At 61.2% G+C, this 57,671-nt stretch carries 48 protein-coding genes, 1 tRNA gene and 2 pseudogenes; 43 read left to right on the top strand and 8 right to left on the bottom strand.

Annotation, left to right across the window (positions count from 1 at the left end):
- Nucleotides 1-447 precede the first annotated feature (447 nt).
- From EOC93_RS11205 to EOC93_RS11175, 7 genes and pseudogenes are all read left to right on the top strand, one after another.
- Complete coding sequence (locus EOC93_RS11205; RefSeq protein ID WP_029354915.1) at nt 448-771, top strand: DUF736 domain-containing protein; 324 nt, start codon at nt 448-450, stop codon at nt 769-771.
- Nucleotides 772-951: 180 nt separating this feature from the next.
- Entirely contained in the window at nt 952-1,221 is a 270-nt protein-coding gene (locus EOC93_RS11200) for a helix-turn-helix domain-containing protein (RefSeq protein WP_029354917.1), read from the top strand.
- A complete protein-coding gene (locus tag EOC93_RS11195; RefSeq protein ID WP_127204629.1) occupies nt 1,218-1,766 on the top strand; it encodes a S26 family signal peptidase in 549 nt (182 codons plus the stop codon). Before EOC93_RS11200 ends, EOC93_RS11195 begins: the two co-directional genes overlap by 4 nt.
- On the top strand, nt 1,754-2,437 hold the full coding sequence (locus EOC93_RS11190) for a lytic transglycosylase domain-containing protein (RefSeq protein ID WP_024505647.1): 684 nt from the start codon (nt 1,754-1,756) through the stop codon (nt 2,435-2,437). Before EOC93_RS11195 ends, EOC93_RS11190 begins: the two co-directional genes overlap by 13 nt.
- Before the next feature lie 179 nt (nt 2,438-2,616).
- Nucleotides 2,617-4,587 (top strand): relaxase/mobilization nuclease RlxS, encoded by a 1,971-nt coding sequence (rlxS, locus tag EOC93_RS11185; protein WP_095521267.1) that lies wholly within the window; start codon nt 2,617-2,619, stop codon nt 4,585-4,587.
- A 356-nt stretch (nt 4,588-4,943) separates the two neighbouring features.
- On the top strand, nt 4,944-5,930 hold the full coding sequence (locus EOC93_RS11180) for an ATP-binding protein (RefSeq protein ID WP_095488552.1): 987 nt from the start codon (nt 4,944-4,946) through the stop codon (nt 5,928-5,930).
- 17 nt (nt 5,931-5,947) lie between these two features.
- Nucleotides 5,948-8,415: pseudogene (locus tag EOC93_RS11175) on the top strand (S8 family peptidase).
- A 214-nt stretch (nt 8,416-8,629) separates the two neighbouring features.
- Here EOC93_RS11175 and EOC93_RS11170 read toward each other — a convergent pair.
- From EOC93_RS11170 to EOC93_RS11155, 4 genes are read right to left on the bottom strand one after another with little or no spacing between them, the layout of a single operon-like run.
- Entirely contained in the window at nt 8,630-10,189 is a 1,560-nt protein-coding gene (locus tag EOC93_RS11170; protein ID WP_091595803.1) for an E2 ligase fold family C protein, read from the bottom strand.
- 3 nt (nt 10,190-10,192) lie between these two features.
- The gene (locus tag EOC93_RS11165; RefSeq protein WP_127204628.1) at nt 10,193-10,681 is read right to left on the bottom strand and encodes a Mov34/MPN/PAD-1 family protein; all 489 of its coding nucleotides are present in this window, start codon (nt 10,679-10,681) and stop codon (nt 10,193-10,195) included.
- Complete coding sequence (locus tag EOC93_RS11160) at nt 10,678-11,295, bottom strand: putative metal-binding protein (protein ID WP_091595799.1); 618 nt, start codon at nt 11,293-11,295, stop codon at nt 10,678-10,680. Before EOC93_RS11160 ends, EOC93_RS11165 begins: the two co-directional genes overlap by 4 nt.
- Nucleotides 11,288-11,584: a DUF2604 domain-containing protein gene (locus EOC93_RS11155; protein WP_024505654.1), complete on the bottom strand. Its 297-nt coding sequence runs from the start codon at nt 11,582-11,584 to the stop codon at nt 11,288-11,290. Before EOC93_RS11155 ends, EOC93_RS11160 begins: the two co-directional genes overlap by 8 nt.
- A 922-nt stretch (nt 11,585-12,506) precedes the next feature.
- On the opposite strand from EOC93_RS11155, the gene EOC93_RS11150 reads away from it, so the two are divergent.
- The 13 genes from EOC93_RS11150 (at nt 12,507) to EOC93_RS11090 (ending at nt 27,864) form a co-directional block, all read left to right on the top strand.
- Nucleotides 12,507-15,782 carry a Ulp1 family isopeptidase gene (locus EOC93_RS11150; RefSeq protein ID WP_245461435.1) on the top strand — a complete coding sequence of 1,092 codons (3,276 nt, stop codon included), beginning with the start codon at nt 12,507-12,509 and terminating at the stop codon, nt 15,780-15,782.
- 219 nt (nt 15,783-16,001) lie between these two features.
- Nucleotides 16,002-18,026, top strand: a complete 2,025-nt coding sequence (locus EOC93_RS11145) for a conjugal transfer protein TraG (RefSeq protein WP_095520376.1) — start codon at nt 16,002-16,004, stop codon at nt 18,024-18,026.
- 116 nt (nt 18,027-18,142) lie between these two features.
- Nucleotides 18,143-18,556: a CopG family transcriptional regulator gene (locus EOC93_RS11140; protein WP_095488561.1), complete on the top strand. Its 414-nt coding sequence runs from the start codon at nt 18,143-18,145 to the stop codon at nt 18,554-18,556.
- On the top strand, nt 18,553-19,521 hold the full coding sequence (gene trbB, locus EOC93_RS11135) for a P-type conjugative transfer ATPase TrbB (protein ID WP_127204627.1): 969 nt from the start codon (nt 18,553-18,555) through the stop codon (nt 19,519-19,521). Before EOC93_RS11140 ends, trbB begins: the two co-directional genes overlap by 4 nt.
- Before the next feature lie 12 nt (nt 19,522-19,533).
- Nucleotides 19,534-19,842 (top strand): TrbC/VirB2 family protein, encoded by a 309-nt coding sequence (locus tag EOC93_RS11130; RefSeq protein ID WP_024502851.1) that lies wholly within the window; start codon nt 19,534-19,536, stop codon nt 19,840-19,842.
- A complete protein-coding gene (locus EOC93_RS11125; protein ID WP_024502852.1) occupies nt 19,842-20,114 on the top strand; it encodes a VirB3 family type IV secretion system protein in 273 nt (90 codons plus the stop codon). The genes EOC93_RS11130 and EOC93_RS11125 overlap by 1 nt, the downstream gene beginning before the upstream one ends.
- Nucleotides 20,108-22,558, top strand: a complete 2,451-nt coding sequence (gene trbE / locus EOC93_RS11120; protein ID WP_127204626.1) for a conjugal transfer protein TrbE — start codon at nt 20,108-20,110, stop codon at nt 22,556-22,558. The genes EOC93_RS11125 and trbE overlap by 7 nt, the downstream gene beginning before the upstream one ends.
- Complete coding sequence (gene trbJ, locus EOC93_RS11115) at nt 22,555-23,280, top strand: P-type conjugative transfer protein TrbJ (protein ID WP_095488543.1); 726 nt, start codon at nt 22,555-22,557, stop codon at nt 23,278-23,280. Before trbE ends, trbJ begins: the two co-directional genes overlap by 4 nt.
- Before the next feature lie 33 nt (nt 23,281-23,313).
- Nucleotides 23,314-24,636, top strand: coding sequence for a P-type conjugative transfer protein TrbL (trbL, locus tag EOC93_RS11110; RefSeq protein WP_095488542.1), 1,323 nt, complete (start codon nt 23,314-23,316; stop codon nt 24,634-24,636).
- Nucleotides 24,637-25,368 carry a conjugal transfer protein TrbF gene (gene trbF, locus EOC93_RS11105; RefSeq protein WP_127204625.1) on the top strand — a complete coding sequence of 244 codons (732 nt, stop codon included), beginning with the start codon at nt 24,637-24,639 and terminating at the stop codon, nt 25,366-25,368. It begins immediately after the preceding gene.
- A 1-nt stretch (nt 25,369) separates the two neighbouring features.
- The gene (trbG, locus tag EOC93_RS11100) at nt 25,370-26,383 is read left to right on the top strand and encodes a P-type conjugative transfer protein TrbG (protein WP_164759110.1); all 1,014 of its coding nucleotides are present in this window, start codon (nt 25,370-25,372) and stop codon (nt 26,381-26,383) included.
- Nucleotides 26,384-26,394: 11 nt separating this feature from the next.
- Nucleotides 26,395-27,609 (top strand): TrbI/VirB10 family protein, encoded by a 1,215-nt coding sequence (locus EOC93_RS11095; protein ID WP_127204623.1) that lies wholly within the window; start codon nt 26,395-26,397, stop codon nt 27,607-27,609.
- 12 nt (nt 27,610-27,621) lie between these two features.
- Entirely contained in the window at nt 27,622-27,864 is a 243-nt protein-coding gene (locus EOC93_RS11090; protein ID WP_029354949.1) for a DUF2274 domain-containing protein, read from the top strand.
- Nucleotides 27,865-28,100: 236 nt separating this feature from the next.
- On the opposite strand, the gene hemN is transcribed toward EOC93_RS11090, so the two are convergent.
- Nucleotides 28,101-29,450: an oxygen-independent coproporphyrinogen III oxidase gene (hemN, locus tag EOC93_RS11085; protein WP_127204632.1), complete on the bottom strand. Its 1,350-nt coding sequence runs from the start codon at nt 29,448-29,450 to the stop codon at nt 28,101-28,103.
- Nucleotides 29,451-29,601: 151 nt separating this feature from the next.
- On the opposite strand from hemN, the gene EOC93_RS11080 reads away from it, so the two are divergent.
- The 12 genes from EOC93_RS11080 (at nt 29,602) to EOC93_RS11025 (ending at nt 43,745) form a co-directional block, all read left to right on the top strand.
- Nucleotides 29,602-30,345, top strand: coding sequence for a Crp/Fnr family transcriptional regulator (locus tag EOC93_RS11080; RefSeq protein WP_126105062.1), 744 nt, complete (start codon nt 29,602-29,604; stop codon nt 30,343-30,345).
- 501 nt (nt 30,346-30,846) lie between these two features.
- Complete coding sequence (ccoN, locus tag EOC93_RS11075) at nt 30,847-32,466, top strand: cytochrome-c oxidase, cbb3-type subunit I (protein WP_127204622.1); 1,620 nt, start codon at nt 30,847-30,849, stop codon at nt 32,464-32,466.
- On the top strand, nt 32,466-33,197 hold the full coding sequence (gene ccoO, locus EOC93_RS11070; RefSeq protein ID WP_095488537.1) for a cytochrome-c oxidase, cbb3-type subunit II: 732 nt from the start codon (nt 32,466-32,468) through the stop codon (nt 33,195-33,197). Before ccoN ends, ccoO begins: the two co-directional genes overlap by 1 nt.
- An 11-nt stretch (nt 33,198-33,208) precedes the next feature.
- Complete coding sequence (locus tag EOC93_RS11065) at nt 33,209-33,358, top strand: cbb3-type cytochrome c oxidase subunit 3 (protein WP_024502864.1); 150 nt, start codon at nt 33,209-33,211, stop codon at nt 33,356-33,358.
- Between the two features lie 2 nt (nt 33,359-33,360).
- Nucleotides 33,361-34,224 carry a cytochrome-c oxidase, cbb3-type subunit III gene (gene ccoP, locus EOC93_RS11060; protein WP_126105063.1) on the top strand — a complete coding sequence of 288 codons (864 nt, stop codon included), beginning with the start codon at nt 33,361-33,363 and terminating at the stop codon, nt 34,222-34,224.
- Nucleotides 34,225-34,390: 166 nt separating this feature from the next.
- Complete coding sequence (ccoG, locus tag EOC93_RS11055; RefSeq protein ID WP_095488560.1) at nt 34,391-35,950, top strand: cytochrome c oxidase accessory protein CcoG; 1,560 nt, start codon at nt 34,391-34,393, stop codon at nt 35,948-35,950.
- Nucleotides 35,947-36,444 (top strand): FixH family protein, encoded by a 498-nt coding sequence (locus EOC93_RS11050; protein WP_095488535.1) that lies wholly within the window; start codon nt 35,947-35,949, stop codon nt 36,442-36,444. Before ccoG ends, EOC93_RS11050 begins: the two co-directional genes overlap by 4 nt.
- Entirely contained in the window at nt 36,441-38,729 is a 2,289-nt protein-coding gene (locus tag EOC93_RS11045) for a cation-translocating P-type ATPase (protein WP_127204621.1), read from the top strand. Before EOC93_RS11050 ends, EOC93_RS11045 begins: the two co-directional genes overlap by 4 nt.
- Complete coding sequence (ccoS, locus tag EOC93_RS11040; protein ID WP_095488533.1) at nt 38,726-38,881, top strand: cbb3-type cytochrome oxidase assembly protein CcoS; 156 nt, start codon at nt 38,726-38,728, stop codon at nt 38,879-38,881. The genes EOC93_RS11045 and ccoS overlap by 4 nt, the downstream gene beginning before the upstream one ends.
- A gap of 704 nt (nt 38,882-39,585) precedes the next feature.
- The gene (locus tag EOC93_RS11035) at nt 39,586-40,197 is read left to right on the top strand and encodes a hypothetical protein (RefSeq protein ID WP_095488532.1); all 612 of its coding nucleotides are present in this window, start codon (nt 39,586-39,588) and stop codon (nt 40,195-40,197) included.
- A gap of 286 nt (nt 40,198-40,483) precedes the next feature.
- A complete protein-coding gene (gene ubiM, locus EOC93_RS11030; RefSeq protein ID WP_206073007.1) occupies nt 40,484-41,665 on the top strand; it encodes a 5-demethoxyubiquinol-8 5-hydroxylase UbiM in 1,182 nt (393 codons plus the stop codon).
- Between the two features lie 256 nt (nt 41,666-41,921).
- Nucleotides 41,922-43,745, top strand: coding sequence for an EAL domain-containing protein (locus EOC93_RS11025; RefSeq protein WP_245461434.1), 1,824 nt, complete (start codon nt 41,922-41,924; stop codon nt 43,743-43,745).
- Between the two features lie 1,889 nt (nt 43,746-45,634).
- Here the strand turns inward: EOC93_RS11025 and EOC93_RS11020 are convergent.
- Together EOC93_RS11020 and EOC93_RS11015 are read right to left on the bottom strand one after the other, a co-directional pair.
- Nucleotides 45,635-46,957, bottom strand: coding sequence for an integrase (locus tag EOC93_RS11020; protein ID WP_126105066.1), 1,323 nt, complete (start codon nt 46,955-46,957; stop codon nt 45,635-45,637).
- 114 nt (nt 46,958-47,071) lie between these two features.
- Nucleotides 47,072-47,161 (bottom strand) — tRNA-Ser (locus EOC93_RS11015).
- A 359-nt stretch (nt 47,162-47,520) separates the two neighbouring features.
- Here EOC93_RS11015 and EOC93_RS11010 point away from each other — a divergent pair.
- From EOC93_RS11010 to EOC93_RS10990, 5 genes and pseudogenes are all read left to right on the top strand, one after another.
- On the top strand, nt 47,521-48,237 hold the full coding sequence (locus tag EOC93_RS11010) for a hypothetical protein (protein WP_127204619.1): 717 nt from the start codon (nt 47,521-47,523) through the stop codon (nt 48,235-48,237).
- A 108-nt stretch (nt 48,238-48,345) separates the two neighbouring features.
- Complete coding sequence (locus EOC93_RS11005; RefSeq protein ID WP_127204618.1) at nt 48,346-48,669, top strand: hypothetical protein; 324 nt, start codon at nt 48,346-48,348, stop codon at nt 48,667-48,669.
- A 75-nt stretch (nt 48,670-48,744) separates the two neighbouring features.
- Nucleotides 48,745-49,398 (top strand): annotated as a pseudogene (gene msrA, locus EOC93_RS11000) (peptide-methionine (S)-S-oxide reductase MsrA); the annotation flags it as partial.
- Nucleotides 49,399-49,618: 220 nt separating this feature from the next.
- Complete coding sequence (locus EOC93_RS10995) at nt 49,619-50,608, top strand: BMP family ABC transporter substrate-binding protein (protein WP_127204617.1); 990 nt, start codon at nt 49,619-49,621, stop codon at nt 50,606-50,608.
- A gap of 110 nt (nt 50,609-50,718) precedes the next feature.
- The gene (locus EOC93_RS10990) at nt 50,719-51,084 is read left to right on the top strand and encodes a VOC family protein (RefSeq protein ID WP_127204616.1); all 366 of its coding nucleotides are present in this window, start codon (nt 50,719-50,721) and stop codon (nt 51,082-51,084) included.
- Nucleotides 51,085-51,177: 93 nt separating this feature from the next.
- Here the strand turns inward: EOC93_RS10990 and EOC93_RS10985 are convergent, their stop codons facing one another.
- A complete protein-coding gene (locus tag EOC93_RS10985) occupies nt 51,178-51,387 on the bottom strand; it encodes a SlyX family protein (protein ID WP_095488524.1) in 210 nt (69 codons plus the stop codon).
- 317 nt (nt 51,388-51,704) lie between these two features.
- Between EOC93_RS10985 and EOC93_RS10980 the strand changes: the two genes are divergently transcribed.
- The 6 genes from EOC93_RS10980 to EOC93_RS10955 form a co-directional block, all read left to right on the top strand.
- A complete protein-coding gene (locus tag EOC93_RS10980; RefSeq protein WP_127204615.1) occupies nt 51,705-53,237 on the top strand; it encodes an ABC transporter ATP-binding protein in 1,533 nt (510 codons plus the stop codon).
- Entirely contained in the window at nt 53,234-54,373 is a 1,140-nt protein-coding gene (locus EOC93_RS10975; protein WP_127204614.1) for an ABC transporter permease, read from the top strand. The genes EOC93_RS10980 and EOC93_RS10975 overlap by 4 nt, the downstream gene beginning before the upstream one ends.
- A gap of 1 nt (nt 54,374) precedes the next feature.
- Nucleotides 54,375-55,346 (top strand): ABC transporter permease, encoded by a 972-nt coding sequence (locus EOC93_RS10970; protein WP_127204613.1) that lies wholly within the window; start codon nt 54,375-54,377, stop codon nt 55,344-55,346.
- 242 nt (nt 55,347-55,588) lie between these two features.
- Nucleotides 55,589-55,981, top strand: coding sequence for a cytidine deaminase (cdd, locus tag EOC93_RS10965; protein ID WP_127204612.1), 393 nt, complete (start codon nt 55,589-55,591; stop codon nt 55,979-55,981).
- Entirely contained in the window at nt 55,978-56,796 is an 819-nt protein-coding gene (locus tag EOC93_RS10960) for a purine-nucleoside phosphorylase (protein ID WP_127204611.1), read from the top strand. The genes cdd and EOC93_RS10960 overlap by 4 nt, the downstream gene beginning before the upstream one ends.
- On the top strand, nt 56,796-57,671 hold an 876-nt coding region (locus EOC93_RS10955), incomplete at its 3' end, for a thymidine phosphorylase (RefSeq protein WP_127204610.1). The genes EOC93_RS10960 and EOC93_RS10955, both read left to right, overlap by 1 nt.

Below are 57,671 nucleotides of genomic sequence, written 5' to 3'. Positions count from 1 at the left end.
TTGGCCCCTTCGCGTATCAAATTCCCGCTGGCGAGCCCTGCTTTCATAGATCGCACCATGCCGGATGTCTGCTCTGGCGCCCGACCCGCTGGCACGATCTCGATCCGGCATAAGGGCGCAGCATCTTTGCAGGCCGTTTCATCCCGGCGTCCTGCTTGGCTGAAAGACCGCACTTGGCGAGCGGTCTCCATGCTCTCTCCAAGGACCATCCCTGCGGCTGGCTTGTCGACCTATGGGCGGGTCCGGCCGCCCGAAACCCTCGCCATCAGCTTTTTTCCCCGCCGCCTGCGGCGGCTTCCTCGCGCCGCTTCGCTCACAAAAAAGCTGCCCGCTCGGATCCTTCGCTGTCGCTGCGGCCCTGTCGGATTCAGGCGGTCCTGACGCGCCCATTACGGTGCGCCATCGCAGGGGATGGTCCCCGGCGAAACCACAAAAGGAGACTTCGAAATGACCGCGATCGGTTACGTCAACAAGCAGGAAAACGGCGCCTACAAGGGCCAGCTCAAGACGCTCAGCGTCCGCGCCGACATCGATATCGTCCCCAACCAGGCCAAGAGCGCCGACAACCATCCCGACTTCCGGGTGCTTACGCAAGGGGTCGAAGTTGGCGCCGGCTGGATCCGCACCGGCGAGACTTCCGGCAAGGATTATGTGAGCCTGTCGATTGCAGCGCCGGAGTTCGGACCGCGCAAGCTCTACGCCAATCTCGGCCGCGCCGCCGGCCAGGACGATCACGACACCTACGCCATCATCTGGAACCCGGCCGACTGACCGGCCGAGATAGAGCCTCGCGCCGCAGCCCCGGCGCGGGGCTCATTCCCAGGAGTTCCACCCAAACCCCGTCCGCCCTAAAGGGCGGCGAAAACTCTCCCCCGACTCTTCGCCCGTCCCCGAGACGATCTCCCTCGCCCATCCTCGCCCTCGCTTGTCCGAAGCGAAACGAGGATCATCATGGACGACGAAAACGAACGCGCGGCCCGCGCGAAAAAGGGCAGCCCGTTTCTCAGCACAGCCCAAGCCGCCTTCTATATCGGGCTCTCCCAGCGCACGCTCGAAAAGATGCGGCTCAAGGGCGGCGGCCCGAAATTCCGCAAGCACGGCCGCTATGTCCGCTATCACATCGACGAACTCGACCATTGGTCGAAAGGACACCCGCAGCACTCCACCGCCGGCGATGGCAAGGCCGGTTCCGGCCAGGGCGGCACGGGAGGCCGTTCATGAGGCGGCGCCCTTCCATCCATCTGATCGGCAGCCGCCTGAGGCGTGTTCGAGCCCGTAAGACGGTCGCCTTGGCCGCGGCCGGTCTCGGTCTTTTGGGCTTCACGGCGCTGGGAAAGCCCACCCCTTGGCTGGTCTGGAACGCCTCGGCCAGCGCGCCGATCGGCCTTTACCGCATCGCTGCGGGAGCGCTGGCGCGTGGCGATCTCGTGCTCGTGCGCCCGCCTGAATACGCGGCGTATCTCGCCGCCGAGCGCAGCTATCTGCCTCGCAATGTGCCGCTGGCAAAACGTCTTGCAGCGCTGCCGGACGATAATGTCTGCGCCTTCAATGACGCCATCATCATCGGCGGCGACATCGTCGCGCGCCGGCTCAAAATCGACGCCGAAGACCGACCTTTGCCATGGTGGAACGGCTGCCGAGCGCTCGGGGATAACGAGGTTTTCCTGCTCGGCAGCGACAAAAACCGCTCCTTCGACAGCCGCTATTTCGGGCCTGTTCCCACTCAAAATGTCATCGGGAGGCTCGTACCGCTATGGACCGAGTGACCCTCCTCTTGTTGGGCATGATCGCCATTGCGCCATGCGCCTGTTCCGCCTCGACCGGCGCTGAGCCGGTCGCCATCTCCCAAAGTCCGCAGCTGCGAAAGTGGCAGACGTTGGTATCGGAAGCAAGCCGGCGCTTCCATATTCCCCAAGCCTGGATCTATGCCGTCATGGCTGCCGAAAGCGGCGGCAAGACAATGCGCGGCGGCCGCCCCATCACCTCCCCCGCTGGCGCCATGGGCCTCATGCAGGTGATGCCCGGCACCTATGAGGAGATGCGGGTCGAACACGGCCTTGGGCCTAACCCCCACGATCCGCGCGACAATATCCTGGCCGGCACGGCCTATCTCAGCGCCATGTATGACCGCTTCGGATTTCCTGGCCTGTTTGGCGCCTACAATGCCGGTCCCGAGCGCTACGACGAGCATTTGAAGCGTGGCAAACCGCTGCCAGAAGAGACCGTCGAGTACCTCGACCAACTCAAGGCGGCCGGAGTTTCGGCGGCCGACATCGAGGCGTTCGAAAGCCAATCTGTCGCTCCAAAGGCGCAAATCGCTCCTCTCGGACGGTCGCTGTTCTTCATTCATGACGGTGTTCACTCAGGCGTGCGAAACGGCGATCTCTTCGTGCCGCTCGGCAAGGACGGCGCGCAGCCGAAGGAGCCGGTGCGTTAGCCATGGGCGGACGGGGGCGCGTCTGGCGGGGCTGGGCGCGTAAGGCAAGATAAAGGTACCGCCTCCAGGAGGCGGTTAAATCTTTGTCTGCACATCGTTTTTCCAGGAGGCTGCCGCCGGTGCCAAGAGGGTTGGACGTGTAAGTGTCTGATTTTGCTTAATATGTCTGGGAGGCTCGCATGAAGGATGACGAGTTCAGGCCGAAGCTCGGCAAAATCGGGTCGCGCGGCTCGAAGGCAGGCAAACGCTATGCCGGTCAAGTCCGGGCAGCCGTCAACCGAGCCGGCGGCCAGCCCCAGCCCGGCGGTCGCTTCACGGGCAGCCGGACAGGGCGCGGCGGGGCGGCTGCGGCGCTGCTGAAATCGCGCGACCGGTATGCCGCCTTCCGCCAGCGCCGGGTGATCGTCAAGGCGCGGATCGTCAAGCTCGCCGGCAAGGGCGCGGACGGGGCGCGTGCCCATCTACGCTATCTTCAGCGCGACGGCGTCACCCGAGAAGGTGCGCCTGGCGAGCTCTACGGCGCCGACAGCGACCGCGTCGACGGCAAGGCGTTCATCGATCGCGCGGACGGCGACCGCCACCAATTCCGCTTCATCGTCGCTGCCGAAGACGGCATCGAGTATGAAGACCTGAAGGCGCTGACGCGGCGGCTCATGGCGCAGATGCAGGAAGACCTCGGCACGAAGCTCGACTGGGTCGCGGTTGATCATTTCAACACCGGCCACCCGCACAGCCACATCATCGTCCGAGGCAGGGACGACCGTGGCGAGAACCTGGTCATCGCGCGCGAATATATCTCATCTGGCATCCGCGAGCGGGCGGCCGAGCTGGTCAGCCTCGATCTCGGTCCGCGAACCGACCGCGAGATTGAGCTTCGCCTGCGCCGGGAAATGGAGCAGGAACGCTTCACCAGCATCGACCGTCGGCTGCTCAGCATGCGTGATGATGACGGGCTGGTCTCGCCGGGCGGTCCCGACGCCATTCGCCAGACGCTGCACCAGGGACGGCTGCGCAAGCTCGAGCGGATGGGTCTGGCCGCGGAGGTCGGCGCTGGCTCCTGGCGCCTCGACGATGAGCTCGAAGCCACGCTGCGCCGCACCGGCGAACGCGGCGACATCATCAAGACCATCCACCGCGAACTGGCCGGCAAGGGGCTTGCACGCAGTGCCGCCGACTGGGTGATCCACGATCGAGCCGGCGAGCCCGTCCAGTCTCTCGTCGGTCGCGTTGTCGCGCGTGGACTGGCCGACGAGATCAATGACCGCCACTACATGATCGTCGACGCCGTCGACGGTAAGAGCCATTGGATCGACATCGGTAGAGGCGAGGCGATGGAAACGATGCCTAATGGCTGCATCGTGCGTGTCGCGCCAAGGAACACCGAGCCGAGGCGGGTCGATCGTACCATCGCCGAAATCGCCGCCGCGAATGGCGGCCGTTACGACGTCGATATCCACCTGAAGCATGACCCATCCGCCACCGAGAGCTTTGCGCGAACGCATGTGCGGCGGCTGGAGGCGATCCGCCGCGCGACCGGCGGCGTTGAGCGAGAGCCGAACGGCACCTGGCTCATCGCGCCGGACCATCTCGATCGCGTCGCGAATTATGAGGGCCAGCGGGCCAGGGCCGAGCCTGTCGTTGTCGACAAGCTCTCCTCAATGGCGCTGGAGCGACAGGTCAGCTTCAACGGCGCCACCTGGCTCGACCGGGAGCTGGTTGCCGATAGACCCGAGCCTTTGCACGGATCCGGCTTCGGCTGCGACGTGAGAGAGGCGCAAGCTCGCCGGCGGGAGTGGCTGATCGCGCAAGGCCTCGCGCATGAAGAACAGGATCGGATCGTCTATCGAGCCAACATGCTTTCGATCCTGCGCCAGCGAGAACTGAACCGTGTTGCTGGCCAACTGTCGGAGGAACTTGGCCTGCCCTATGCCGAAGCGCGATCCGGAGGACGAGTAGAGGGTACGCTCCGCCGCTCCGTCGAGCTTGCCAGCGGAAAATATGCCGTCGTTGAGAAGTCGCGCGAGTTCACGCTGGTGCCATGGCGGCCGGTGCTTGAGCGCCATGTGGGCAAGGAGGTCTCCGGTGTCGTGAGTGGGGAGGGGATTTCATGGACCGTCGGCCGGCAAAGGAGCGGACCTGGTGTTTCGTGAGATGGTGTACAGCTTTTTTAGCCAGCGGCGCGGGCAGCCATGCGAGCCCGCGTAGACCTTATGGCCGCACGCCCGCAATCGGTCGCATGGACCCGCCAGGCGGGGCGGCTTTGGAGCGTTCGGACCCGACACGCTGCGTGAGTGGCCAGACTTCGAGCGCTCGAAGATGCGGACTGTTGTCTGCTGGCCGGCGTTATTCCGGCTGGCCTATGACCGCGGCGCAACAGTTCACCGCTGAAGTTGCCACGGGCGAACATCGACAAGAGAAAAAACACCATTGCGCGATACAAATCGCCGTTGAAAGCGTTTAGGTTGCATGCGCTTCGCCAAGTAAACGGATACCCCAGAAGAGAGCCATGACCACGGCCCGCCATATCGTGACGCTGCTTAAAAGCCACATTGCCGGCGACGAGGATCGTTTCCTCTCTATCGCGATGCAGCTTGCTGCGCATGAGGCACGTCAAGGCCATGGCAAGCTTGCTCAGGAGCTCAAGGATCTGGTCGACGCAGCCAAGAGCAGGGACGCCCGGATTGCCAAGAGCAGTCGGCCGGTTCCCCTTTTTCAGCCAAAGGGCGAGCTCGCAGGGCTCCTGCATGTGCGCTATCCGGACCTGCGACTGACCGACATGATTTTGCCGGACAGTCTGCGCTCGCGCCTGCACCGCGTGCTGGGAGAGCAGCGCCAACAAGCAAGCTTGCGCGAGCACGGGCTTGTTCCCCGTCGCAAACTGCTTCTGGTCGGCCCGCCAGGATCAGGCAAGACGATGACCGCATCGGCATTGGCCGGGGAGCTTCATCTGCCCCTTTTCACGATCGTCCTCGATGGTTTGATCACCAAGTTCATGGGAGAGACTGCCGGAAAGCTGCGGCTTGTTTTTGATGCAATGCAGGCGACGCGGGGCGTCTACTTCTTTGACGAATTCGATGCCATCGGCGCGCGTCGAGGCGAACGCCAGGATGTTGGCGAGATTCGGCGCGTGCTGAATTCGTTTCTGCAGTTTCTCGAGCAAGACGACAGCCACAGCCTGATTATTGCGGCAACAAATCATCCCGAGCTGCTCGACAGAGCTTTGTTCCGCCGTTTCGACGATGTCATCGAATACGCCGTGCCCGATCGGCCGATTATCGAGGCGCTGCTTCGGGCTCGACTCGACCGCTTCGACACCAGAGGGCTTGCCTGGAACGAGGCGATCTCTCAGGCAGAGAGACTGTCGCAGGCCGAGATCACCCGCGCGGCCGACGACGCTGCAAAAACCATCATATTGCGGGGGGGGAAGCGGATCACCTCGGAAGCGCTCATCGACGCTCTGAAGGAACGCCGGCAGGCTTCGCTGTCTGAGTAGCGACAGCACAGATCATAATGGCAGACGATTTTCCGCGCGACCGCGCCCATATCCACCTTCGCAACAACGGCATTCGGGAAGCCTATCGGCGGCCCAACCAACTTATACATGCACCGCCGCTGCCGGCGCGTGATCGGGCGTCGCATGCTGCGGCCTTGACGCAATCCATCGAACAAGCGGTCGAAAGTGCACGCCAGCAGATTGCGGCGCGTGACCCCCAGCTGTCGGTCGGCACGCCTGGCTTTTATCTCGAGATCGATCTGCCCATGTCCGGACGGGCGGCCCTCGACCAGTTGGCCGATCGTCGCCAGCACATGGAGCTGGTCGCCGTCCATGAGCCAACTCAACCCGGTGCTCCCATCACAGCGTCGGTGTTCCTGCCGCAAAGCGCGCAAGCCTATTATTTGCGGAAAGTCGAGGCGTATCGAGACGTTGACACTGACCGCGGCAGACCGCGCAACGAGCCGCTCGTCTCCCGCATGGAGACAGTCAGGCTGGCGACTGCACGATCGTTGTTTACCGACCACGACGACCTCTTCCCCCAGGCCGCTGACGAGCAGGTGTGGTGGGAAGTCTGGCTGCGCGACGGTCGCCGCGAGAACTTCGAGCACATTGCCGAAGCCCTGAACATCACTTTGCGCACGCATGCGGTCAGGTTTCCGGAGCGGGTGGTCATGCTGGCACTCGCCAGCACGGCAATGCTCGACCGCATGATTGCGCACAGCGATGTCGTCGCCGAGCTGCGGCGCGCGAAGGATACGCCGTCCTTCTTCATGGGCCTTGGCGGCGCGGAGCAAAGGGACTGGAGCGACGAGCTTCTCGGGCGCGTCAGACCGCCTCAACCGATATTGCGGTCTGCATTCTCGACAGCGGCGTGCGTCGCACCCACCCGTTGATCGAACCCGCACTTGCCGTTGAAGACTGGCACACCGTCAAACCGGCATGGGGCAGCGACGACACACCTGCGTGGAGCGGCCACGGGACGCGAATGGCAGGTGTCGGCCTGTACGGTGATCTGGTCCCGCTCCTGGTCGGAGGCGATCCAGTTCCATTGCCCTTTCGGCTGGAGAGTGTTCGTATCCTTCCGCCAGAAGACGAGGCAAACGATCCAGAACTCTATGGCGCGATCACCGCGGAAGCGATCGCCCGCGCCGAGGTGCAGGCGCCGGAGCGCCGCCGCGCGATCGCAATGGCTGTGACAAGCGCCAGTCCGGCGCGTGGAAGGCCCACATCGTGGTCTGCCGCTATCGACCAACTCTGTTTCGAAGAGGAACAGCGACGCTTGATCGTTCTCTCTGCCGGCAACATCGGCGATGACCTCATGCCGGCCGAGCATTTGACGCGCAACGATCTGGAAGCAGTCGATGATCCTTCTCAGGCCTGGAATGCGCTGACGGTCGGCGCTTTCACAGAAAAGGTCGATATCATTGACACCGACTTTGCGGGCTACGCTCCGATCGCGCCGGTCGGCGAGCTCTCGCCGCGCAGTCGCACTTCGGTCGTTTGGGACAGGCAGTGGCCGGTGAAGCCCGAGGTCGTCTTCGAAGGCGGCAATCTCGCCCATGACGGTGTGTTGCCTGGCGAGCCGATCGACGATCTGCAGATATTGACCACTTTCTATCGACCCGAACTGCGCCACTTCACCACCCTCGGAGATACGAGCGCGGCAACGGCCCATGCCGCACGGATGGCGGGACTAATTCTATCAGCGCGCCCCGAGCTGTGGCCTGAAACGGTTCGCGCCCTGATCGTCCACTCGGCCGAATGGACTCCGGCGATGCGCGCACGCATCGATGCGTGCAACGGAGCGAAGGGCGAGATCCAGGCGCTCGTGCGGCGCTATGGTTATGGCGTGCCAGATCTTGGGCGCGCGCTTCTGTCAACGGTGAACGACCTCACGCTTATCGTTGAAGATGAGCTTCAGCCTTTCCAGCGCGAGGGCGGCGCGGCTGCCAAAACGCGTGACATGAAGCTGCATCGCCTGCCTTGGCCGAAGGAGCAGCTCGCGGCGCTCGGCGCTGCCCAGGTCGAGCTCCGCGTCACGCTGTCCTATTTCATCGAACCCAACCCCGGTGAACGCGGATGGACCCGCCGGCATCGTTACGCGTCCCATGGTCTTCGGTTCAGAGTAAAGTCAGCGACCGAGACAGTCGACGAATTCCGAGCCCGCATCAATCAGGCCGCTCGGGACGAGGAGGAAGGGGCGCCTGCTGGAGGCGGAGAAGAGTGGCTGCTCGGCACCTTCCGCGATCGCGGCTCGTTGCACGCCGATTTCTGGTCGGGCAGCGCCGCCGATCTCGCCGAGCGTGACGCGATCGGCGTGTTCCCGGTCGGGGGCTGGTGGAAGGAGAAGCCTTACCTGGAACGCGTCGACGCTCTGGCTCGGTACGCCCTGATTGTGACGATTCGGGCGCCTGGGGTCGATGTTGACATCTTCACACCCGTCGAAGCAGCCCTGACTGTCGAGACGTCGGTCGAGACCTGATGCAGCACTGTCCAAACCGGCCAACAACGGAGGTTTGACCAGCCTCTGGTGCCATGGCGGCTGGTGCTGGATCATCACGTCGGCAAGGAGGTGTCAGGGATCATGCGCGGAGGACGATAGGCGGGCAAAGGAGCGGGCCAAGCGTGTCATAATGGCGCCCATGGTCACGCCCACAAGCCGCGCCCCCTGCGTCCACGGAGAGGTGCGCGTCTGCTTAGGCGGCCGAGACATCGCTTACCTGATCAACGGGCTCGCCGTATTTGCGCCTGTAAGCGGCAATGAAATCGTCGTCGCTACAGATGCAGCGGCCGCTGGAGTCCTTGGCCTTCGGATCGTGCAAGTGAGAGCCAAGGGGGCGCAGAAGATTCACCCGAGTGCTCGTCGTCGGGCTCATGGGAAACCCCGCACTATGTTTGACCAAATCCGCGGCAAGCATAATCCCGGCAAGCACCGACTGAAAGGCCATCGGAACGACAGTTCGAACGCGGCGACTTCCTTCGCTAAGCTGGAACACCAGACCGCCGCAGATAGCCTGCTGATAAAAGGAGCGCAGGGGCTGGCCGACAAACGGGGCTAGCGGTTCAAACGGCACAGCCATCGCTGTAGCCACGCGAACTACAAAGTCGTTGGGAACTCCGGCATTGGTCTGCAGGAGCGTTTTCACCTGCTCGTGTGCTTCCGGTATTCCGAGTTCCTCGGCAATCAGCTGGTGCTCGTCCTTGGATTTTCCGGATGGCAGGTACATGCAACAAAGGCAAGCCTGGCCGTCATCGAAACCATGCCGGGAGATACCGAGATCGTGCTCCTGCGTCCAAGCGTTTGCGATCCATCGCGGCAGTGCACCTTGGACAGCCAGACGGTCGGCGGCGGTGTCAAGCGCCACACCCACTTGGTCGAAGACCCAATTGCCCCGGCGCGCAACATATTCTGCCCACGTCAGAGGGTGCGCCTCGACCTCAAGGGCAGTCGATCTAAGGGCGGTGGCTGCAAGAACCGCCTTGGACATACCAATCTCCGCCTGGCCGGCCAATGCGTAGCGCTGCAGGTTTGAGAGTTCGATCGCTTCGTGATCGATTACATGCAGACGACCCTTGAGATCGGGTTGTCTCGCTAGCGCCCAAAGCGAGCCATGGCCTATCGCACCGAGCCCAACGAGGTGGGTTTCGCCAAGGTCGACTGGAAAGTCGATCGGGCCAGCCTCCCCGGCTTTGGTCTTGTCGTAGCTGCATAGCGAGAGGTCGATGGTTTCGTCCAACTCGGCGCCGGTCAACTGGGCGGCGAAGATAGTTCGAAAGACGTTGGCGGCGCCGAAGCAACTGGCGGCGCCAGCTCCATAAGGCAGCAGACTTGGGCCAGAGCCCACCGGGTCCGTACGCGACAGCTTTGCCGCCCAACCGTCCGATCCCACGAAAAAGATCGGGCACCGGAGTGATGGGCGCGTTACCCCTGCAACGACGCAGACGGTGGCAGACTTGCCGGAACGCCGGATGCCGACTTTTGGATTGATCGACTTTGCCAAGCGCTCCAGCGCTTGGGCTTGAGAGCTCGCCGCGCTGTCCAGCGGGAGTATCGCCAGAACCGGGTAGAGCCTAGCGAGCAATCTCACCGCAAGATCTAATGTCGCCTGGCCTTCGGCGCAGGAAGCGGCCTGATGGTCGAAGGCGACTGCCACGACCTGCTTTTCAAGAGCTGCTTTGAAGTCTCCCAGATGAAAATCGGCCAGGACCTGAGATGCCGCCGTGGCGGCGCGATCGATGAAGTTAGCGAATGCCATTGTTCAACTCGATATCATGATCATTCGCGACAGTGCCGCGGGAGGGAGCGCATTCCATTTGGCCTTTTCGTCAAGCCGATAGGCGGCGACCCGAGCAAAATCGAAAGGCTCGCGGGCGAAATTCGGCACCACCAGCGACAGACACCCAACCGTGGTAGCAACCGCATAAGCGTCGTCCGTCGTCGAATGGTAGGCGCGGCCCGGATGGCTGTGAATCTGGGCCAAGAGTTTCAGGCCGCTTTTGTAGAGCCAGACATTGAGCCGGTGCAGTTCTTCGGCCGCAACGATCACGCAAACGCCATCGTTTGTTCGAATGTGACGCTGCGCCGGGATAACCGTCTCTGTTACGGCAAAGTGCCGGTCTTCCTGAACGCCGACCCAAAGTGCCATCCCCTCATTGCCCTCGCGACCAACTGAGCGCAGATGCCCATGCGTGGTCGAGATGCAGCCGAGCGGGAGAGTCACGATCGTTACATCTCTCAAACCAGTCATTCTTGTATCGCCTGAGGGGATACCACCATTCCTACGATTGTCGGTTGGAGTTGAATCTGCAACTGCTCTATAGGAACGATTCCGTACTTGATGATCTTGTCCAGGATGAAGGCCAAACAGCCTTCGCCAGAACCCCGATGAAGTAGCCATGGATCACCTGAATGGGCTGGATTGTCGTGGTATTCCCGGACGCCCGCCATGCACAGGAATGGTTCGTCCTCGGGACTGTTGGCCTGGATGAAGTCCGTCAGCGGCACGGCGTTCTGCTGGATGAGAGCTCCTATCATCTCTGGCGGCGTTCCGGGCAGCGGCGGACGTCTAAGCATTTTCAGGTATAGATCTTTCCGGGCAATCGGATCACGCGTAAACGGATCGACGAAGACCACGGACGGTGGTCTTAAGTCGTAGTCGGTGAAGTCGACCTCGCTCGCTGCGCTGACCACCCGTGGCTTTAACTTGGGGCTGGCGAAAATGAAGAAAGCGCGCGGAAAAGTCGCCTCGATCAAGAAGCAGCCCTGAGCCCGATAGACATCAGCATATGGCCGGAACCGGCCGATCTCCCGATCAAACTTCGCTCGGGAGACCTCCGGATCCACACTTTGGGGTTTAGGCACCTGCGACGCCCGCCTTCAGGCTGAGGAACAGGGTCACAGTATTCGGGAAACCAAAATCGCCAAGCTTCTTGTCGACGTCGAGCAAGTTGCCGGCCTCATCCTTGAATTCCCAATTCTCGGCTGGTTGGGCGACATTCTGCGTGTTCTCAAGGGCTTTGGTACGAATGACGTGAAGCGGCTGGTTGGGATTGGCTTCGACCTGCGTGGGCTGGCCGTTCACCACCACCGTGATCTCGATCTTGCCCGGTCCGCCGCCGTGATTATCGCCCTTACCCGAATCCTTCGACATTGTCCTACTCCTGTGGCTTGCCAACCGCCCCACGCCCTGGCACCCACCTGCGAGTGAGACCGGCGGTCTTCAATCGTTCACCCGGCGCCACGGCCGCGAGTACGCGAAAGACAGGGGATAAGCTACCGAATCGGTGCTTGCCTTCTTTTATGGGTGACTTGAGCCGCAAGTAAATGGTCTCAAATTGCTCCTCACAACTATAATCGATTAGAGCAATGCGAAAATATTGGCGACACGCCTATTCATCTGCTCTCTCACTCGCCTGCTCCGTGCTCGGCAAGGGGAGCTTTGATCTGCGTCACGCGTCCCCAAGCAGCTGATTGCGCCGGCAGCGCCATAGGAACCGTCGTTCAGAGTCTTCACCACTCAAGCACCCGCATGGATGCATGCCGACGCTCGTCTCCACAAAACAGCGCAAGTGGTGCCTTGTTGGATAAGGTCGCCTCGTACCTGGTGCAGCATCTCTCGGAACGCATGCCGCTGCGAGACCAGGCCTCATCATCGCGTCACATAGGAGCTGAAGCTTTCCGGATCGGGTATCCAATCGGCATCCAGTTGCTCGGCGATATGGTTGAATTCTGCCCTCAGGACAAGAGTGAGTAGAGCAGCCCCGCTACGAAAATCCCATCCTGGTTCGTTTGACGCATCGACTATTCAGATTGATTGGCGTGATACCCGGCGCGGCCGCAACACGCGAGGCCGTCAACCGCTGAGCAGAAAACCAGCCTTCGCCTTCCGCGGCGGCGGACCTCGTCAGCCTCTCGAAAGCTTGCCTGAGTAGGTTGCTCATGTGATCTGTGGAAGTGAGGATAGCGTGCACCCGTACAAACTAGACATTCATCGTGGCAGCTTGGCTGCAGGTGCAGCACGCCGTACCGCACGAGCAAGCGGACAGGCCGGCCAAGCCGGTTTTGAGCAGCACTTGGGCGAACTGCAGGCGGCGGACGAGTTGATGGGTGCGCCAGGCGAGGAGGTCCTCGTCAATGGCTCGCATGGTAAAGGTGAGTTGAGACCAACGAAGAGGCAGAGGATCCAAAGCAATCTGCAGCATGCTGTCACTGAGCGGCAACCAGGTGAGGTTGGCAACTCAGGCGCTCGCGTGATGATGCAACTCCCCACCCATCAGGTGGGTACATCGGAACGGGAGGCGCAACTTGTGATGCAGGGGGACGAGCACGAATACACCCCAGCACCGCATCTCGACGGGTCGATGCCCTCGACAGTGCAGCCGGATCGTCCAATTGTGGTCCCCGACGGTGCCGACAAGCGTCCTGTTTATTCCAACGATGCCACCGCCATCGAAGGGCTGAAGTCAGCACTCCTTGCGGGTAAAGCCAGGCCGGACACGGTCACTCGCAGCACAAATTCTCTTTTCGGCTTTAGTCGTTGGCTCTTTCAAAACAACAAGCCAGGGCTTGCTGCTCGGCTTTACCATCCGTCGCTGAGCCAGGATCTCGAGGAGTACGAGAGTAGGGGTGGTTCCTCCACCGTGGCTGGCGCACTGCGTCAATTGATGAAGTCGATGGGCGGAGCCGGCCCGATTGTGGGTCGCGCTGTCCTGAACCCCCATCCTGACGACGCCGCGCTCACCAGACATTTCAGATCCGCGAGCGGCTACGCAACTGCTCTTAACCATTTCAGTCATTACCTACGTCAAAATGACAAGCTCGGAATTGCGGGTCGCATTTACGATAAATCGCTGGATAAAGATGTTGAGAGCTACAAGGCCGCCTCCTCTAATGGTGGAGCTCCGATCGAATCTGCGCTGGTTTATCTCCGCAAGAACCCGCCGCGCGTTATACTCGGGAATCATCTGGAAAACGCGGTCAGCATGGAGGCTCGTCCCCGTGGCGACGCTGCTCAGCATACCGCACCACAGCAGGGATTCGATTGGCCAGAGGAGCTCCTGCCGGTAGGTTATAAGGAGGGCACCGATCTACCATTGTCTCTCGCCCCAACCGCGCACCAACACCAAGCGCCCGACTTTGGAGAGGCCGTCCCTCACTTGAACTGGCGCCACGGCGACCAGGGCGCCCCGGAGGAGCTGGTAGCTGCACGGGACAGGAGCAGCCCGCTGCCAAGCGAGGCGGTGCCACATAAATCTGGACGGGGACTCGCTACGCAGCCCAGATTGTGGGCGGAGAAATCCGCCTCGCCAGAGCTCTTTCGACGGCGGGCGGAGCAGGCTCTGCCGGCGTCCGCCAGAGGTGTGGAGACATCCTCCGCGGTTGATGAAGCCGCGCAGGCCGCTCGCCAAGCTTTGGCTTGGTTGCAGCAGGAGATGGAGGGGATCGAACCGATGCAGGATCCTCATAAGGTGGCTACACCGGAATGTGAGGCGCAGCTCGTCAGGCAGAGGGATGAGCACGAATCCACCCCAGCACCGCATCCCGGAGGTGGTGGGTCGATGCCCTCGACAGTGCAGCCGGATCGTCCAATTGTAGTCCCCGACGGTGCCGACAAGCGTCCTGTCTATTCCAACGATGCGACCGCTATCGAAGGGCTGAGGGCAGCATTCCACGCGGGTAAGGCCAAAGCGAACACGGTCACTTACAATGTAAATTCTCTTTTCGGCTTTAGTCGGTGGCTCCTTCAAAACAACAAGCCAGGGTTTGCTGCTCGGCTTTACCATTCGTCGCTGGATCAGGATCTCAAGGAGTACGAGAGTACGGGTGGTTCCTCCACCGTGGCTGGCGCACTGCGTTACCTCAAGAAGTCGACAGGCGGAGCCCAGATTATGGCTCGCCCTGTCGTGATCCCCTATCCTGACGATGCCGAGCTCATTAGAAATTACAGAGCCGCTTCGACCAAGGAGTACCTGGCAGCGCCTGCGACCGGACGGAATCCAGATACCGTGGGCGGCTATACAAATTTTCTTAGACATTTTAGTCAGTACCTGCGTCAAAATAACAAGCTTGGGATTGCGGCTCGGATTCACGACAAATCGCTGGATAAAGATGTTGAGAGCTTCAAGGCTGTCTCCTATGGTAATAGGCTAAGTATCAGTTCTGCATTGGCTCACCTCCGGGATATCCTGCCGCGCATTGTGCTCGGGCGCGAAACTGTCCTTTCTGCTCATCCGGCAGACGCAGTCACCAGGCGCGTTGGGGCCGCTGCTGAAGCTGGGCCAGCGGCACCGGCAAGAGCTCCCCAACCCGCCTCGCCAGCAACCGCTAGGCTGCCAGGCACCTACCGCGGCCTTCCACTGGTTGATGTGACCACACTGACTACCAGTTCCTCTGGGGCTCAGATCGGGGCGCTCGATCCGACAGCCCCGTCCAACGTTGCAACGGGGCGGGTGCTCGGCGCCGCCGAATGGCTGAGCGACGCCCATATCCAGAGAGATTACAATTTGCTGGAGGGGCAACTGCAGGGGATCAATCCGGCGCTCGCTGCCCGGACTCGGCTGGTGGATCCTTCCGTATCCCATCTACTGCGACACACGTCGCCGCAAGACGCTCGAGGCATATTGCAGTCCATCTATAATCAAAACAACGCCACAGCCGACTTCCTGTTCTTGCCAGTGAATAATGGTACGGCTACTAGCCCCGGCACCCATTGGTCGCTGCTGCTCGTTGATCGCCGCGACCCGGAAAGGCGGTTCGCCTATCACTACGACTCCCTCCAGCGAGAGGGATATAACGACGTGCCTGCAAAACAGCTCGCAGGACTGCTGAATGCCACCTTGGCGCCAGCCCCCATGGCCAGACAGACGAACCATTATGATTGCGGCGTATTTGTCCTGGAGGGCACGTGGGCGCTGGTTGAACGATTGGTGAAAGGGCAGCGGCCAGACCACGAGCCGCTGCCCCTCGACAACCTCGTTGCCGATCGGCAGGCGCTGCAAGACCGGCTAAGGAGGCGCTTGCCGCACGAGGAAGAGCCGCGGCAGCTGCTGGAGGATGAACCCGCCTCCCCACCGATGATGGCATTCGAGCCAGGGGAACTGCGGCAACTGTTGGAAGACGAGCCTGCCTCCCCACCAATGATGGCGTTCGAGCCAGGGGAACTGCGGCAACTGTTGGAGGATGAACCCGCTTCCCCACCGATGATGGCGTTCGAGCCAGGGGAACTGCGGCAACTGTTGGAAGACGAGCCTGCCTCCACTTGGGCACAAATCAATTCGACCCCACATGCGCGAGCGGACGGTGTTCATCAGCCAGCCCAGGCGCCGTGGCTCCCTGAACGCAGAAGATAACTTTGCGGAGGAGCGGTCACGCAACTGTCGGCGGCGCCGGGCCTCAGGGTGAATGGAAAGGATGGAGTGGCGGATGGTGTCGCGTGAAGGCGCAACACGCGTGCTGACCGACCTGCATACGTAGGAAGTCGTTCATTGCTCCCAAATCGTATGTGAGGAACATTCCTGTCCCGGCTGCGCCGCGCGATGCTAGGTCGCGTTGTTCAGCGGGCCAAGCCGATGACACCTACGAAGCTACTGATCGGGCAGATCGCCGTTGTGTGCGCAATTGTCATTATCGGCGTATGGACGGCAACCCAATGGTGCGCTCAAATGCTGACCTACCAGACGCCTCTCGGCGCACCATGGTTTCTCTTCGCCGGCTGGCCAATCTACAAGCCGTGGAAGCTGTTTGAATGGTGGTTCCACTTCGATGCTTATGCGCCGGAGGTCTTCGACAAAGCCGGTACGCTTGCAGGCGCCAGCGGATTCCTGGGCTGTGCCGCCGCAATCGCTGGCTCGCTTTTGCGCGCGCGACAGCGCGGGTCGGTTACGACCTATGGGTCTTCACGGTGGGCCACGACTCATGAGGTCGAGACGGCAGGGTTGTTACGGCCGGCGGGCGTTTTCCTCGGTAGGCTGAACGATCGCTATCTGCGCCATGACGGCCCGGAGCACGTCATGGCATTTGCGCCGACGCGTTCGGGCAAGGGCGTGGGGCTGGTTGTTCCAACGCTACTTTCCTGGACCGGGTCTGCCATCATTCATGATATAAAAGGCGAAAATTGGCAGTTGACCTCCGGCTGGCGGTCGAAATTCTCGTACTGCCTTCTGTTCAATCCGACCGACCCGAGATCGGCACGCTACAACCCGCTGCTGGAGGTGCGCAAAGGCCCAGATGAGATCCGGGACGTTCAAAACATCGCCGACATCCTCGTCGATCCCGAGGGCGCGCTGGAGCGACGGAACCACTGGGAGAAGACCAGCCATTCACTCCTAGTTGGCGCCATTTTGCACGTGCTCTACGCTGAAGAGGACAAGACGCTGGCCCGCGTCGCCACCTTCCTGTCGGACCCGCAACGCTCGTTTGCCGCAACGCTACGGCGGATGATGACGACAAACCATCTCGGGACGGGGCATAACCCTCAGGTCCATCCCGTAGTGGCCTCGGCGGCTCGCGAACTCCTGAACAAGTCGGAAAACGAGCGCTCAGGCGTCCTCTCGACCGCCATGTCCTTTCTCGGGCTTTATCGTGATCCAACGGTCGCGGCGGCCACTTCGTCCTGCGACTGGCGCATCGCTGACCTAGTGGGTGGAGAGCGACCGCTGTCGCTCTATCTGGTCGTGCCGCCTTCGGATATCTCGCGCACCAAGCCTTTGGTGCGACTGATCTTGAACCAGATCGGCAGGCGGTTGACGGAGCGTCTGGAGGGGGACCCGAAGAAGAGCCGTAAGCATCAGCTGCTCATGATGCTGGACGAGTTTCCGGCGCTCGGTCGCCTCGACTTCTTCGAAACGGCGCTCGCCTTCATGGCAGGTTATGGCATTCGCTCCTATCTGATCGCACAATCTTTGAACCAGGTTTCAAAGGCCTATGGCGAGAACAATGCTATTCTCGACAATTGCCACGTGCGAATTGCCTTTTCCTCCAATGACGAACGCACGGCCAAGCGCATCTCGGATGCCCTCGGCACCGCAACCGAACTTAGGTCGATGCGCAACTATGCGGGCCATCGGCTTGCGCCCTGGCTTTCACATGTCATGGTGAGCCGCCAGGAAACCGCGCGCCCGCTCCTGACGCCAGGCGAGGTGATGCAATTGCCGCCGTCAGACGAATTGGTCCTGGTTTCTGGGTTGCCGCCGATCCGCGCCAAGAAGCTGCGCTATTATCAGGATCAGAATTTCACAGATCGGGTGCTGCCTGCGCCGGTGCTGCACGACGGGCCCTATGCGGACTGCCCTGCATCACGCCCGGACGGCTGGACTGGACAAGTGTGCAGCGTCGATAGCCGACTTGCTGCGGACGAGGAAAGCGCCGACGCGCCAGTTGAAGACGAGGGAGGCGTTCAGCAGCAACGCCATCCAAGCCTGCCCGAAGAAGACGTTGTTGTCTCTCAAGAGCCCGATCAGGCCGATCTGTACAAGCCCGCAGACGATGACAGCGAAGCGCTCGCGGACAAGCGTGTCATGGATCGGATTTCCACTGCGGCCCGCGCCTACGGTATCAACGAGGGCAGGGGCGACGATGTCATTCCCGGCTTCTGAAGTCCGCTGAGTTGCAGAGCGCACCTCAGCGTAGATAACGGCCATAAGCAATTTTGAGCGTCTGGCCGATGCTTCTCCCGTCGCCGGCGCAACGCCGGGCCGTCGGAACGAGCCGCATGAAGCCGCACCGCATTCGCCATCAGTTTCTGCTTGAGCCGGAGCTCAGCGAGAAACTGGACAACCTCAGTCGCGATCCGTCAACGACCAAATCAGCGATCGTGGCGAAGGCGATCGAGGCGTTCATCGAGCGGCGTGGCGAGAGCGAGTTCGATCGGCGCTACGGCGTAAGGCTTGACCGGCTCTCCCGCGATCTTGCCCACGTCAGGCGCGATTCCGAGGTGATCCTGGAGAGCCTGGCGCTCTTCATCCGCTTTTCGATCACCCTTCATGCCCACACGCCGGTCCCGGATCGGGCAACGCAGGCTATTGCCCAAGAGCGTTTCGAGAAATTCGTTGAGAAGGTCGGCCGCCAGATCGCTTCCGGCAAAAAGTCGCTTAGCAAAGACAATGGTGGGGGAGGGGAAGGATGAGCTCTCATCCCGAGGCCGACCACCGGCGGCGTGTCATGCTACGCACCGCCATGGGTCAGGCAATCACCGAAGCCCTGGCCGATCCGTCCGTCATCGAGGTGATGGTCAATCCCGACGGCGCGCTGCGACTCGACCGGTTAGGCGAAGGTCGGGTCGATCCCGACGTTCACATGCACCCGTCCGAGGCAGAACGTATCATCCGCCTGGTTGCTTCGCACGTGCGCGCCGAGGCGCACGCCGACAACCCGATCGTCAGTGCCGAATTGCCGTCTGGCGAACGCTTCGAAGGCCTGCTGCCACCTGTGGTGTTGGCGCCATGTTTTGCCATCCGCAAGCCCGCCGCGAAAGTCTACACCCTGGCCGACTATGTTGCCGAACGCATCATGCTGCCGCTGCAGGCCGATGCGCTGAAAAAGGCCGTCCGCGAGCGGCGCAACATGCTGATCGCCGGCGGCACTTCCTCGGGGAAGACAACACTCGCCAACGCTCTGCTGGCTGAAGTCGCCGAATGCGACGATCGGGTGATCCTGATCGAGGACACACGCGAACTGCAGTGCGCGGCCAGGGACTGCGTTGCCCTGAGAACGAGGCGGGGCTCGGTCACCCTTGCCGATCTCGTGCGCTCGACGCTGAGGCTCAGGCCGGACCGCATCATCGTGGGCGAGGTGAGGGGCGCGGAAGCGCTCGACATGCTGAAGGCATGGAACACCGGGCACCCAGGCGGCATCGCTACCGTACACGCCAATTCCGCGCGCTCGGCTCTCTATCGCATTGAGCAACTCGCCCAGGAAGCGGTGGTCACCGTTCCCCGCCGGCTCATCGCTGAGGCGATAGATCTGATCGTCTTTATAGCGGGACGCGGCTCGTCGCGCCACATCGACGCAATCGCCGAGGTCACCGGTCTCGACGGCAGCGGCGATTACGCCGTTGCCCCGCTCACGCTTTCGCAACTCCAGCAGCTTTGAAAGGCCTTCCTCATGCGCAAGAAGCTTCGCTTTCTTTCGTCCACAGCGCTCGCGTTTCTTATCACGGCCCCGGTTTATGCGGCCGGCTCCGGCATGCCGTGGGAGCAGCCGCTGCAGCAGATCCTGGAGTCCGTGCAGGGACCGGTCGCCAAGATCGTTGCGGTGATCATCATTATCACCACCGGCCTGACGCTTGCCTTCGGCGACACCGCCGGTGGTTTTCGGCGCCTGATTCAGATCGTCTTCGGTCTGTCGATCGCCTTCGCGGCATCGAGCTTCTTCCTCTCCTTCTTCTCCTTCGGTGGTGGGGCGCTCGTCTGATGGCCGCCGGGGAGCAGCATATCGAGGGCTTCGCAGTACCGGTCCACCGGGCGCTGACCGAGCCGATCCTGCTCGGCGGGGCTCCGCGCGCGGTGGCGATCCTCAACGGTACAGTGGCCGCGGCCATTGGCTTCGGCTTGCAGCAATGGATTGCTGGTCTGGTGCTTTGGATCGCGGGCCACTCGTTAGCGGTCTTTGCCGCAAGACGCGATCCGGACTTCGCCAGCGTGCTTGTGCGCCACCTACGTCTGAAGGGGTGGCTTGCATGCTGAACCTTTCGGAATATCGAAGCAAAGCCGACCGGCTTGCCGACCATCTACCCTGGGCTGCCTTGGTGGCGCCCGGCATCGTGCTCAACAAGGACGGCAGCTTTCAGCGGACGTTGCGGTTCCGCGGCCCGGATCTCGAAAGTGCGACGGAGGCTGAACTCGTCGGCATTTGCGCCCGGGCGAACAATGCTCTCAGACGCCTTGGCTCTGGCTGGGCATTGTTCTTTGAGGCCGAGCGCATAGAAGCGCTGGGCTATCCGAACTCGCATTTTCCTGACGCCGCGTCGTGGCTGGTCGACGAAGAACGCCGCGCTGCTTTCGAGGGGAAGGTAGCGCACTACGAGAGCCGCTATCATCTGACCTTGGTGTTTATGCCACCGCCGGACGCCCAGGCGCGCGCAGAAAGCGCGCTCGTCGACTCTCATTATTCCCAAGGAGAAAGAGACTGGCGCCAGGATCTGGCGAGGTTCCGTGACGAGACCAACCGCGTGCTCGATCTCTTCTCGGGTTTCATGTCCGAAGTACGCGTCCTCGATGATGCTCAGACGCTGACCTACCTCCACGGCACGATTTCGCCTCGCCGCCATCCTATCATGGCCCCCGAAACGCCGATATATCTGGATGCAATACTGGTCGATGCGCCGCTTACCGGTGGCCTGGAGCCGATGCTGGGTGAGCAGCATCTTCGCACACTGACCATCCTCGGCTTTCCGAACCTCACCCGGCCCGGGATCCTCGATACCCTCAATCATCAGGATTTCGCCTATCGCTGGATGACGCGCTTCATTCCGCTCGAGAAAACGGAAGCCACGAAGACGCTGACGCGGTTGCGCCGGCAGTGGTTTGCCAAGCGCAAATCGATCGTGGCAATCCTACGCGAGGTCATTACCAACGAGCCGGTCCCGCTTGTCGATAGCGATGCCGACAACAAGGCGCTCGATGCCGACGAAGCCCTTCAGGCATTGGGCGGCGATCATGTGAGCTTCGGCTATCTCACCACCACCGTGACGGTGTGGGGCGAGGATCGCCAAGCCGCTGCAGAGAAGCTTCGCGCGGTCGAGCGCATCATCAATGGGCTCGGCTTCACCACGATCCGAGAAGGCGTCAATGCGGTCGAGGCTTGGCTCGGCTCATTGCCTGGCCATGTCTACGCTAACGTTCGCCAACCGCTCGTTCATACATTGAACCTTGCCCATCTCATGCCGCTGTCGTCGGTTTGGGCCGGTCCTGCGACAAACGAGCATCTCGCTAAAGTCACCCAAACCGAAGCGCCACCGCTTTTCGTTGCCGAGACCAGTGGGTCGACACCGTTTCGGCTTTCCACCCACGTCGAAGATGTCGGCCACATGCTGGTTGTTGGTCCGACCGGCGCCGGCAAGTCGGTTCTGCTTGCTCTGATTGCTCTGCAGTTCAGGCGCTATGCCGGCGCCCAGGTTTATGTCTTCGACAAAGGCAATTCGGCCCGTGCTGCAACACTTGCCATGGGTGGAGAACACCACGCGCTAGGAGCGGACGGTTCCCTTGCCTTTCAGCCACTGCGCAGCATCAACGACCAGGCTAGCCGAAGCTGGGCGGCCGAATGGATCGCCAGCCTTGTTGCCCACGAGAACGTCACCGTCACGCCGGAGGTGAAGGAGGCTATTTGGTCAGCGCTGGCCAGCCTTGCCACCGCGCCGGCGCAGGAACGCACACTGACCGGTCTTTCGGTCCTGCTTCAATCCAATGCGCTGAAGACCGCATTGATGCCCTACACGCTCGACGGTCCCTTCGGCCGCCTGCTCGATGCCGATCATGATGGGCTGGCCTTGTCGGATGTGCAGTGTTTCGAGACCGAGGAGTTAATGCACAGCCAAGGCGCTTTGCTGCCGGTGCTTACCTATCTGTTCCAGCGACTTGAGGAACGGTTCGACGGACGGCCCACGCTGATCATGCTCGACGAGGCGTGGGTCTATCTCGACAATCCGCTGTTCGCCGCCCGCATCCGCGAATGGCTGAAGGTGCTGCGAAAGAAGAACGTGTCGGTTGTCTTCGCTACGCAGTCGCTGGCTGATATCGCGGGCTCTGGCATAGCGCCGGCAATCATCGAAAGCTGCCCGCAGCGCATTTTCCTTCCCAATGATCGTGCCGTGGAACCCCAGGCGCGCACAGCCTACGAGCGCTTCGGTTTAAGCGAGCGGCAGATCGAATTGATCGCCCGCGCCACGCCGAAGCGTCAGTATTATCTGCAATCGCGCCGCGGCAACCGTCTGTTCGAGCTCGAGCTTGGCCCCATCGCTCTTGCGCTTTGCGGTGCTTCCGATCCGGCCACGCAGACTCTGATCGACAGGATCATGTCCGGAGACGGGCAAGGCAGCTTTGCCTCGCAGTTCCTGATCGCGCGCGGCCTCGATTGGGCCGGCGAACTTCTCAAGCAATTCCCTCAACCAGACAAGGAGCAATTAGCATGATGCGGCGACGCCTTCTCTCCGGCCTGATCACCGTTTCCCTGATCGCCAAGCCTATGGCCGACTATGTGCAGCCCGCCTACGCCCTTATCGTGTTCGATCCGTCCAATTATGCGCAGAACGTGCTGACGGCCGCGCGCGCATTGGAGCAGATCAACAACCAGATCCAGTCGCTGCAGAATCAGGCGACCATGCTGCAGAACATGGCGCGCAATCTTCAGCGTCTGGATTTCTCTTCCGTTGGCCAACTCACCGGTTCGCTCCATCGCATCGACGGCTTGATGGACCAGGCGAGTGGCCTCAGCTTTGATCTGGGCAAGCTTCAAGACCAGTGGCGCAGCCAATATCCGGAAAGCTACGACGCCACGATCAAGGTCAGCGATGTGGCGAGTGCTGCGCGCGAGCGTTGGCAAACCGCCATGCAGGCGTTCCGCCAGACCATGGGGGTCCAGTCGCAAATCGTCGAGAACGTCCGCGCCGACGGCGATCTGCTCGCCGATCTCGTCAACCGCAGCCAAGGGGCGGCCGGTGCGCTTCAGGCAAGCCAGGCCACCAACCAGCTGATGGCGCTTTCGACAAAGCAGCAGATGCAGATCCAGACGCTGCTCGCAACGCAGTTTCGAGCTGAGGCCGAGGATGCCGCCCGCAAGGCCCAGTCAGAGGAAGCCGCCCGCGAGATGACGAAGCGATTCTTGGGTACCGGCTCGGCTTATCCCGGCAATTAATCACGAGTTCATCACGACGAGGAAGGCAGCGGCATGAACGACCTTGGCGTCATCGATCGCTTCATGGAGACCTTCATCCGCTACATCGACAGCGGGTTCGGTCTGCTATCGGGCGACGTCGCCTTCCTCACTACCATTCTGATCGGCATTGACATCACACTTGCCGGCCTGGCGTGGGCGCTCGGCGACGAAACCAGCGTTCTCGGCCGGCCTGTCCGCAAGGTGCTCTATGTTGGCGTCTTCGCCTTCATCCTGAACAATTTCAAGAACCTCGCCGATATCGTTTATCGTTCTTTTGCCGGTCTCGGGATTAAGGCGTCGGCCGGCAATCTGTCGGCAGACAATCTCTTGCGCCCGGGCCGCATTGCCGCGACCGGTTTCGAAGGTGCTTGGCCAATGCTTGACCAAGCCAGTCAGCTCCTGGGCTTCCCGGAAATCTTCGGCAACGCACTGACCATCTTCGTGCTGCTGATGGCCTGGTTCCTGGTCATCATCGCCTTCTTCATCCTTTCCATCCAGCTTTTCATCACCATCCTTGAGTTCAAGCTCACCACGCTGGCAGGTTTTGTTTTGGTTCCATTCGCACTTTGGAACCGTTCAGCCTTCCTGGCCGAACGCGTGCTCGGCCATGTTATCTCGTCAGGCATCAAGGTGATGGTGCTCGCCGTCATTGTCGGCATCGGCTCCACGCTCTTCGGGGAGTTCGCTTCCGCATTGCAAGGCAAGGAGCCGGATCTGGCCGCTGCCATGTCCCAGGTACTGGGCGCACTGGCACTGCTTGGCCTTGGCATTTTTGGGCCGGGGATCGCGTCGGGTCTTGTCTCAGGCGCACCGCAGCTTGGCGCGGGCGCCGCCCTCGGCACGACCGCGGCGGCAGCGGGTGTATCACTCGTTGCTGGAGGCACGGCATTTTCTGGCGCGCGTATGGCAACCAGCGGCGGTCTCGCCGCCATCCGCGCCGGCACAACAATGGGATCGGCTGCTTCCACGTCCTGGCAGATCGGGCGCGCAACCTCGCCCGACGTTGGCCTCTCCGGTGTGGCTGCTGGAATGCATGGTGTAACCAGTGCCGCTGGCGGCGCCGCTATACGCGTAGCGCGATCCGCCACTGCAAGTGTTGGGCGCAACGCCGATGCCGGGCGCGATGCCGCGTGGACCGCGACCGGCGGCACGCCGACCGCGTCAATGACCGAACGCTCTGCCGGTTCGGCCACTGTTTCGGCGCCGACGTGGGCAAGGCGCCTACGTTCTGAACAGACCGCCCGTGCACATCGCCACGCTGCCATGCAAGCTGTCCGAGACGGAGACCGGCCGGGAGGCAGCGCCAACCCCTCTCTCAACGACAAGGATGACTAGATGCTCTTCAAGCGACCCGTGCACCGTTACGGCAAAACACCCGAACCGGTCACGCCCTATCAAAAAGCCGCCCAGCTGTGGGACGAGCGCATCGGCTCATCTCGACTGCAGGCCAGGAACTGGCGGCTCATGGCCCTTGGGTGCCTGGCCTTGGCGACCGGACTTTCCGGCGGACTCGTATGGCAGTCGATGCAAAGCCGTGTCGTGCCTTACGTCGTCGAGGTCGATGGCATCGGCGAGACGCGCGCCGTCGCGCCGGCAATCCGGAATTATGAGCCCTCGGATGCTCAGATCGCCTGGCATCTCGGCCGCTTCATCCAGAATGTCCGTTCCGTTTCCACCGATCCGGTTTTGGTACGGCAGAACTGGTTGGCAGCTTACGACTTTGCTAGCGATCGCGCAGCGCTCTTCCTCAACGAATACGCCAAGGCGAACGACCCCTTCGGTCAGATCGGAACGCGCAGTGTCTCGGTACAGGTCACCAGCGTGGTCAGGGCCTCCGAAAGTTCATTCCAGGTCAAATGGACCGAGCAGGTGTTTGAGCGCGGAAGCCTTGCCAGCACGATGCGCTGGACTGCGATCCTCACGATCGTGATCCGCTCGCCAAGCAATACGGATCAGCTGCGCAAGAATCCGCTCGGCGTCTTCATCAACGCCATTGACTGGTCACGCGAGCTCGACAGCGCCGTCCCACCCCCCCTTTCTCCGACGGAGTCCACCAATGAAAGATAAAATGTCACCGATTCGTGCCGTGCTGATCCTATCGGTGTCGGCAGCGGTCGTTTCCGCTTGTGCATCGAAGAAGGTGCCGCCGCCTGAGATTTCCTATGACGCTGCTGACTTCAAACCGGCCGCGATCGAGAAGGCGCCGGAGAGGCCGATTAGAATTGTCGAGGTGCCAAAACCACTGCCGCTGCCTGGCCAATTGCAGCCCGAGCCCGGCAAGGCCGAGGACAAGCGCCCCCCTGAAGAACGCGTCGCTGATGCCAACAAAGCCGCGACCCAGCAACCCACCAAGTACGGGTATGTTAATGCCGTGCAAGTCTACCCCTTCACCGATGGCGCGCTTTATCAGCTCTATGCCGCGCCGGAGCGCGTGACCGACATCGCTCTGCAGCCGGGCGAGAAACTAACCGCCGTGTCGGCTGGCGACACCGTGCGCTGGGTCATAGGCGATACTGCAAGCGGCACCGGTGACAATCAGCGCACCCATGTTCTGGTGAAACCCTTCGCGCCGGGTCTTGCCACCAATGTCGTCATTACGACGGACCGGCGGACCTATCATTTGCAGCTTCAAAGCACCGAGAAGACAGCAATGGCGGCAATCTCCTGGACCTACAGCCAAGACCAGATCATCGCGCTTCGCCAGCGCAATGCTCAAGCCGAGGCAGTTACACCGGTCGCGTCGAATATCGCGCTCGAAAACCTTCGCTTTCGCTACTCGATCAGTGGCGACACACCGCCCTGGAGACCGACGCGAGCCTTCGACGACGGCAGCAAGGTCTATATTGAGTTCCCTCGTCGCATAGATCAGGGCGAGGCGCCACCACTCTTCATCGTCGGCGCAGATGGGAGCAGCGAGCTCGTCAACTATCGCGTGCGCGGCAACTATTACATCGTCGATCGGCTCTTCGCCGCGGCCGAACTTCGCCTCGGCACCAAGCAGCAGCAGGTGATCCGCATCAGCAGGATTGACGACAGGCAACCGCTACGGCGGATCTCGCTCTTTTCGCGTTCCAGCCGGTGAGGTGAGGGCTCATGATCGAAAATTCCCGCTCTGGCATCCCGCCGAAACTGGATCCCGAGGAACTGCAGCTTCGGGCCTCTCCCCGCCGCGTGGTGCGGTTCAGGCGCGGTGTGATCATCGCGATCGCAGCGCTCGGATCCGGCGCTGTGTTCGGCGTTGCCATGATGGCGCTCCAGGGGCCGGCCCTTCGCATAAGGGATCAGGCGGAAGATCTCTACAGCACTGAGCGCAAACCAACCGTCGAGGGACTCGATACGCTTCCCCATGACTATTCCGGCATGAAGCCGAAGTCTCCCGTCCTTGGGCCACCTTTGCCGGGCGACCTCGGTCGCCCCATCCTCGAGCGGCAGCGCCAGCTCGGCATCGTGCCGGACCAAGACATCTCGGCCGAGGAGCAGCGTCTAGCGCAGCAGGCGATCGAAGCGCGTGAATCGCAGGTGCTTTTCCGCGTCGAAAATCGAGCTCAACAGACAGATGTCGGTGAGAGCGTGCAAACTGCTCAGCATCCATTTGAGGCACTTCCCCAATCCGAAGCAGCACGCGCGTCAGCCTCGGTGGCGCCGGCGGAAAGCGACCAGAACAATCAGCAGCGAAAGCTTGATTTCCTCAGCCAGCGGAGCACTGGCGGGATCTACAATCCGCATGCGCTGCAGACGCCGATCTCGCCGTATCAACTGATGGCTGGCAGCGTGATTGCCGCCAGCCTGATCACCGGCATCAATTCCGATTTGCCGGGCCTTGTCGTCGCGCAAGTCACCGAGAATGTGCACGACACGGTCACGGGCAACATATTGCTGATTCCGCAGGGCTCACGTCTTATCGGCGTCTACGACAGCGTCGTCGCGTTCGGGCAAAAGCGAGCGCTGCTGGTCTGGCAGCGCATTCTGCTGCCCGACGGCTCGTCGGTCGAAATCGACAATCTGCCCGCGAGCGACACCGCCGGCTACGCAGGGCTGGAAGACAAAGTCGATTTCCACACCTGGCAGCTGATCAAGGGGGTGGCGCTTGCCACATTGCTCGGTGTCGGCACGGAATTCAGCCTCGGCGAAAACGAGAGCGATCTGGTCAAGGCGATCCGGGAATCAGCCCAGCAGAACGCCAGTCGAGCCGGCCAGCGCATCACCGAAAAAAACCTCAATATCCAGCCCACCATCATCGTCCGCCCAGGTTGGCCACTGCGCGTCATCGTGCACAAGGACATCGTGCTGCGGCCATACGCGAGTTGAGCAGGAGTTACCATGGCTGACCTGAAACTTGGAAAGCTTCCAGACCGAACAGCTTCGAAGATCACCATTACCGTCAGCGCGGAGCTGGGCCAAACACTCAAGGAGTATGCTGCACTTTACCGTCAGACCTATCGTCAGTCTGAAACCGTGGCAGAACTCATCCCTTTCATGCTGGCGGCGTTTCTGGAAGGCGACCGAGCCTTTGCCAAGGCCCGAAAAGAAGGTCTGCCGACGGAGCTTGCCGAAAAATCGTGACTCCTCCGCTAGAGGCAGCTGGAACATTGCCTAGCTGTCGCGGCCTACCTGCTCCTCGCGAAGCATAGGATCAAACACCTTGGAATGCAGGTATGCGTAAGAGAGGATGTGGAAGGAAATACCGCGCAACAGCCTAAGTTTGCATTTTCGATTGGATGCGGTAGTCGCCTATGAGCGGTCAAAATGAAACGCAGCTGGTTCGCGATCGACCAAACGGCGAGCGCACTGTGCTTTGCTCAGACCGCCACCGAGTGCCTCGCCGTTCCCCCTTTGAAATATGTATCGAACTTGGCCGCGATGGTTCGAACGAAGGGGCGACTTTCAGCCCGTACGACGAAACTGTCGCCATCGAATTCAAGCGCTCGGGCAGGATCGTGGAGGGCGATGGACCTCGAGCGATGAAGGAGCTTCTCGCCGGCTTTGCCGAACCGCTCCACCAGATCGACTGCCGAGAAGGCAAAATCACACATCAGCCGCTCGATTATCCAGCCACGGACGCGATCGTCGTCGGAAAGGGCAACGCCCCGGACGGCAGCCAACCCGCCATCCGCAACCATGCGCCCGTACCCGGCAGTCGAAGCCATGTTCTGCACGTAGCCTTGGCGAAAACGACCGATGGACGAAGGGCCAAGTCCGATCAGTGTCGGGCAGCGATCCTCGGTGTAGCCCTGAAAATTGCGATGCAAAACCCCTGCGCGGGCCGCTATGGCCAGCGCATCGTCGGGCTTCGCGAAATGATCGAGTCCTATTGCCTCATATCCCTTGGCGACAATTGCCCGCGCCGCGAGTTGAGATTGGGCGAAACGCTCGGTGGGACTCGGCAGCCATGCCTCGTCGATCATCGTCTGATGCTTCTTGAACCAGGGCACATGTGCGTAGCCGAACAGAGCCATCCGGTCTGGTTCCAAGGTCAGTGCCTGCGCCACCGTGGAACAGATCGTCTCGCGTGTCTGATTCGGGAGCCCGTAGAGCAGGTCCAGATTGACCGATTCAACGCCCCGCGAACGAACCCCGTCGACGACTGCCTTGGTCTGCAAAAAACTTTGCTCACGATTAATTGCTTTTTGCACTTGCGGATCGAAATCCTGCACGCCGAGGCTCGCCCGCGTTACGCCGATGTGAGCAAGCGCATCAAGGCGCGCCTTGTCCATGTCGTTGGTTCCGATTTCGATGCTGACCGTAGCATCCGGGAGAAGGTCGAAGCTGTCCCGCAAGGCCGCTCCAAGAGCAACCATGTCATTGGGCCTCAGCATCGTTGGCGAACCGCCACCGAAGTGGATTGCACGGACATGTGCCTTGCCGCTCACCAGACCGGCAATCGTGACGATTTCGGCATTCAGCGAGCGCAGATAAGCGGCCACCGGCTCATATTGGTGCGTCTGCTTGGTGTGGCAGGCGCAGAACCAGCAGAGCTTGTCGCAGTAAGGAATGTGCAAATACAGCGAGATTTCGTCGCCACTTTCCAGCGCCTCCAACCAGCCACGGTAAATGGCAGCATCGACCCCGGAATGGAAATGCGGCGCCGTCGGATAGCTGGTGTAGCGTGGGACGTTCTCGCTGAGTTTGACAGCTATTTCCGATTGCATCTCGCGTTCACCGTGTTGCCCGCCGAACACTGCACGCATCGCTGAAGCAGACCCTGATCTCGATCAGCCGCGCGCATGGACAAACCGCCGCAGGACTTCTCTACCCTGGATGGGTATCCTGCCGGCAGTTAGGATCGGGTAAAGCGAACGCATGACCTTTCGGCAAGACATTCATACTTCCGGCATTCCTGTTCTTTGCCTCCCTTGCGAGGCACGGCGTCGCGGTGTCTGCGGTGCGCTCGATCCAGACAATTTGGTTGGGCTCGCCAAGACTTGCTCGCGTCGCCGGATCGAGTCAGGAATGGAGTTGACCGGCGAGGCACAGAACGTCGACAGCTACTCGAACGTGCTTTCAGGCGTGGTAAAGCTATCAAAGAGCCTGTCGGATGGGCGCCAGCAGATCGTCGGTCTCCAGTTTGCACCGGATTTTCTGGGACGTCCTTTCAAGGTGGAAAGCTCGATCAATGCGGAAGCGGCAACAGCAGTCACGCTGTGCTCGTTTCCGCGAGCGGCCGTCGAACGGATGATGAAGGCGTCACGGGAATTCGAGCATCGCCTGCTCAAACAGACGCTGAATGAACTCGATGAGGCGCGCGAGTGGATGGTGACGCTGGGGCGCAAGACAGCTCCGGAAAAGGTGGCGAGTTTTCTCCTCATGATGGCCCGGAATATCGATTCCAGTCTCGACGCGGCTTCCAGGTCAGCGTCCTTCGATCTGCCGCTGACGCGTGCCGAAATCTCTGATTTCCTTGGAATTACCAACGAAACCGTGAGCCGCCAACTGACGCGATTGCGGGCTGACGGGGTGATTCGGATTGAGAACGCACGCCATGTGACGGTGGACAGCATAAGCCGTCTGGAGAAGCGCTGTGGCGGCGGACGCGAGCGGCCCTAAGCGGCGAGGCCCATGTCGCATGGCTCCGGGGCGGGCCGTGTTTGCCTTCTAATGCGATCTCGCCGCGCCTTCGAAGAAGCGGCGTCACGGTCGTGACAGCTTTCGGGCTTTGATAGGGACGATGACCAATCGCCAGGTGTATTTCGGCACATACCGGCGAAGCACGGTCCTTAAGCTGCCACGGCTCGGCCGAACGATCGCGTTCGTTTCCAATGGGATTCGAACAACGTTTGGTAGGGCATCGGCAATAGCATCCAACGCGTCGCAGAGCCTCAGCTTTCGCCTCAATCGATCGCGTCTGCGCCCGCCCAACCCAGGGAACGCCTCCCTTGTCCATGAGGGGGTGAGCCCGCGCTGCGTTCCTCGTTCATTCGCCACCTGCTGATTGCGCCGCCGACACAAAATCGTGCGGCCTGACATAGATCAGGGCGAGGGGGCGGCGGCTGCGCAATTAGTGCGCTGCGGATTTGGCATCCACCAGATTCGAGATCGGGATCTGCAATGAAATTCGGCACTGAGATCGTCCTTCTAAGCGTGTTCGCTTTTGCGGCCCTGGTGGCCGCCGGCTTCGGCGTGGATGAACCTTTCCGCCGACATATGTGGGTGTTGTTCTTCGCAGTGGCTGGTTTCACTGCGATCCTGTTGCGCAACACGGAGTTCAAGCCAGCAGCTCCGATCGACCCATCCGCTCACATGGACGGTCCGATCCGCTACGGCGCGATCGCCACCGTGTTCTGGGGTGTCGTCGGCATGCTGGTCGGCGTGGTGATCGCGCTTCAGCTCGCCTATCCCGATCTCAACATCCAGCCCTGGTTCAATTTCGGCCGTTTGCGGCCGCTGCATACATCCGGTGTCGTCTTCGCCTTCGGTGGCAACGCGCTGCTTTGCACGTCTCTGTATGTCGTGCAGCGCACCTGCCGCGCCCGCCTCTTCGGCGGTGATCTCGCCTGGTTCGTCTTCTGGGGCTACCAGCTTTTCATCGTCATGGCCGCGACCGGCTATCTGCTCGGCATCACCGAGGGCCGCGAATACGCCGAACCCGAATGGTATGTGGATGTCTGGCTGACCATCGTCTGGGTCGCTTACCTTATCCTATTCCTTGGCACGATCCTGAAGCGCAAGGAACCGCACATCTACGTCGCCAACTGGTTCTACCTCTCCTTCATCGTGACCATCGCGATGCTGCATGTGGTCAACAACCTGTCGATGCCAGTCTCGTTCCTGGGCTCCAAGAGCTACTCCGCCTTTTCCGGTGTCCAAGATGCGCTGACGCAATGGTGGTACGGCCACAACGCGGTCGGCTTCTTCCTCACCGCCGGCTTTCTCGGCATGATGTATTACTTTGTGCCCAAGCAGGCGAACCGGCCAGTCTATTCGTACCGGCTGTCGATCGTCCATTTCTGGGCGATCATCTTTCTCTACATCTGGGCTGGCCCGCATCACCTGCACTATACCGCCTTGCCCGACTGGGCGCAGACGCTCGGCATGGCGTTCTCGATCATGCTGTGGATGCCGTCATGGGGCGGCATGATCAACGGTCTGATGACGCTGTCCGGCGCCTGGGACAAGCTGCGCACCGATCCGATCATCCGCATGATGGTGATGGCCGTCGCCTTCTATGGCATGTCGACCTTCGAAGGCCCGATCATGGCGATCAGGGCGGTTAATTCGCTGTCGCATTATACCGACTGGACCATCGGCCACGTCCATTCGGGCGCGCTCGGCTGGGTTGGCATGATCTCGTTCGGCGCAATCTACTACATGGTGCCGAAGCTCTGGAACCGTCACCGGCTCTACTCGCTGCGGCTCGTCACCTGGCACTTCTGGCTGGCGACACTCGGGATCGTCGTCTACGCCTCGGTCATGTGGGTGTCAGGCATCATGCAGGGCCTGATGTGGCGTGAATACGACCAGCAGGGCTTCCTGGTCTATTCCTTCGCCGAAACCGTCGCTGCCATGCACCCATACTACGTCATGCGCGCCATCGGTGGGGCCATGTACCTCTCCGGCGCCCTGATCATGGCCTGGAACATCACCATGACCATCCTCGGCCACCAGCGCGAGGAGGAGCCGATGCCGAGCCCCGTCGCCATCCGACCTGCGCGATTAGGAGCCAGGTGATGGGCTTGATGGACAAACACGCAATCATCGAGAAGAACGCCACGCTTCTTCTCGTTGGCTCGCTGCTCGTGGTGACGGTCGGCGGTATCGTCGAGATAGCGCCTCTCTTCTATCTCGACAATACGATCGAGAAGGTGGAAGGGATGCGCCCCTATTCGCCGCTCGAACTTGTCGGGCGCAACATCTATATGCGCGAGGGCTGCTTTCTCTGCCATAGCCAGATGATCAGGCCGTTCCGCGACGAAGTTGAGCGCTATGGCCACTACAGCCTGGCTGCCGAGTCCATGTACGATCACCCCTTCCAGTGGGGATCGAAGCGCACCGGGCCGGATCTCGCCAGGGTTGGCGACCGCTACTCGAATGCATGGCATGTCGCGCATCTTACCGACCCGCGCTCGGTGGTGCCGGAATCGATCATGCCGAGCTATGGGTTCCTGAAAGACACGCCGATCGACGTGAAGGATTTCTCGACGCATCTGATCGCCAACAGGCGTGTAGCCGTCCCTTACACCGATGACATGATCGCGCACGCCAATGCGGATTTGGCGGCGCAGGCCGATCCCAATGCCGACACATCAGGCCTTGAGGCGCGTTACCCCAAAGCCAAGATCGGCGACTTCGACGGCAACCCGCAACAGGTCACCGAAATGGATGCCCTGCTCGCCTACCTGCAGATGCTTGGCACACTGGTCGACTTCAAAAATTACGACGAAGCCGCCGGCTACCGCTGAGGAGAACGCTGATGACCTACAATTTGATGCGGGCGTTTGCCGACAGCTGGGGCCTGGTTGCGATGGCGCTGTTCTTCGTCGGGTGCATCGCCTTTGCCCTACGCCCCGGCAGCCGAAGGCTGGCCGACGAAGCTGCCCGCATTCCGCTCGAGGACGAGTGATCATGAGCGACGAGCACATCGATGAGGTCTCCGGCGTCTCAACCACCGGGCATGAATGGGACGGCATCAGGGAGCTCAACAATCCTCTGCCGCGATGGTGGGTGATTACCTTCTACGTCACCATAGCGTGGGCGCTCGTCTATACGACCGCATACCCGGCATGGCCGATGCTGACCTCGGCAACCAAGGGCATGCTCGGCTATTCAAGCCGTAAGGACGTCAAGAACGACCTTGCCGCGGCCGAGGCCGCCAATGGCAAGTATGTTGCAGCCATCCAGGCAAAGAGCGTCTCGGAGATCTTGACTGACGATGACTTGCGCGAATTCGCGGTCGCTGCCGGGGCTGCCGCGTTCAAGGTCAACTGTACGCAATGCCACGGCTCCGGCGCTCAGGGATCCAAGGGCTTTCCCAACCTGAATGACGATGACTGGCTGTGGGGCGGCAGCCCCGACCAGATCCAGCAGACGATCACGCACGGCCTCCGCTTTGCTTCCGATCCGGACACGCGACTGTCAGAAATGCCGGCCTTCGGCGACATCATCGCCGCCGACCAGATCGCACAAGTCAGCGCCTACGTGGCCAGCCTTTCCGGCAAGGTCCGCGATGCAAGTCTGATCCAACCCGGCGCCAAGGTCTTTGCCGAGAACTGCGTCGCCTGTCACGGCGACAATGCAAAAGGCAACAGGGAATTCGGCGCCCCCGACCTGACCGACGCGATCTGGCTTTACGGGTCCGGCGAGACGGCCATCGCCGCCCAGGTTCGTGCGCCAAAGCAGGGTATCATGCCGGCCTGGGTTGGCCGTCTCGGCGAAATCAAGGTCAAGGAACTTGCAGTTTATGTCCATTCGCTTGGCGGCGGAGAATAGGAATGGAAGCCCTATTCTTCGGTCCCCCCTGCCAAGCGGACGAGGCCCGGCGTGAGCCGGGCCTCGACACCATTCCTAATGCGATCTGCACAACCCGCCAAGGCTGTCCTACCGCGAGGCTTTTCGACAGGTGCCCCTGACATTGGCTGGGAAAGTGGAGTTGCACGTGCGTGACAAGACGCAGTTGACACGGCTCGAAACAGAAACTGTCAATTCCGCCAAAACCCGCAAGCCCCTTTATGCCGCGCGTCAAAAGATCTTTCCGAAGCGCGCCTCGGGCAACTTTCGTCGCTTCAAATGGCTGGTGATGACGATCACCCTTGGCATCTATTACCTGGCTGCGTGGCTGCCTTGGGCTCGCGGTCCATTTGCCCCGGACCAGGCCGTGCTGCTCGATGTCGCCAATCGGCGCTTCTACTTCTTCTTCATCGAGATCTGGCCGCAGGAATTCTTCTATGTGGCCGGCCTATTGGTCATGGCCGGCGTTGGACTTTTCCTGATTACCTCGACTGTCGGCCGTGCCTGGTGCGGCTATGCATGTCCGCAGACCGTGTGGGTCGATCTGTTCCTTCTCGTTGAACGTGCGATCGAGGGGGACCGCAACGCCCGAATGAAACTTGACGCTGGTCCCTGGACCGCCCGCAAGCTGATGCTGCGCGTATCGAAGCATGCCGTCTGGCTGGTCATCGCTGCGGCGACCGGCGGCGCCTGGATTTTCTATTTCGCTGATGCACCGACACTTATGGGCGAGCTTTTCACCGGTACCGCCGCACCTGTCGCCTACATCACCATCGCCGTGTTGACGGCGACCACCTACACGTTCGGCGGCCTGATGCGCGAACAGGTCTGCACCTATATGTGCCCATGGCCGCGCATCCAGGCAGCCATGCTCGACGAGAATTCGCTCACCGTCACCTACAATGACTGGCGCGGCGAGCCGCGATCGCGCCACGCCAAGAAGGTGCAAGCCTCGGGGCAGTCCGTCGGCGACTGCGTCGACTGCAATGCCTGCGTCGCGGTCTGCCCAATGGGAATCGACATTCGCGACGGCCAGCAGCTCGAATGCATTACCTGCGCGCTGTGTATCGACGCCTGCGACGGCGTCATGGACAAGCTCGGCAAGGAGCGCGGGCTGATCTCCTACGCGACGCTCTCCGACTACAACGCCAACATGATGCTGGCGACCGCAGGCGGCTCCAGTTCAATCAATCCGTCGCTGGTCAGGACTGCTGTCGGCACCTTCTCCGATCAGGTGGCGCATTTTCACATTCGCAAGATCTTCCGGCCGCGCACCTACATCTACATGGGCCTATGGTCGCTGATCGGGCTGGGCCTGCTCTATTCGCTGCTGACGCGCGATCGGCTCGAACTGAACGTGCTGCATGACCGCAATCCGCAATTCGTCACGCTATCCGATGGCTCCATCCGCAATGGCTATACCGTGAAGCTGCTCAACATGATCCCTGAGCCAAGGACAATCGTCGTCACCATGCAGGGTCTGAAGGGTGCCGACATGGTCGTCGTCGGCGACGACATCCCGGCGGGCCGATCTTTCGCCATCCCGGTCGAACCCGACCGCCTGAAAACGTTGAAGGTCTTCGTTCGCCAGCCCGCGGACCAGATCCACGCCCCGGCACAGACCTTCAAGTTCCGTGTCGAGGATAAGGCGAGCTTCGAGTCGAACGAATACACCGCCACATTCAACGCGCCAGAGGCCGCCAAATGACCGCCAATGCCCAAAAGCTTCGCGAATTCACCGGCAGGCACATGCTGGCCATCATTCTCACCTTCTTCGGGGTGGTCATCGCCGTCAACCTGACCATGGCCACGCTCGCCAATACGAGCTGGACCGGCCTCGTCGTCGAGAACACCTATGTGGCCAGCCAGCAATTCAACAAGGAGGCCGAGGCCGGCCGCGCCCAAGCAGCGCTCGGTTGGACCGGCAAGCTGACCATTGCATGGGGCGAAGTCCGATACAGCCTCACCGACGCCGCCGGCAAGCCGGTTCCTCTGCACGGCGTCAAGGTGCTGTTTCGTCATCCCGCCTACGAGAAAGAGGACAAGTCCGTCACGCTCGCCCTCGCCTCCGGCCAGGAGTTCGCCGCCCAGCATATGCCGAAGGACGGCGTCTGGATCGTCGAAGTCGACGCCGATGCCGGCCTGACACGACCCTATCGCGACGTCCGCAGGATTATGATTTCCCATGGAGCGCTGCAATGAGCTGTTGTGCACCGGGCGCTGAAATGGCGCTGGATCTGAACGGCGCCACGTCGGTCCTGCCATCCAGCCAGGAGATCAGGTTGGCGAGCCGATCGCTTGGCGACAATCTTCGGCAGACCGATCTTTCAGTGCCGACGGTTCATTGCGCCGCCTGCATCCAGACGATCGAGGCGGCACTTGGAAAGCTCGATCACGTCGAAAGCGCGCGCGTCAACCTGTCGACGAAGCGGGTCGCGGTCCGGTGGCGAGGAGACGAGGTCCCACCCTTCGTCGCCGCGCTTGGCAGGCTGGGCTACGAGGCGCATCTGTTCACACCCGAGGTCGATGACAAGGACAAGACGCTTGCCGAACTGATCCGCGCCGTCGCTGTTGCCGGCTTTGCGGCGGGCAACATCATGCTGCTTTCGGTCTCTGTCTGGTCCGGCGCCGAAGGTGCTACCCGCGACCTGTTTCACTGGGTCTCGGCGCTGATCGCCATTCCTGCCCTCGCCTTCGCCGGCGGAATCTTCTTCCGTTCGGCCTGGAATGCTTTGCGCCATGGTCGCATGAATATGGACGTGCCCATCGCGGTCGGTGTTTCGCTCGCCTATGCCATGAGCCTCTATGAGACGATCAATCATGGCGACCACGCCTATTTCGACGCGTCGGTATCGCTGCTGTTCTTCCTTTTGATCGGGCGCACGCTGGATCATGTGATGCGGGAGCGTGCCCGGACTGCCGTGAAGGGCCTGTCTCAGCTGGCCGCGCGTGGCGCCATGGTGATGCGCGGCGACGGCGCGCGCGACTATCTGCCGGTCGGCGAGATCGAACCAGGCATGCGGTTGTTGATCGCGGCCGGTGAGAGGATCCCCGTCGACGGCAAGATCATCCAGGGAACGTCGGATCTCGACTGCTCGCTGGCCTCAGGCGAAAGCACGCCGAAAAACGTGGCGCCGGGCGAAGCAGTACAGGCCGGCGTGCTCAACCTTACCGGCCCGCTGACGATTGAGGCGACAGCCGCCGCAAAGGATTCGTTCCTCGCGGAAATGGTCCGGTTGATGGAGGCCGCCGAGGGCGGCCGCGCGCACTATCGCCGTATCGCCGACCGCGTTTCAGCGCTTTATGCCCCAGTGGTCCATCTCACCGCCTTTGTGACATTCCTGGGCTGGATGGCGGCGACCGGCGACTGGCATCGGGCGATGACGATCGCCATCGCCGTTCTCATCATCACATGCCCGTGCGCGCTTGGCCTCGCGGTGCCGATCGTGCAGGTGGTCGCGGCGCGGCGGCTTTTCGAGAGCGGCATCATGGTCAAGGACGGTTCGGCCATGGAGCGCCTCGCGGCGATCGATACTGCCGTGTTCGACAAGACCGGCACGCTCACGCTCGGCCAGCCCCGGCTGGTCAATGCGGACTCGATTGATCCGGCGATGCTGGCAATCGCCGCCGACATGGCTGCGCATTCCCGCCATCCGTTTTCAAAGGCCATAGCCGGTTTTGCCGCTCCTGGCGGGCAGCACAAATTCGATACTGTCACCGAGCATCCCGGGTTTGGAATCGAAGCCACTGACGCGGGAAGCACCTGGCGACTGGGTCGACGCGGATGGGCCGGCTGGAAGGCTCGAACTGGCGGTGAAGGCAAACACGGCTACGGCGGAACGGTCCTGACGAGAAACGGGATGATTGCCGCATCCTTCGTTTTCGAGGATGCGTTGCGCGCCGACGCTGGAGCGGGCATCCAACAGTTGAACGGTGACGGGGTGTCGATCGAAATGCTGTCGGGCGATACCGCCGCAGCCTGCGCCGAAGTGGCAAAGCTGCTGGATATCCACGACTTCGTTCCGTGCCTGCTGCCATCGGGCAAGGTCGAGCGCATCGAGACCCTCGCGAAAGTTGGGCACAAGGTTCTGATGGTTGGCGACGGCCTCAACGATACGCCGGCGCTGAGCGTGGCGCATGTCTCGATCGCACCGGCCACCGCCGTCGACATTGGCCGCAACGCGGCAGACTTCGTCTTCCTGCGCGAAAGCCTCCTGGCGGTGCCGCTCGCCCTGGGCGTCTCGCGCAAGGCAGGACACCTGATCCGGCAGAACATCGCAATCGCAATCGTCTACAATGCGGTGGCAGTACCAATCGCCATCCTCGGGCACGTCACGCCCTTGATAGCGGCGATTGCCATGTCTGCCTCATCGCTGCTTGTTATTGGAAACGCATTGCGCTTGCACGGCTTCATGGCGAATGCGACGGTGCAAGTTATTCAAAAAGTCAGACGCTCCGCAGTCAGCTATTCGGCACAATCCTCGTGACGACCTTACTCTATCTCATACCCGTGGCCCTTTTTCTGGGTGCATTGGGCCTGTCCGGCTTCGTCTGGGCATTGCGAAGCGGTCAATACGAAGATCTCGACGGAGCCGCCGAGCGGATACTAATTGATCGGGACGACAAACCGGAACGCTGATTTCAATCCGCTGTGCATAAGATGCGCGGATCGCGCTCGTCAGTCGAGCCGGCTCGGTCGGGAACAAGCTGTCCATGCTCCATGACCACCTTGACCTAAGCTGCGCACTACATCGATTTGTGAAAAGCCTCTGTCGTGCGAAGGACTGCCTCCCATTGCACCAATATGAGGCGGCTGATGCCACGAAAGTACCTCGCGTGGCCGACGAGAGCTTGGCAATGTGCGCACGGGTTCCAAAGTGGAACGTCGCGATCGATCACCCGACCGAGAACCGACAGTGCCGGTTGGTCATGTCTGGCTGATCCAGATCAGGGTCATACTCATCGGTGTGGTCTATAGACCAGTCTTCGAGGGAGAAATGCATGACTCACGGAAAGTTTGGTCGTCATTATCAGCACCTTCACGGTGCCGGGTTTTTCTGTCGTGTGGTCGGCTATGCCTTGTGCTTACGGCGCAGCCATTTACCTGACCAGGGTCGTGTGTATCTCGCTTGCTGGCTGGCCATCAGCGTGGCTGCGCGGAAACGGGGGCCGATCAACAGCTTTCGCCTTTGATGGGTTGTGTGCGTCGTTCCCGATCCATCCGGATTCCCGGCCCGCGCCTTGAGGCTATGCGACGGCACCGGAACTCAGCGTACGTCACGCGGTTCCGGGCGCGTGGTGTCCGCTCGTCACGACGATCAACGAACAAACGGCTGGAGTGCCATGAAAACCGTTCACATCATCGACTGCCACTACGCGAAAGACTACTACCACGACAAGCACGAGGGACCGATCCTGCAGCAGTTGTTAAAGGCTTTCAACATCCACTCGGACTATCGCATTACTTTGGACCGAAAGCATTTTCGTGAGGCTGTAGTCCAAGCGAACAAGGCGAAGTGCGACGTGCTTCACATCGCTGGGCACGGCAATGGAGACGGGATCGCTTCATCCAGTGGGCGAGGTAGCCTACTTTGGGCTGACTTCGTAGAAATGTTCCAGGGCTCGGATCCAGCGCCGAAGATCCTCGTGATGTCAACGTGCTGCGGAGCATCATCGGGGTTGGGACGTGCGTTTTCGAGATCGACCAACCGTCCGAAGTTGATCATTGGTTCGAGTGACGCGCGCTATTTCGACGACTATGTCGCCGCGTGGGCTTTGCTCTATCGGCGACTGAATTGCAAGGACATCGACATCGAAGCCATGCAGCAGGTTCTTGCGAAGATATGCGCGGTCGTGCATAAAAGTTTCCGCTACCTTGGCTGGGATGACGAGAGAGAGCGCTACGTTCGATACCCTAGCAAGAGAACCCGCTTCGACGTCGTGGAGCGTGAGTAGCTATGCGCACGGGTTCCAAGTGGAATGTGGCCATCGATGCGGCGCCGCCGTGGCTGACCAGCGTCGCGAGTGTCTCGCTTGCTGGCGGCGATCTGCGCGGCTGCGCGGCGAAAGGGCGGGTTCGGTTAGCCGCATCCACCTCTGAGCGGGTTGCGTGCTTCGTTGCCGATCCATGCGAATCCCGCGGCCCAGCGCCTTTAGGCAATGCGGCGGGCACGGAGCTCAGCGGATGTCACTCGGCTCAGTTCCACCGTTACACGAGGATAGCCGACGGGATGGCGGCACGCTGATGGGCTCTGACGAGAATTTTGACATCGTTGTCGTTGGAGCCGGGCCGGTCGGCCTTTCGTTCGCTGCGTCGCTTGCCCAAAGCGAACTCAAGGTGGCAGTTGTTGAACAGAACACATTCTATAGTCTGGCGAATCCGGCTTTCGATGGTCGCGAAATCGCGCTGACCAACGCTTCGATCAGAACCCTTCGCGAGCTCGGCGCCTGGGATGTCATCCCGGCTTCGGACAAATCAGCACTTCAAGGCGCGCGCGTGCTCAACGGCTCGAGCGCATTCGCTCTTCGTTTCGATCCTCCCAGCAACTCTGGAGAACCGCTGGGGGTTTTGGTTCCAAATTGCCGGATCCGCGAGGCGCTGTTCAAAATCGTCCGCTTGCAGGATCGCGCCCGGCTGTTGTGCGGCCACTCGGTCGTCGATGCAACAAACAGCCAAGAAGGAGCAGTCGTAACGCTCTCTAATGGCGCGCGTTTAACTGCTCGGCTTGTTGTTGCCGCGGATTCGCGTTTGTCCGCCACGCGTGATCTGCTGGGCATCGGCGCCGATATCAACCGGCTTGGCCACTCGATGCTGATTTGCCGAGTGAGGCACGAGCGCGCCCACCACCAGATCGCCATCGAATGGTTCGATCACCATCAGACGATAGCGATATTGCCCCTCGCGGAAGGCGTGTCGTCGCTGCTGCTCACATTGCGCTCAAACGAGGCCTATAGACTGCTTGCCTTCGATGACGATTTGTTCCTGTCGGAGTTGACGAAACGGTGTCGAGGGCGCCTTGGAAAAATGACCTTGGCAAGCAAGCGCCATACCTATCCGCTGGTCACGACGTGGGCGCACAAATTCCGGGCCCCGAGCGCCGCACTCATCGGCGACGCTGCCATCGGCATGCACCCGGTGACCGCTCACGGATTCAACATCGGCCTCAGCAGCCAGAAGCAGCTCGCCCGTGGAATCATGACTGCGTGCCGCGACGGCCGCAATGTTGGCGACCCCGACATGCTGCACATATACGAAAGGCGGCTGCGCCTGTCGGCGGCGCCGCTCTACCATGCAACGAACATACTGGTTGGACTCTACTCCAGAGACCACCTGGCGGCACGGCTTGCAAGGCATCTGGGGCTTCGCTTTGCCCAACATGTTCCCCTTGTCCGGCATGGGATTTCGGCGGAGCTCCAGCGGTGATACTGCACCAGCAGTTGCATTTTTGCGCGATTTGCTGGGCGAGCGATGCGAGAGAGTGCATCATGCGCCGAGTAATCCTGCTCCCGACGCTGATCTCCGATTGAAGAATTAACCCGTCCTTCAGGGGGGCTGCGTAGGCTGCGGACAAGCAGGAGTAAGCAAGCTGACCCGTCCAGCCCTGGAAAAAGAAGATCCGCTGGAGGCGAGAATCCTTCAGGACCAGCTCGCTGATCTGAGGGCAGGCCTTTTCGTCTCAATGCCGATAAGCATTGTGCTGTCCGGGCTGATTTTGACCGTGCAGGCCCTTTCCGGGAACGGTCTTGCTGGCGCGGCCTGGTTTTCGGTCGTTAATGCGATAAATGCCGCCCGCCTTGCACTCGCCCGTCATCAGCTGAAGGAACCCGGAGTCCAGGATGATCTGACACGGGTTTGGCTGCGGCTTCGCTGGTTTGGCAGGCTTGCTCTTCTGGCGGGATTCACCTGGTCATTCCTTGCCGTCCTAACGGCTGGGTACACTACGTCTCAAGCATCGCTGCATCTAATAATTCTGGCGGGCATTTCAGCTGGCGCGGTCACGTACGGCAGCTCATATGCTGCGGCAGCGATATACTTCATCACACCGCCACTCCTCATTGCCGCCGCATGCTTGCTGACGAAGGGAACCCTGGAAAACTACATTCTGGCTTTTGCCGTCCTGCTTTTCGAGGGCGGCCTGGTTCGAGCCTCGTTCGTTGGACAAGCGCGATTCCGTGACGCGAGCCGCCTGAGACATCAAGCCGAGCGGCTTGCCGCGGAAATGGAGCGCAATTCCAGGGAGGACCATCTTACCGCGCTCCTCAACAGGCGCGGCCTCGAACATGCAATCGATCAGTTTGAGAACACTGATGGGCCCTTTGTCGCCATGCTGATTGATCTGGATGGGTTCAAATCTGTCAACGATACCTACGGTCACAGAACGGGTGACGAGCTGCTTGTCAGGATCGCCCGCCGAATAGAGGAAGAAGCACCGGAGGGCTCAACGCTCGCCCGCATCGGTGGGGATGAATTCGTGCTGGTTTTTTCTTCGCGAAAGAATTCTCCTTCTCCCACCAATCTCGCGTCCAATCTCATAGCCAAGCTTGCTCGCCCCTATTCTGGGATCGCATCGGTCCGCATTGGAGCGTCTATAGGAATCTACTTGGCTGAAAACCCCGGACTAACGGAAATGTTGTTGCGGGCCGACATCGCCCTTTACACAGCTAAGCGCCGCGGCAGGAATGAATTTTGTCTGTTCGATGCCGAGCTAGCCCGGGAACTGCAACGCCGCCAGTCAATCGAACGCGATCTTCATTCGGCGATAACGATGAGAAGCTTGGTCCCTTGGTTCCAGCCAATCGTAAGACTCGAAACTGAAGCCGTCGTCGGTTTTGAAGCCTTGCTAAGGTGGTCTCACCCGCTTCACGGTCCCATTTCTCCGCCCGAGATCATGACAGCGGCACGCGAAACTGGAATGCTTCAGCTGCTAACTCAAACGGTATTCGCCGACTGTTGCGCTCTTATCGAGGGCTTGGTCAAAGCTGACTGTCGTGATGTTCGTGTGGCGATGAATGTTTCACCGCGCGAATTGGAAGCTGGCGATATTGACGACATGATTCTTAATGGTCTGGCGGCAAAAGACCTCCCTGCAACGATGTTCGATATCGAGATTACCGAAGAAGCCCCAGTGGATCCGGACAGAGTGGATGAAAAGCTCGGCCGGCTTTCACATGCTGGCATTTCTATCGCGCTCGATGACTTCGGCACCGGTTTTTCGACGTTGGCATCGCTCAAGGACAGTCGGATCAGGAAGGTGAAAATAGACCAGGGCTTCATTCGCGGCTTAGCCAAGTCCCGGGAGGATCGGCTGCTTGTCAAAGCGGTGATTGATCTTGGTAGGACGCTCGGGATCGAGGTCATGGCCGAGGGCGTTGAAACAGAGGCAGATCGGCAAACTCTGTACAAGCTTGGCTGCAGAACCGCGCAGGGCTTCCTGTTCTCTAAGGCAGTGCCTCTCCATCTGGCACTTGATTCGGTAGTAAAAGAGCACGCGAAGGAGTTGTGACCGGCCTCTCCGTCCGTGCTGCTCGCGGAACTTTCATGTGGGGTGGACCTGGCGCGCGAAAGCCGTTTCGGACGGTAGAGTTATTGCGGGGGCGGAACTGAGCACGTGGTTTGGATGCAGCAATCCGGTCCACCGGCGCACACGCAGCGGCTTGATACAAGCGTTCAAGTTGCGAGATGAGCTTGAGTGAACGACGTCGGAGAATTGCGTCCCTTGGACGCTCGTTTCGCGGTTCCCGTAGGATTCGAATACAGGCAAGCGTTCTTGGCCGCTTCTCGGCTCAGCGCTCATCCGGATGAACAACGTACCCGCGGTCAAGGTCTTCGCGACCTCAACGCAGTCACCATCCCGCAACTTCACGTCCAGAACAGCAGCGGCCGGGGGCTGTCCTTGATCAAGCGCTCAGCCTCAGCACAGGGGCTGGAGCAACGGTATAGCCGGCTTCGCAAAGAGCGCACTCTTGATCGAGTGGGATCAAAGCTTCGTCCGTCGACAGCGAGAACCAGAGGCTTCTCAAACCCTGCCACGAGATCAATTGGCGCAGCGGTCACGACCGTCTCACGCCTGACGAATTGAAGAGCGCGGAAAACGTGTATCGGAATGCGCTGGCTCACCATAGCAAGCTGCCACGGCATGTCGAATGTCCGCAAGCGGTCGGACCGTTCCCTTGCATTTGTGTCGATGACGGGATCTCAAAGCTAAAGCCAGGGGAGCTCTATAAAATCGCACCCGATCGGGCTGCGCAACCACGACCAGCTGAGGCCCGATCGGGTGCTAAGGTCGTGCCAAAAAGACGCGTCACTGTCGCATTTCTAACTGGCTTGCGGTGTCGCGCCTCTAAATCGCTTTGACACACAGCGACCGGCTAAGGCTGGATGTGCGGTCGAACATATGGACGCCAGCGTAGCCATATCGCGTTTTCATCCCTTGACCGTACCAATTCTATCCGCTCCTCGCAATTAGAGATTGCCTGTCGGCTACTCATATCGAGCGATGTTTGTCGCCTCGATTGCCTCGCCAATGCCGATCATGCAGCCTGCCGGATGAACGGACGAACATCCTCGAGTCGAATAAATGGACCAGACCGACGAGAGTTCAGAGTGGGGCGACAAGCGACGCGCTAGAGTTCTTCGGACGTCATCTCTTGGCGATCATGCCCCTTCTCTCAAGTGCGCTTAGCGGCGCCGATGGCGAATAGCGCAAGCTTTTCCATCCGTTTCTACTCCACTACCGAGACTCGTCACCAACCTCCTTTTATTCGCTTCCATATGGCCCATCCTGTTTCCAATCGAGGAGGAACGCGAACATGAGCCAAGCCGTAGAACGTCTCAGTCTCGGGAATTCTTCTGCTCGCCAAACTGCCGTTGTCGCCGGCACCAGGTTTGGCACCGTGACAGTGCACGACAAGATATCAGGCGTTCCTGTCTGGGCTGAACTTTTGAATTCGAGCCGGAGGGACGGGTGTTTCAAAATTTTTGTCGGTTTTAGGCAGAGCGGAATTGTCCCTCCGATGGCCTGCGCACCGGTCAAGCTTCGTGAGCACTTCAGGTTCGTCGATCAGGCATAGGTTTCTGTCACGATGCAACGTGCTGGCCGTTTGCCTAGTTCGGAAGCTTTCGAGAGGCGTTGCGCGCCTTGCTATGGCGTCGCCCCTTTTTCCGATCCATCGGCCACGGAGCTCGAATGCTGTCTAGCTGTTGCGGCCTACTTGGTCATCCGTCATGGAGATGCCTATACACCGACCTTCGAAAGGCTGGAATACGAGGTCGAACAAATGCGGCGGAAGCTCGGAAATCGCGAGCGAGCGCAGCGCGTGCTGGCCACGCTCAACCTAAATGGCTCGGACAGCTGGAGCCGTGAGGTTGGTTCTCACGGCCTGGATGGCGCAATCACATTCGCCCGGGCGGGGTAAAAGCGATTTTTTGGAGCCACTCGCGCTTTTGCGCTAACGAAGGTCCCGCGCCGTATTTCGGCCGGATCCATTTGTGGCCCATCAGAGAGGCAATTACCTTCTCCGGCGCCTCAACTGCCGTCAGCCGGTCCTCGAAAGTGTGTCGCAGGCTATAAAGACTATGCTCGGAAGTCGGCAGAAGTTCCTTGCTGGCGAGCACCTTGTTGACGAGCGCTGAAAGTGAGGCGGCCTTGTCGCGATAGCGAGGAAAGCCGTCCGGATGGAGCTTGATGGCTGCAAGTGCGCCGCCAACCAAGGGAATGTCACGGGCTGAATGACCGGTCTTCAAGCGACGGCCATTGGGGCGCACCCGCACATGCGGGATTTCTTGATCGAGGTGGATTGTTTCGGTGGTGAGGTTTGCCGCTTCAGAAAGCCTGAGTCCGGTATCGGCAATTACATAGATTAGATGGCGGGCTTCGTCATTGAGTCCGTCGAGCGCGCCTTCAGCGAGTATCTTCTCCTGAATGAACTCCGCTGGGAACGCAGCGCGTTGCCCGGGGACGGCGCCGGAAAGACGGAGGTTGCGAAAAACCGGCTCCAGCTTGAGCTGGTGAGTCAGATCGACGACGCGCAGCATTTTCGAAACATGGCCGATGTCCTTGTTGGCCGTACCGATATCAAGTCCGTCCTCAACGATCCGCTTTTGCCACCACTCGCGGAACGCGACTGCGTCGTCCCGAGTGAGGCTTGCGATCTCCTTGTCGCCAATGACTCCAACCAGATTGGCAACTGCGCGCTTTTTGGGGTTACGCCATTTCTTGATTTGGTTGGGCGACATAGTCAGCAAGTTCTGTTGCTCGATCGTCTCGAATTCCTTGATAAGACCGCTCAGGCGGACCGCTGGCCGCTTCTCCCCACCCATCACCGCCGAGACGTCCTCCGCGTCCTCGATCGATTTTTTGTCGAGAAGCAGCTTGATGCGGGCCATGAGTTCGTCGAGCGGCCCCGCTGCTAGTTCCTCGTTAGTGCGATAGGCCAATCCAAATGACCGCGCGCGCTTCCTCGCGGCTTCGAAACGCAGCCCCGCCTCGGCGGATTGGCCTTCCCGCAGTCTACGCCAATACGCCTCCAGCCCTGCGCCGAGGCTTTGCACTGCATCTCGCGCCCGTACACCGCGGGGATCGTCAGCCACGGCGACCCCCGTGGAAATGCGTACCAGGCAGCGGCGATCAAACGCCGCGAATTCCTTCGGCACCCTGCGAACGAGATACCAGATGCCTTCACGTTTATGCGGCCTTGGCGCTGCCGAACGTCGCATTATCTTTCTCTAATGTTACACAGTTTGTTACACAGTCTGAGATAGGTTTCGCTTCGCACTGGTCAAGCGCAACAAGGAAGTTTTTGAAAAGAAAGGATTTTTATGGAAGCTGGATGGCGGAGAGAGCGGGATTCGAACCCGCGTTACGGTCTCCCGTAAACACACTTTCCAGGCGTGCGCCTTCAACCACTCGGCCACCTCTCCGTCTTGGCATTTCGCGTCGGCCGGTTTTGCCACGCGGGTTGGGGAGATGCTTCTCCCTTGGGGATTCCGGTCCGGAACTCCGCACCGTGGGCGCCGTCAACCAGCGGACACCCTTTCCCGCACCTGAGCCGTCAAAGCAACAGACGCGGGGCTCATCTAGTCGATCCAACGTCGAATGCCAAGCCATAACGGCACTCTATTCGCTTTGCCGGGTACAGATGGTTTTGCGATGCCGCCGGCGCAATGCTCCCGAGCGGCGGCTGTCGAACGACGTGCACGGGAAAAGGCCGAAAAAACCTGCCGCGCTTGACTTCGCTGTTGGCCGCCTATCGAGTGTCCGTCAGCTTTGCGGGGGTGGCATGACATCGAGCAACAATCAGCCGGCAGCCGGTCGGCCGGCGGGGCGACCGGACAGCGGGCTGTCCTACATCCCGCCTAGTTGGCTCGCCTTGATCATGGGCTGGTCTGTCTACGGGATGATCTCGGCATGGCCGCTGACCAGCGACTACGGCCTGCCGGACAGCGTTTACTATCTCATCTATGGCAGCCTCGCCGCCAGCATCGTCACTGTTCTGTGGGGGCTTTTTGTCCTCGGTCTCGCCTTCAACCGATCGGCGCGTTTTCCCAGGCATTTCACCCTCTGGCAGGTCGTCACCATTCTGTGGCTGCTGGCGAGGCAGTGCTATATTCTCGTCACGCCGGACTTCGTTTTCTCGGCCAGAGGACTGGCCTTCACCGGCGCTGAAATCGCCGTCGGCCTGCTCTGCATCTACCTTCTGCGCCGCGGCTCGGGCGCCGATGCAGTCTATGCCAATTCGGAAATGGAACGCCCGCCGGTGCTGGCCTCGATCACCGCCGCCTTGCTCGGGGTCATTCTCGGCGCCGCACTCGGTGCCTGTGCCGGGTTTTTCGCCGGCTTGATGGTCGCGAACCTCACCGACATGAGCTGCTTCGAGGGTGCCTGCGCCTATTTTGCCCTGTTCGTCGGGTTGGCCGGGCTGGTTGTCGGCGCGGTGGCGGGCGGTGTGTTCGCTGTCTGGCGCGTCAATCGGCGAAAGCTGAAACCGGCGGCGTAGCTTCAAATTCGCGTGTCGCGATTGCGAACAAAGCGCGCGCACACTATCTCTCTGTTCGAAACAGACGTTGCAGTCTGTCTGCTAAAGTCCTGGGGAGGAAAGGTCTGCATGTTTCGCTTTCTTTTCCGTCTCGCGGCAATGCTTGCGCTTTCGGTCTCCGTCATCATGGCGGTGCTCGACACGACACGCTCGGTGGCGGCCTCGGCGCTGGTCATGACCCCGCTCAACACAAGCTGGCTCGCCGTCTCGCCGGATACGCGAAGCGCCTTCGAAAGCTTCGTCCGCGACAAGCTTGGTTCGCTGCTGTGGGACGGCGCCATCGCCTGGGTGCTCAACCAGCCCGGCTTCGCCGTGTTCGCGGTGCTTGCCTTCATTCTCTACATGATCGGCTACAGGCGGGAGCGGCCGACAGGGCGGTTCGCCCGGACTTGATGAGTTGTTGTTGACGGCCTTCCGGCGTCCCCAAACGAAGAGAAATCCCAAATCAAAGAGAAAGGGAGACCGCGCATGTTTTTTCTCAGCGACATGCTGAACAAGAAGCTCAATCTGCCGAAGCCTGCCGAGGCGCTGCCGGGTCGTGCCAAGCCTATCCCGACGGCATCCAAGCACTTTGTCTCGAAGCGGCCGCTCAAGGGGCCTTATCCCGAGGGGCTGGAGACAGCGATGTTCGGACTGGGCTGCTTCTGGGGTGCCGAGCGTATGTTCTGGCAGGTCGAGGGCGTATGGGTCACGGCTGTCGGCTATGCGGGTGGCGTCACCCCCAACCCGACCTACCAGGAAACCTGCACCGGTTTGACCGGCCATGCCGAAGTCGTGCTCGTCGTCTACGACCCGAAGATCGTGTCCTATGCACAGCTTCTGAAGCTGTTCTGGGAAAGCCATGACCCGACGCAGGGCATGCGCCAGGGCAACGATGTCGGCACCACCTACCGCTCGGCGATCTACACGTTCGGTGATGCGCAATACCAGGCGGCGATCGCTTCGCGCGACGCCTATGAGGCCTCGTTGCGCGGTGCTGGCCGCGGCAAGATCACCACCGAGATCGCGCCGGCGCCCGAATTCTACTTCGCCGAGGAAGACCACCAGCAATATCTGGCGAAGAATCCCTACGGCTATTGCAACCTGCAGGGCACCGGCGTTGCCTGCGCCATCCCGGCTGCCGCTCCGCTTGAGGCCCTTGGCGAGGCGATGATCCGTGGCGCCGGGATGCGGCGCCACGCTTTTCCAAAAGGTCAAAATTCCGCGTGAATTTTGTTTCGGGCCGTGCCAGATTGGCCCGAAGCGGGAGGAAGACGCTCCTGTCTGATGTCGCATGCCTGCCGGAGAACCGGGCAGGCGGGCGGTGCATAACGGAAAAAATAACCGACAGGGTGTGGATCACATGAAACGTATTGTTCTCGGCCTCCTGGCCGCAACTGCGATGGTTCTTCCGGCCTTCGCCGCGGACATTCAGCCCGCGCTTCTCTACGATCTCGGCGGCAAGTTCGACAAGTCGTTCAACGAGGCGTCCTTCAATGGCGCCGAAAAATTCAAGGCCGAAACCGGTATCGCCTATGTGGAATTCGAGGTCAGCAACGCGACCCAGCGCGAGCAGGCGCTGCGCCGTTTCGCCGAGGATGGCCGCAATCCGATCGCCATGGCGGGCTTCTCCTGGGCGGATGCGCTGGAGAAGATCGCCGTCGAGTTTCCCGACACCAAATTCGCCATCATCGACATGGTCGTCGACAAGCCCAATGTCCGCTCCGTCGTCTACAAGGAGCAGGAAGGCTCCTACCTCGTCGGCGTGATGGCGGCGATGGCCTCGAAGTCGAAGAAGGTCGGCTTCATCGGCGGCATGGACATTCCGCTGATCCGCAGATTCGGCTGTGGCTATGTCGGCGGCGCCAAGGCAGCCGGCGCGACCGATGTCATCCAGAACATGACCGGCGACACGCCGGCAGCCTGGAACGATCCGGCCAAGGGCGGCGAAATCGCCAAGACGCAGATCGACCAGGGCGCCGACGTGATCTATGCGGCGGCAGGCGGAACCGGTGTTGGCGTGCTGCAGGCAGCGGCGGATGCCGGCAAGCTCGGCATCGGCGTCGATTCCAACCAGAACGGCCTGCAGCCCGGCAAGGTGCTGACCTCCATGGTCAAACGCGTCGACGTTGCCGTCTACAACACCTTCATGGACGCCAAGAACGACAAGTTCACCGGCGGCATCAACGACCTCGGCCTCAAGGAAGGCGGCGTCGACTACGCGATGGACGACAACAACAAGGCGCTTGTCGATGACGCGATGAAGGCGGCGGTCGAAAAGGCCAAGGCCGACATCATCGCCGGCACAGTCAAGGTGCACGACTACATGTCGGACAATTCCTGCCCTTATTGATCGACCGACATCGCGGATCTGATCAAAGCCGCCGGGGTGAAAACCCGGCGGTTTTGCGTTATGGATGGCGGACCGCAAAAATAATATCCGGCAAGAGGAGGTAACGGCCGATGGCGACGGTGACGGGAATAGGCGGCTTCTTCTTTCGCGCCAGCGACCCGCAAGCGCTGACCGCCTGGTACGAGAAGCATCTGGGCATTGCCGACATCGCCAAGACCGTCTGGAAACAGGAGGCTGGCCCGACCGTCTTCGCACCGTTCCGTCGAGAGAGCGACTATTTCGGTCGCATGGATCAGCAGTGGATGATCAATTTCCGCGTCGATGACATCGATGCGACCGTGGCCGATCTCAAGGCGGCGGGCATCGCCGTCGAAACTCGCGCCGAATGGGATTCAGAGGCCGGCCGCTTCTGCCGCATTCATGATCCCGAAGGCAATCCGATCGAACTTTGGCAGCCGTCGAAAGCCGCTGCCTGACCTGAGAACCGCGTGGGCCGGCTGCACGTATTCGCGGCCGTCCGGCTATGCGGTCGCTTTCACCGGCCACGCTCGTTGCTCTTCCTCAGTCGCTCACCAATGCGGCGGCTTGGTCACCGGCACGTCCGGTGCGGCCTGTTCCTCCAGAGCCAGGAAGCGGTCGGTCAGTGCATCGAGCTTGCGCTGCATGCGCTCGATCACCTTCCACTGCTCGGCGATCTGGCCGGACAGTTCCTCGATGGTCTTCTCCTGCTCGGCGGCGCGGATTTCCAGCGTCGTCAGCCGGTCGGCGGGCATGGTCATTTGAAAACCTCGAATTCTTGCTGCGCAACTCCCAAGAGATGCGAATTTCGGTATTCGCCACATTAGAGCGACGGGCGTCCAATTGGACGCACAAACTACGCTCTGACACTTACAATCTTCGCATCGTGCTTTCCGAAAATCGAATCCGGTTTTCCGGCCGATGCGACAGCGAATGTGAAGGCTGCGGCCACGTTCGAAATTGACAAGCGCGCGGTGATTTGTCGAGAGTGAACGCTGCTCCGGCCAATTGGCACAGACGGGGCGTCATGCTAGGCGTTTTGACCAAGCGATAAAAAAATAAGAGTGGGACAGGCTGCATGACGCAAGCCGCAATCGAGCTGATCGGCATCAACAAGAGTTTTGGCGCCGTTCGCGCCAACCGCGACATCAATCTGGAGATCGTGCGCGGCACCATCCACGGCATTGTCGGCGAGAACGGCGCCGGCAAGTCGACGCTGATGTCGATCCTCTATGGGTTCTACCAGGCCGACAGCGGCGAAATCCGCGTCGGCGGCCAGCCGGCGTCGATCAAGTCGCCAAACGACGCCATCGCGCTCGGCATCGGCATGGTGCATCAGCATTTCATGCTGGTCGACAATTTCACGGTGCTGGAGAACGTCATCCTCGGCGCCGAAAGCGATGCGCTGCTGAAGAAGAGCATCGCCAAGGCGCGGTCGGAGCTGGAACGGCTCGAGCGCGAATATGGGCTGGAGGTCGATCCCGATGCGATCATCGAGGAGTTGCCGGTCGGCCTGCAGCAGCGTGTCGAAATCCTCAAGGCGCTGTATCGCGGTGCCGAGATCCTGATCCTCGACGAGCCGACGGGCGTGCTGACGCCCGCAGAAGCCGACCATCTGTTCCGCATCCTTAGGCAGTTGAAGGAGCAGGGCAAGACGATCGTGCTGATCACCCATAAGCTGCGCGAAATCATGGCGATCACCGACACGGTCTCGGTCATGCGCCAGGGCACGATGGTGGCGACCAGGGAGACCAAGAAGACGACAGTCGAGGAGCTGGCCGAGCTGATGGTCGGGCGCCGTGTGCTGCTCAGGGTCGAGAAGGGCGAGGCGGAAGCCGGCGGCGTCAAGCTCGCGGTCAAGAACCTGACGGTGAAGGATTCCCGCGGCGTCACCATGGTCGACGACATCTCCTTCGAAGTGCGCGCCGGCGAGATCGTCGGCATCGCCGGCGTCGCCGGCAACGGGCAATCCGAAATGCTCGAGGCGATTTCCGGTATCAGGCGCGCCGTCTCGGGCTCCGTCATGCTCGACGGCAAGCCGATCGATCTCACCGGGGCCGCCGATCCCGGCGAGCTGCGCGACCGCGGGCTTGCCCATGTGCCGGAGGACCGTCATCACGTCGGGCTGGTGCTGGCCTTCGAGGAGAACGAGAATTCGATCCTCGGCTATCACGACGATCCCCACTATCTCCGGGGGCCGTTCCTCAACATCGATGCCATTCGCGACGACGCCAAGGACAGAATAGCCAAATACGACATCCGCCCGGCGGACTGCCGGCTCAAGACCGCCAATTTCTCCGGTGGCAACCAGCAGAAGATCGTGCTGGCGCGGGAAATGGAACAAGACCCAGGCGTGCTGATCGTCGGCCAGCCGACGCGCGGCGTCGATGTCGGCGCCATCGAATTCATCCACAAGCGCCTCATCGCCATGCGCGACCAGGGCAAGGCGGTGCTGGTGGTGTCGGTCGAGCTGGACGAGATCCGCTCTCTCTCCGACCGGATCCTGGTGATGTTTGCCGGCCGCATCGTCGGCGAGCGCGGACCGGATGCGAGCGAAGGCGAGCTCGGCCTGCTGATGGCTGGCGTCGAGCACCGGGAGGCGGCGGAATGAGCACTCCCTACGCCAAGCTGCCGGCCTGGGCCGATTACGGGCTGATTCCGGTGATCAATCTCGCCGTTGCCTTCGTCGTCGCCGGCTTCGTCGTGCTTCTGGTTGGCGAAAATCCGTTCCGCGCGGCCGCCGTCCTGGTCGAGGGCGCGTTCGGCCGTGGGCAAGGCATCGCGTTCACGCTTTTCTACGCCACCACCTTCATCTTCAGCGGGCTGTCGGTGGCGGTTGCGGCGCATTGCGGCCTGTTCAACATCGGTGGCGAGGGCCAGGGCTATATAGCCGGTCTCGGCATCGGCATCGTCTGCCTGGCCTTCGACAGCGTGCTGCCATGGTGGCTCACCTTTCCGCTGGCGATCATCGCCTCTGCGGCGATGGGAGCGCTGTGGGCGCTGATCCCGGCCTATCTGCAGGCCAAGCGCGGTTCGCACATCGTCATCACCACCATCATGTTCAATTTCATCGCCGCCAGCGTCATGGTCTACGCACTGGTCGGATTTTTGAAGCCGGCCAATTCGATGGCGCCGCAGACACGCACCTTCCTCGACGGCGCGCAACTGCCGAAGCTCAACTGGGTCATCGAATTGTTCGGCGCCAAGATACGCTCGGCGCCGTTCAACATCAGCTTCCTGCTGGCGCTGGCCATGGCCTTTCTGGTCTGGGTGCTGATCTGGCGCACCAAGCTCGGTTACGAGATGCGCACCTACGGCCACAGCCCGAAAGCGGCGCGCTATGCCGGCATTTCGGAGACCCGCATCATCATCGTCGCCATGATGATCTCGGGCGCGCTGGCCGGCATGATGGCGCTCAACCCGACGATGGGCGACCAGCATAATGTCGCGCTCGAATTCGTTTCGGGCGCAGGTTTCGTCGGCATCGCCGTGGCGCTGATGGGGCGGCTGCACCCGGTCGGCATCGTGCTCGCCGCAATATTATTCGGCATGCTCTACCAGGGCGGCGCCGAGCTCGCCTTCGAGATGCCGGCGATCAGCCGCGATATGATCGTCATCATCCAGGGCCTGGTCATCCTGTTCGCCGGCGCGCTCGAGCACATGTTCCGGCCCTATGTCCAGGCGCTGTTCGCCTCGCTCAGCCCGAGATCCGTCGGCATGGAAGCGATCAAGGGGAAGGGTGCCTGAGATGGATTTTTTCAACGCCATCGTCCAGGTTCTGGACTCGACCATCCGCCTGTCGGTGCCCTTGCTGCTCGCTTGCCTCGCCGGCCTCTATTCGGAGCGGGCCGGCATTTTCGATATCGGGCTCGAGGGCAAGATGCTGGTCGGCGCCTTCGCCGGTGCCGCCGCAGCCTCCGTCTTCCATTCCGCCTATCTCGGCCTTGGCATGGCCATCCTGATCTCAGTCGCCTTCGCGCTGATCCACGGCTTTGCCTCGATCACCCATCGCGGCAACCAGATCGTCTCCGGCGTGGCGATCAATTTCATCGCCGCGGGATCGACGATCATGCTTGGCCAGGCCTGGTTCCAGCAAGGTGGCCGTACGCCGGCTTTGGCCTCGGACGAGCGGTTCGGAGCGATCATCTGGCCTGGCGCGGACGCGCTCAGGGGCGTGCCGATCCTCGGTCCGATATATTCGGAACTCATCTCCGGCCATTCCGTGCTGGTCTATATCGCGTTCCTCGCCGTGCCGTTCACCTGGTGGGTGCTGTTCCGCACCCGTTTCGGCTTGCGGATGCGCGCGGTCGGCGAGAATCCGGCCGCGGTCGACACGGCCGGCATCTCGGTCGCCTGGCTGCGCTACCGGGCGCTGATCTGCACCGGGGTGCTCACCGGCATTGCCGGCGCCTACCTGTCGATGGTGCAGAACGGCGGCTTCGTAAAGGACATGACCGCCGGCAAGGGTTATATCGCGCTGGCCGCGCTGATCTTCGCCAAGTGGAAGCCGGTCAACGCCATGTTCGCCTGCCTGTTGTTCGGCTTCCTCGACGCGCTGTCGATCCGCCTGCAGGGCACGCCGCTGCCAGTGATCGGCAAGGTGCCGGTGCAACTCATGCAGGCGCTGCCCTATATCCTCACCGTCATCCTTCTCGCCGGCTTCATCGGCAAGGCGATCCCGCCGCGCGCCGGCGGCGTGCCCTATGTCAAGGAACGCTGAGCATGGCCCCAAAAAGTGGAAGCCGGTTTTCGGACCGGCCATGCGAAAAGGAAAATATGAGCATGGCCCCGAAAAGTGGAAGCCGGTTTTCGGACCGGGCCATGCGAAAAGGAAAATATGAGCATGGCCGCGAAAAAGTGGAAGCCGGTTTTCGGACCGGGCCATGCGAAAAGGAAAATATGAGCATGGCCGCGAAAAAGTGGAAGCCGGTTTTCGGACAGATCATTCTAGGGAAAAACTAAATGTCGCATGACCTGTTCGAAGCGGCCAAGGCCGCCATGGCCAAGGCCTATGCGCCCTATTCGAAATTCCCGGTCGGGGCGGCACTGCGCACCGAGGACGGCCGCGTCTTTGCCGGCGCCAACATCGAGGTCGCGTCCTATCCGGAAGGCTGGTGCGCCGAAACCACCGCGCTCGGCCACTACATCATGGGCGGCGGCGGCAGGATCACGGAGATCGCCGTGATTGCCGAGCGCATGGCGAAATGCTCGCCCTGTGGTGGCTGCCGGCAGCGGCTGGCCGAATTCTGTCGGCCGGAAACCAAGCTTTATCTCTGCGACAATGGCGGTGTGGTCGAGACTGTGACCATGGGCGATATGCTGCCCTACGGCTTCCAGGGCGATATTTTGAAATGAAGGAAGCGCTCGATCATCTCGTCGAAAGGCTGGACGGGCTGGCGCCCGCCACCGCGCTCGTGCTGGGTTCGGGCCTCGGCGGGCTGGTCGACCAGGTCGAGGACGCCGTCCGCATTTCCTATGCCGAATTGCCGGGCTTTCCCAGAAGCGGCGTCACCGGCCATGCCGGCGAGGTGGTGGCAGGACGTTTTGCCGGCACGCCAGTGCTGATGCTGTCCGGCCGCGCGCATTATTACGAGCACGGCAACGCGGCGGCGATGCGGCCGGCGCTGGAGGTGCTCGCCGGCCTCGGCATCTCGCAACTGATCCTCACCAATGCCGCCGGCTCAGTCGATCCGGACATGGGGCCAGGCTCGGTGATGCTGATCACCGACCACATCAATTTCTCGGGCTCCAACCCGCTGATCGGCGAGCCCAGCGACCGCCGCTTCGTCGGCCTGACCGAAGCCTATGATGCCGGCCTTCGCTCGGCGATCGAGACGGCGGCGAAGGCGACGGATACCGCGCTGCACAAGGGTGTCTATATGTGGTTTTCCGGGCCCTGCTTCGAGACGCCCGCCGAGATCCGCATGGCGCGCGTCATGGGCGCCAATGCCGTCGGCATGTCGACCGTGCCGGAAGTCATTCTCGCCCGCTTCCTCGGCCTGCGCGTCGCTGCCTGCTCGGTCATCACCAACCTTGCAGCAGGGATGACCGGGGCGGAGCTTTCGCACCAGGAGACCAAGGACATGGCGCCGGTCGGCGGCGCGCGGCTGGCGACCATTCTCCAGCGTGTGTTCCAGGACGGGTTGCCGGAGAGTAAGGTCTCGGCCTGATGCTTCCCCAGGAAATCATCCGCAGCAAGCGCGACGGCCACAAGCTGTCGACGCAGGAGATCGCCAGCTTCATCGAGGGCGTGACCGCCGGCACCGTCTCGGACGGGCAGGTCGGGGCGTTCGCCATGGCGGTGTTCTTCAACGGCATGAGCCGCGACGAGGCGGTGGCGCTGACGCTGGCCATGCGCGATTCCGGCGACGTGCTCGACTGGTCGGACCTGCCGGGCCCGGTCACCGACAAGCATTCGACAGGCGGCGTCGGCGACAATGTCTCGCTGATGGTGGCGCCGATCGTCGCCGCCTGCGGCGCCTATGTGCCGATGATTTCCGGCCGCGGCCTCGGCCATACCGGCGGCACGCTGGACAAGATGGATGCCATCCCCGGCTACGTCAGCCAGCCGGATGTTACGCGCTTCCGCAAGGTGGTGCTCGAAACCGGCTGCGCCATCATCGGCCAGACCGCCGATCTCGCGCCCGCCGACCGCAGGCTCTATGCGATCCGCGACGTGTCGGGAACCGTCGAATCGGTGCCGCTGATCACCGCCTCGATCCTGTCGAAGAAGCTGGCCGCCGGCCTGCAATCGCTGGTGCTCGACGTGAAGGTCGGCAACGGCGCCTTCATGGAGAAATCGCGCGACGCAACAACACTGGCGAACAGCCTGGTCGAAGTCGCCAATGGCGCCGGCCTGAAGACCTCGGCACTGGTCACCTCCATGAATGAGCCGCTGGCGTCGGCAGCCGGCAACGCGGTCGAGGTGCAAAATGCCGTCGATTTTCTCACCGGCCGCGTCCGCGACCGGCGCCTGGAGGATGTGACGCTGGCATTGGCCGCAGACATGCTGCAATCCGCCGGGCTGGTTTCGTCCAACCAGGAC

Origin of the sequence: Mesorhizobium sp. M6A.T.Ce.TU.002.03.1.1 (assembly GCF_003997275.1) — a bacterium.
GTDB classification, from domain to species: domain Bacteria; phylum Pseudomonadota; class Alphaproteobacteria; order Rhizobiales; family Rhizobiaceae; genus Mesorhizobium; species Mesorhizobium mediterraneum.
The sequence above is the reverse complement of the archived record's forward strand: the minus strand, read 5'-3'. Positions and strand labels throughout refer to the sequence as shown.

Excerpts from the sequence above, each read along its gene's own strand:
- trbJ (WP_095488543.1), top strand. The coding sequence starts at position 22,555 with ATGATGCGGCGACGCCTTCTCTCCGGCCTGATCACCGTTTCCCTGATC.
- ccoN (WP_127204622.1), top strand. The coding sequence starts at position 30,847 with ATGAAATTCGGCACTGAGATCGTCCTTCTAAGCGTGTTCGCTTTTGCG.
- ccoP (WP_126105063.1), top strand. The coding sequence starts at position 33,361 with ATGAGCGACGAGCACATCGATGAGGTCTCCGGCGTCTCAACCACCGGG.
- EOC93_RS11050 (WP_095488535.1), top strand. The coding sequence starts at position 35,947 with ATGACCGCCAATGCCCAAAAGCTTCGCGAATTCACCGGCAGGCACATG.
- ccoO (WP_095488537.1), top strand. The coding sequence starts at position 32,466 with ATGGGCTTGATGGACAAACACGCAATCATCGAGAAGAACGCCACGCTT.
- EOC93_RS10960 (WP_127204611.1), top strand. The coding sequence starts at position 55,978 with ATGAAGGAAGCGCTCGATCATCTCGTCGAAAGGCTGGACGGGCTGGCG.
- EOC93_RS10975 (WP_127204614.1), top strand. The coding sequence starts at position 53,234 with ATGAGCACTCCCTACGCCAAGCTGCCGGCCTGGGCCGATTACGGGCTG.
- EOC93_RS11170 (WP_091595803.1), bottom strand. The coding sequence starts at position 10,189 with ATGGCATTCGCTAACTTCATCGATCGCGCCGCCACGGCGGCATCTCAG.
- EOC93_RS11005 (WP_127204618.1), top strand. The coding sequence starts at position 48,346 with ATGTTTCGCTTTCTTTTCCGTCTCGCGGCAATGCTTGCGCTTTCGGTC.
- EOC93_RS11195 (WP_127204629.1), top strand. The coding sequence starts at position 1,218 with ATGAGGCGGCGCCCTTCCATCCATCTGATCGGCAGCCGCCTGAGGCGT.
- EOC93_RS10995 (WP_127204617.1), top strand. The coding sequence starts at position 49,619 with ATGAAACGTATTGTTCTCGGCCTCCTGGCCGCAACTGCGATGGTTCTT.
- trbF (WP_127204625.1), top strand. The coding sequence starts at position 24,637 with ATGCTCTTCAAGCGACCCGTGCACCGTTACGGCAAAACACCCGAACCG.
- cdd (WP_127204612.1), top strand. The coding sequence starts at position 55,589 with ATGTCGCATGACCTGTTCGAAGCGGCCAAGGCCGCCATGGCCAAGGCC.
- EOC93_RS11130 (WP_024502851.1), top strand. The coding sequence starts at position 19,534 with ATGCGCAAGAAGCTTCGCTTTCTTTCGTCCACAGCGCTCGCGTTTCTT.
- EOC93_RS11045 (WP_127204621.1), top strand. The coding sequence starts at position 36,441 with ATGAGCTGTTGTGCACCGGGCGCTGAAATGGCGCTGGATCTGAACGGC.
- EOC93_RS11190 (WP_024505647.1), top strand. The coding sequence starts at position 1,754 with ATGGACCGAGTGACCCTCCTCTTGTTGGGCATGATCGCCATTGCGCCA.
- EOC93_RS11020 (WP_126105066.1), bottom strand. The coding sequence starts at position 46,957 with ATGCGACGTTCGGCAGCGCCAAGGCCGCATAAACGTGAAGGCATCTGG.
- EOC93_RS11010 (WP_127204619.1), top strand. The coding sequence starts at position 47,521 with ATGACATCGAGCAACAATCAGCCGGCAGCCGGTCGGCCGGCGGGGCGA.
- EOC93_RS11200 (WP_029354917.1), top strand. The coding sequence starts at position 952 with ATGGACGACGAAAACGAACGCGCGGCCCGCGCGAAAAAGGGCAGCCCG.
- EOC93_RS10980 (WP_127204615.1), top strand. The coding sequence starts at position 51,705 with ATGACGCAAGCCGCAATCGAGCTGATCGGCATCAACAAGAGTTTTGGC.
- EOC93_RS11140 (WP_095488561.1), top strand. The coding sequence starts at position 18,143 with ATGAAGCCGCACCGCATTCGCCATCAGTTTCTGCTTGAGCCGGAGCTC.
- trbE (WP_127204626.1), top strand. The coding sequence starts at position 20,108 with ATGCTGAACCTTTCGGAATATCGAAGCAAAGCCGACCGGCTTGCCGAC.
- trbB (WP_127204627.1), top strand. The coding sequence starts at position 18,553 with ATGAGCTCTCATCCCGAGGCCGACCACCGGCGGCGTGTCATGCTACGC.
- EOC93_RS11145 (WP_095520376.1), top strand. The coding sequence starts at position 16,002 with ATGACACCTACGAAGCTACTGATCGGGCAGATCGCCGTTGTGTGCGCA.
- EOC93_RS11165 (WP_127204628.1), bottom strand. The coding sequence starts at position 10,681 with ATGACTGGTTTGAGAGATGTAACGATCGTGACTCTCCCGCTCGGCTGC.
- trbG (WP_164759110.1), top strand. The coding sequence starts at position 25,370 with ATGTCACCGATTCGTGCCGTGCTGATCCTATCGGTGTCGGCAGCGGTC.
- EOC93_RS11065 (WP_024502864.1), top strand. The coding sequence starts at position 33,209 with ATGACCTACAATTTGATGCGGGCGTTTGCCGACAGCTGGGGCCTGGTT.
- hemN (WP_127204632.1), bottom strand. The coding sequence starts at position 29,450 with ATGCAATCGGAAATAGCTGTCAAACTCAGCGAGAACGTCCCACGCTAC.
- EOC93_RS10985 (WP_095488524.1), bottom strand. The coding sequence starts at position 51,387 with ATGACCATGCCCGCCGACCGGCTGACGACGCTGGAAATCCGCGCCGCC.
- EOC93_RS11155 (WP_024505654.1), bottom strand. The coding sequence starts at position 11,584 with ATGTCGAAGGATTCGGGTAAGGGCGATAATCACGGCGGCGGACCGGGC.
- EOC93_RS11080 (WP_126105062.1), top strand. The coding sequence starts at position 29,602 with ATGACCTTTCGGCAAGACATTCATACTTCCGGCATTCCTGTTCTTTGC.
- EOC93_RS11035 (WP_095488532.1), top strand. The coding sequence starts at position 39,586 with ATGAAAACCGTTCACATCATCGACTGCCACTACGCGAAAGACTACTAC.
- EOC93_RS11125 (WP_024502852.1), top strand. The coding sequence starts at position 19,842 with ATGGCCGCCGGGGAGCAGCATATCGAGGGCTTCGCAGTACCGGTCCAC.
- rlxS (WP_095521267.1), top strand. The coding sequence starts at position 2,617 with ATGAAGGATGACGAGTTCAGGCCGAAGCTCGGCAAAATCGGGTCGCGC.
- EOC93_RS10990 (WP_127204616.1), top strand. The coding sequence starts at position 50,719 with ATGGCGACGGTGACGGGAATAGGCGGCTTCTTCTTTCGCGCCAGCGAC.
- EOC93_RS11090 (WP_029354949.1), top strand. The coding sequence starts at position 27,622 with ATGGCTGACCTGAAACTTGGAAAGCTTCCAGACCGAACAGCTTCGAAG.
- EOC93_RS10970 (WP_127204613.1), top strand. The coding sequence starts at position 54,375 with ATGGATTTTTTCAACGCCATCGTCCAGGTTCTGGACTCGACCATCCGC.
- EOC93_RS11025 (WP_245461434.1), top strand. The coding sequence starts at position 41,922 with ATGCCGATAAGCATTGTGCTGTCCGGGCTGATTTTGACCGTGCAGGCC.
- EOC93_RS11180 (WP_095488552.1), top strand. The coding sequence starts at position 4,944 with ATGACCACGGCCCGCCATATCGTGACGCTGCTTAAAAGCCACATTGCC.
- EOC93_RS11095 (WP_127204623.1), top strand. The coding sequence starts at position 26,395 with ATGATCGAAAATTCCCGCTCTGGCATCCCGCCGAAACTGGATCCCGAG.
- trbL (WP_095488542.1), top strand. The coding sequence starts at position 23,314 with ATGAACGACCTTGGCGTCATCGATCGCTTCATGGAGACCTTCATCCGC.
- EOC93_RS11205 (WP_029354915.1), top strand. The coding sequence starts at position 448 with ATGACCGCGATCGGTTACGTCAACAAGCAGGAAAACGGCGCCTACAAG.